Source organism: Photorhabdus hindustanensis (genome assembly GCF_002968995.1).
Taxonomy (GTDB): domain Bacteria; phylum Pseudomonadota; class Gammaproteobacteria; order Enterobacterales; family Enterobacteriaceae; genus Photorhabdus; species Photorhabdus akhurstii.
The window spans coordinates 1-57,671 of the sequence record NZ_PUWT01000034.1; the positions used below are offsets into that span (position 1 = coordinate 1).

47 protein-coding genes, 4 tRNA genes, 1 pseudogene and 1 CRISPR repeat array (1 of these 53 running past the window's edge) are annotated in these 57,671 nt (G+C 40.3%); of the genes and pseudogenes, 32 read left to right on the top strand and 20 right to left on the bottom strand.

What is annotated here, in order from left to right; all coding sequences use genetic code 11:
- Positions 1-141: pseudogene (locus tag C6H66_RS13440) on the bottom strand (IS630 family transposase); the annotation flags it as partial.
- A gap of 87 nt (positions 142-228) precedes the next feature.
- Here C6H66_RS13440 and C6H66_RS13445 point away from each other — a divergent pair.
- The 8 genes from C6H66_RS13445 (at position 229) to cas6f (ending at position 10,830) form a co-directional block, all read left to right on the top strand.
- A complete protein-coding gene (locus C6H66_RS13445) occupies positions 229-513 on the top strand; it encodes a hypothetical protein (RefSeq protein ID WP_105395844.1) in 285 nt (94 codons plus the stop codon).
- A gap of 512 nt (positions 514-1,025) precedes the next feature.
- Entirely contained in the window at positions 1,026-1,457 is a 432-nt protein-coding gene (locus C6H66_RS13450; RefSeq protein WP_105395845.1) for a hypothetical protein, read from the top strand.
- A 1,115-nt stretch (positions 1,458-2,572) separates the two neighbouring features.
- Positions 2,573-5,887 carry a type I-F CRISPR-associated helicase Cas3f gene (cas3f, locus tag C6H66_RS27645; RefSeq protein WP_422615611.1) on the top strand — a complete coding sequence of 1,105 codons (3,315 nt, stop codon included), beginning with the start codon at positions 2,573-2,575 and terminating at the stop codon, positions 5,885-5,887.
- A gap of 93 nt (positions 5,888-5,980) precedes the next feature.
- Positions 5,981-6,241, top strand: a complete 261-nt coding sequence (locus C6H66_RS13455; RefSeq protein WP_036807242.1) for a type II toxin-antitoxin system Phd/YefM family antitoxin — start codon at positions 5,981-5,983, stop codon at positions 6,239-6,241.
- Between the two features lie 667 nt (positions 6,242-6,908).
- Positions 6,909-8,267 carry a type I-F CRISPR-associated protein Csy1 gene (gene csy1, locus C6H66_RS13460; protein ID WP_046394379.1) on the top strand — a complete coding sequence of 453 codons (1,359 nt, stop codon included), beginning with the start codon at positions 6,909-6,911 and terminating at the stop codon, positions 8,265-8,267.
- On the top strand, positions 8,264-9,232 hold the full coding sequence (gene csy2, locus C6H66_RS13465; protein ID WP_105395846.1) for a type I-F CRISPR-associated protein Csy2: 969 nt from the start codon (positions 8,264-8,266) through the stop codon (positions 9,230-9,232). The genes csy1 and csy2 overlap by 4 nt, the downstream gene beginning before the upstream one ends.
- A 23-nt stretch (positions 9,233-9,255) precedes the next feature.
- On the top strand, positions 9,256-10,266 hold the full coding sequence (gene csy3, locus C6H66_RS13470) for a type I-F CRISPR-associated protein Csy3 (protein WP_046394381.1): 1,011 nt from the start codon (positions 9,256-9,258) through the stop codon (positions 10,264-10,266).
- Between the two features lie 9 nt (positions 10,267-10,275).
- On the top strand, positions 10,276-10,830 hold the full coding sequence (gene cas6f, locus C6H66_RS13475; RefSeq protein ID WP_105395847.1) for a type I-F CRISPR-associated endoribonuclease Cas6/Csy4: 555 nt from the start codon (positions 10,276-10,278) through the stop codon (positions 10,828-10,830).
- Between the two features lie 358 nt (positions 10,831-11,188).
- On the opposite strand, the gene C6H66_RS13480 is transcribed toward cas6f, so the two are convergent.
- The 9 genes from C6H66_RS13480 to C6H66_RS13520 all read right to left on the bottom strand — a co-directional run bounded on the left by C6H66_RS13480 (position 11,189) and on the right by C6H66_RS13520 (position 24,842).
- Positions 11,189-11,986 carry a PhzF family phenazine biosynthesis protein gene (locus tag C6H66_RS13480; RefSeq protein WP_105395848.1) on the bottom strand — a complete coding sequence of 266 codons (798 nt, stop codon included), beginning with the start codon at positions 11,984-11,986 and terminating at the stop codon, positions 11,189-11,191.
- Positions 11,987-12,310: 324 nt separating this feature from the next.
- A CRISPR array of direct repeats spans positions 12,311-12,758; the repeat unit is 28 nt; unit sequence GTTCACTGCCGCACAGGCAGCTTAGAAA.
- Between the two features lie 108 nt (positions 12,759-12,866).
- Complete coding sequence (iolB, locus tag C6H66_RS13485) at positions 12,867-13,694, bottom strand: 5-deoxy-glucuronate isomerase (protein WP_105395849.1); 828 nt, start codon at positions 13,692-13,694, stop codon at positions 12,867-12,869.
- Positions 13,695-13,741: 47 nt separating this feature from the next.
- Positions 13,742-14,632, bottom strand: a complete 891-nt coding sequence (gene iolE, locus C6H66_RS13490; protein ID WP_105395850.1) for a myo-inosose-2 dehydratase — start codon at positions 14,630-14,632, stop codon at positions 13,742-13,744.
- A gap of 43 nt (positions 14,633-14,675) precedes the next feature.
- Entirely contained in the window at positions 14,676-16,580 is a 1,905-nt protein-coding gene (locus tag C6H66_RS13495; RefSeq protein ID WP_105395851.1) for a bifunctional 5-dehydro-2-deoxygluconokinase/5-dehydro-2-deoxyphosphogluconate aldolase, read from the bottom strand.
- Between the two features lie 75 nt (positions 16,581-16,655).
- Complete coding sequence (locus C6H66_RS13500; RefSeq protein WP_105395852.1) at positions 16,656-17,789, bottom strand: Gfo/Idh/MocA family protein; 1,134 nt, start codon at positions 17,787-17,789, stop codon at positions 16,656-16,658.
- Positions 17,790-18,193: 404 nt separating this feature from the next.
- Positions 18,194-19,903 (bottom strand): solute:sodium symporter family transporter, encoded by a 1,710-nt coding sequence (locus C6H66_RS13505; protein ID WP_105395853.1) that lies wholly within the window; start codon positions 19,901-19,903, stop codon positions 18,194-18,196.
- A gap of 125 nt (positions 19,904-20,028) precedes the next feature.
- Complete coding sequence (gene iolG / locus C6H66_RS13510) at positions 20,029-21,015, bottom strand: inositol 2-dehydrogenase (RefSeq protein WP_046394387.1); 987 nt, start codon at positions 21,013-21,015, stop codon at positions 20,029-20,031.
- 364 nt (positions 21,016-21,379) lie between these two features.
- Positions 21,380-23,314: a 3D-(3,5/4)-trihydroxycyclohexane-1,2-dione acylhydrolase (decyclizing) gene (gene iolD, locus C6H66_RS13515; protein WP_248000673.1), complete on the bottom strand. Its 1,935-nt coding sequence runs from the start codon at positions 23,312-23,314 to the stop codon at positions 21,380-21,382.
- 16 nt (positions 23,315-23,330) lie between these two features.
- Positions 23,331-24,842, bottom strand: a complete 1,512-nt coding sequence (locus tag C6H66_RS13520) for a CoA-acylating methylmalonate-semialdehyde dehydrogenase (protein ID WP_105395855.1) — start codon at positions 24,840-24,842, stop codon at positions 23,331-23,333.
- Between the two features lie 303 nt (positions 24,843-25,145).
- Between C6H66_RS13520 and C6H66_RS13525 the strand changes: the two genes are divergently transcribed.
- The 6 genes from C6H66_RS13525 (at position 25,146) to C6H66_RS13550 (ending at position 28,486) form a co-directional block, all read left to right on the top strand.
- Positions 25,146-25,979: a MurR/RpiR family transcriptional regulator gene (locus tag C6H66_RS13525; protein ID WP_105395856.1), complete on the top strand. Its 834-nt coding sequence runs from the start codon at positions 25,146-25,148 to the stop codon at positions 25,977-25,979.
- A gap of 211 nt (positions 25,980-26,190) precedes the next feature.
- A complete protein-coding gene (locus C6H66_RS13530; RefSeq protein WP_046394391.1) occupies positions 26,191-26,547 on the top strand; it encodes a hypothetical protein in 357 nt (118 codons plus the stop codon).
- A gap of 144 nt (positions 26,548-26,691) precedes the next feature.
- Positions 26,692-27,027, top strand: coding sequence for a tRNA-binding protein (locus C6H66_RS13535; protein ID WP_046394392.1), 336 nt, complete (start codon positions 26,692-26,694; stop codon positions 27,025-27,027).
- A 56-nt stretch (positions 27,028-27,083) separates the two neighbouring features.
- Positions 27,084-27,791, top strand: coding sequence for a helix-turn-helix domain-containing protein (locus C6H66_RS13540; protein ID WP_105395857.1), 708 nt, complete (start codon positions 27,084-27,086; stop codon positions 27,789-27,791).
- 67 nt (positions 27,792-27,858) lie between these two features.
- On the top strand, positions 27,859-28,146 hold the full coding sequence (locus tag C6H66_RS13545) for a type II toxin-antitoxin system RelE/ParE family toxin (protein ID WP_046394394.1): 288 nt from the start codon (positions 27,859-27,861) through the stop codon (positions 28,144-28,146).
- A 16-nt stretch (positions 28,147-28,162) separates the two neighbouring features.
- A complete protein-coding gene (locus C6H66_RS13550; RefSeq protein WP_046394395.1) occupies positions 28,163-28,486 on the top strand; it encodes a HigA family addiction module antitoxin in 324 nt (107 codons plus the stop codon).
- 65 nt (positions 28,487-28,551) lie between these two features.
- Here the strand turns inward: C6H66_RS13550 and C6H66_RS13555 are convergent, their stop codons facing one another.
- Positions 28,552-30,090 (bottom strand): peptide MFS transporter, encoded by a 1,539-nt coding sequence (locus tag C6H66_RS13555; protein ID WP_105395858.1) that lies wholly within the window; start codon positions 30,088-30,090, stop codon positions 28,552-28,554.
- A gap of 604 nt (positions 30,091-30,694) precedes the next feature.
- Positions 30,695-31,636, bottom strand: a complete 942-nt coding sequence (locus C6H66_RS13560) for a Kdo(2)-lipid IV(A) acyltransferase (protein WP_105395859.1) — start codon at positions 31,634-31,636, stop codon at positions 30,695-30,697.
- Positions 31,637-31,919: 283 nt separating this feature from the next.
- On the opposite strand from C6H66_RS13560, the gene C6H66_RS13565 reads away from it, so the two are divergent.
- Positions 31,920-32,156 (top strand): DinI family protein, encoded by a 237-nt coding sequence (locus tag C6H66_RS13565; protein WP_046394398.1) that lies wholly within the window; start codon positions 31,920-31,922, stop codon positions 32,154-32,156.
- A gap of 252 nt (positions 32,157-32,408) precedes the next feature.
- Complete coding sequence (gene trhO / locus C6H66_RS13570) at positions 32,409-33,467, top strand: oxygen-dependent tRNA uridine(34) hydroxylase TrhO (RefSeq protein WP_040152358.1); 1,059 nt, start codon at positions 32,409-32,411, stop codon at positions 33,465-33,467.
- A gap of 62 nt (positions 33,468-33,529) precedes the next feature.
- Here the strand turns inward: trhO and C6H66_RS13575 are convergent, their stop codons facing one another.
- The 6 genes from C6H66_RS13575 to C6H66_RS13600 form a co-directional block, all read right to left on the bottom strand.
- Complete coding sequence (locus C6H66_RS13575; RefSeq protein ID WP_036775796.1) at positions 33,530-34,132, bottom strand: response regulator transcription factor; 603 nt, start codon at positions 34,130-34,132, stop codon at positions 33,530-33,532.
- A gap of 203 nt (positions 34,133-34,335) precedes the next feature.
- A complete protein-coding gene (bssS, locus tag C6H66_RS13580) occupies positions 34,336-34,590 on the bottom strand; it encodes a biofilm formation regulator BssS (protein ID WP_036775794.1) in 255 nt (84 codons plus the stop codon).
- 200 nt (positions 34,591-34,790) lie between these two features.
- Complete coding sequence (gene pyrC / locus C6H66_RS13585; protein ID WP_046394399.1) at positions 34,791-35,843, bottom strand: dihydroorotase; 1,053 nt, start codon at positions 35,841-35,843, stop codon at positions 34,791-34,793.
- Positions 35,844-36,062: 219 nt separating this feature from the next.
- Positions 36,063-36,138, bottom strand: a tRNA-Asn gene (locus tag C6H66_RS13590).
- A gap of 259 nt (positions 36,139-36,397) precedes the next feature.
- Positions 36,398-36,473 (bottom strand) — tRNA-Asn (locus C6H66_RS13595).
- 243 nt (positions 36,474-36,716) lie between these two features.
- Positions 36,717-36,792: transfer RNA gene (locus C6H66_RS13600), tRNA-Asn, on the bottom strand.
- Between the two features lie 696 nt (positions 36,793-37,488).
- Between C6H66_RS13600 and C6H66_RS13605 the strand changes: the two genes are divergently transcribed.
- The gene (locus tag C6H66_RS13605; RefSeq protein ID WP_046396501.1) at positions 37,489-38,565 is read left to right on the top strand and encodes a hypothetical protein; all 1,077 of its coding nucleotides are present in this window, start codon (positions 37,489-37,491) and stop codon (positions 38,563-38,565) included.
- Between the two features lie 138 nt (positions 38,566-38,703).
- Here C6H66_RS13605 and C6H66_RS13610 read toward each other — a convergent pair.
- Both C6H66_RS13610 and C6H66_RS13615 read right to left on the bottom strand, forming a co-directional pair.
- Positions 38,704-38,779, bottom strand: a tRNA-Asn gene (locus tag C6H66_RS13610).
- 144 nt (positions 38,780-38,923) lie between these two features.
- Entirely contained in the window at positions 38,924-39,430 is a 507-nt protein-coding gene (locus tag C6H66_RS13615) for a YlaC family protein (RefSeq protein WP_046396339.1), read from the bottom strand.
- A gap of 483 nt (positions 39,431-39,913) precedes the next feature.
- Here C6H66_RS13615 and cspE point away from each other — a divergent pair, with 483 nt between their 5' ends.
- The 15 genes from cspE to C6H66_RS13695 form a co-directional block, all read left to right on the top strand.
- Positions 39,914-40,126, top strand: a complete 213-nt coding sequence (gene cspE, locus C6H66_RS13620; protein WP_010847246.1) for a transcription antiterminator/RNA stability regulator CspE — start codon at positions 39,914-39,916, stop codon at positions 40,124-40,126.
- Between the two features lie 452 nt (positions 40,127-40,578).
- Entirely contained in the window at positions 40,579-41,277 is a 699-nt protein-coding gene (locus C6H66_RS13625; RefSeq protein WP_046396340.1) for an MgtC family protein, read from the top strand.
- Positions 41,278-44,862: 3,585 nt separating this feature from the next.
- Positions 44,863-45,213, top strand: a complete 351-nt coding sequence (flhD, locus tag C6H66_RS13635) for a flagellar transcriptional regulator FlhD (protein ID WP_036775787.1) — start codon at positions 44,863-44,865, stop codon at positions 45,211-45,213.
- A 3-nt stretch (positions 45,214-45,216) separates the two neighbouring features.
- The gene (gene flhC, locus C6H66_RS13640; RefSeq protein WP_036807309.1) at positions 45,217-45,798 is read left to right on the top strand and encodes a flagellar transcriptional regulator FlhC; all 582 of its coding nucleotides are present in this window, start codon (positions 45,217-45,219) and stop codon (positions 45,796-45,798) included.
- Between the two features lie 135 nt (positions 45,799-45,933).
- Complete coding sequence (gene motA, locus C6H66_RS13645; RefSeq protein WP_105395868.1) at positions 45,934-46,821, top strand: flagellar motor stator protein MotA; 888 nt, start codon at positions 45,934-45,936, stop codon at positions 46,819-46,821.
- A complete protein-coding gene (motB, locus tag C6H66_RS13650; RefSeq protein ID WP_105395861.1) occupies positions 46,818-47,801 on the top strand; it encodes a flagellar motor protein MotB in 984 nt (327 codons plus the stop codon). Before motA ends, motB begins: the two co-directional genes overlap by 4 nt.
- Before the next feature lie 15 nt (positions 47,802-47,816).
- On the top strand, positions 47,817-49,844 hold the full coding sequence (cheA, locus tag C6H66_RS13655) for a chemotaxis protein CheA (RefSeq protein ID WP_105395862.1): 2,028 nt from the start codon (positions 47,817-47,819) through the stop codon (positions 49,842-49,844).
- A gap of 59 nt (positions 49,845-49,903) precedes the next feature.
- Entirely contained in the window at positions 49,904-50,401 is a 498-nt protein-coding gene (gene cheW / locus C6H66_RS13660) for a chemotaxis protein CheW (RefSeq protein ID WP_040152375.1), read from the top strand.
- A 167-nt stretch (positions 50,402-50,568) separates the two neighbouring features.
- A complete protein-coding gene (locus C6H66_RS13665) occupies positions 50,569-52,263 on the top strand; it encodes a methyl-accepting chemotaxis protein (RefSeq protein ID WP_105395863.1) in 1,695 nt (564 codons plus the stop codon).
- A gap of 53 nt (positions 52,264-52,316) precedes the next feature.
- Positions 52,317-53,951, top strand: coding sequence for a methyl-accepting chemotaxis protein (locus C6H66_RS13670; protein WP_046396345.1), 1,635 nt, complete (start codon positions 52,317-52,319; stop codon positions 53,949-53,951).
- Positions 53,952-53,957: 6 nt separating this feature from the next.
- The gene (gene cheR / locus C6H66_RS13675; RefSeq protein ID WP_105395864.1) at positions 53,958-54,854 is read left to right on the top strand and encodes a protein-glutamate O-methyltransferase CheR; all 897 of its coding nucleotides are present in this window, start codon (positions 53,958-53,960) and stop codon (positions 54,852-54,854) included.
- Entirely contained in the window at positions 54,847-55,899 is a 1,053-nt protein-coding gene (locus tag C6H66_RS13680) for a protein-glutamate methylesterase/protein-glutamine glutaminase (RefSeq protein WP_036807330.1), read from the top strand. Before cheR ends, C6H66_RS13680 begins: the two co-directional genes overlap by 8 nt.
- Positions 55,900-55,968: 69 nt before the next feature.
- Positions 55,969-56,358, top strand: coding sequence for a chemotaxis response regulator CheY (cheY, locus tag C6H66_RS13685; protein ID WP_036807331.1), 390 nt, complete (start codon positions 55,969-55,971; stop codon positions 56,356-56,358).
- 9 nt (positions 56,359-56,367) lie between these two features.
- Positions 56,368-57,018 carry a protein phosphatase CheZ gene (gene cheZ / locus C6H66_RS13690; protein WP_036807333.1) on the top strand — a complete coding sequence of 217 codons (651 nt, stop codon included), beginning with the start codon at positions 56,368-56,370 and terminating at the stop codon, positions 57,016-57,018.
- Positions 57,019-57,475: 457 nt separating this feature from the next.
- Positions 57,476-57,671: the start of a class I SAM-dependent methyltransferase gene (locus C6H66_RS13695; RefSeq protein ID WP_046396346.1), read on the top strand. The gene runs 590 nt beyond the window's last position; only the first 196 of its 786 coding nucleotides appear in the window; its start codon is at positions 57,476-57,478; its stop codon lies beyond the right edge, outside the window.

Here is a 57,671-nt window from a genome sequence, read left to right on the forward strand (position 1 = left end):
GGCGACATAAGTCACCGTCAATCCCTCATTGAGCATCAATAACGCCGTCAATCGACGGGAATAGTTCTTATCACGGGTTTTATGGATAAGTTTTCTCATTTTCTGGCATTCATTTTGAGGTATGGGTGCTATGATAGGCATCACTCAGTCCGTGTTGAGGTTTGGGATTTTTGGCAATTGATCAGATCGCAAAAATCGGACTGAGTTCCCTTCCAGTGATCTATTATTTTGAAAATTTATTTAGAAAAACTTAAAAGTTTCACTCCATCAGAACTTGCTCCTTTTTCATTTTATCGGTGGGGGAGAGACGGTAACGAGCTGGTTGAAGATCGGATTAAAGAATTAGCGGAACGATTAATTAAATCCAATCCAGAAAAAACGGTTAATGAGATTGAAAGCTATTACCGCATAGAAATAGAAAAGTTGGCTAAGAGACTACCCAAACAACTCAGGAAAGAATTTCATGAGAAATATACTTATTGGTTATATGCATCGAAATCTCAAAATAGTTAATAAAAATCCCTTGGAAATAAATTGTTTTTTAATAAACTCTGATATTTTAAGTAGTTCAGTGAAACAATATAAAATCACATGGATGTGAATTTGTCTTGATTTTCTGATGATAATGACTACAAATTGATGCTTGATAATTGTTTACTTTATTAATCCTTATATGCGATAAATATCAAATAATCTTTTTATAATTCATTTTCAATTGGAATGCATGTTGTTTTTTAGAATTAAAAATAAGGCGTTATAGATTATTGTGTTTTTAATACAAAAGATTAATTTGATTTTTACATGAAAAATTAATTTATTTAAATGGTTTTTATCTGAAATAATATAGATAATTTAAAATTTTCTTTTTAAAATATCAGGAAAAACATGGAGTAGAAAAAATAATGAATTATTTAAAGGGATATGAAATTATTTATTCATAGAGTAATAATATTGCATTTATTGGTTAAATCTGGAGTAGTTAAATTCTATTTTCGCACAGTAACTATACCAAAGGGGATTGAAACATGATGTATTCAGTTAAAGGTGTTCAATATCAAACGTTGGTAAATATCCCTAAAAACATTGGGTTAGGATATTCAAGATGGAGTGCCGGTAAAGTTCACCTTGTTGATGGTGATTTCCTATTTTATGGTTCTATTGATATTAAAGGTGAGAATGGTCCTGTTAATAAAGAAACAGAAATTGATGCTAACTGGACGGTAAAATTTAATGAAATGCCTTGTGATAGTCAGGGTAATATCTTGCTAAAATCTCACTGGCTTAGTCCTGCGAGCAATGATAGCTGGCTTCTAAAAGATAAAATGCGGCTCATGATTCTTTGCTCAAAGGAACCAACTCATCGATTGATTCTTGAGACCGGTGAAATTATTGATAATAAAGTTGACAATGATTATCTTCGTAACATGATATTTTCTTACACCATACTACGGCGCTAATAGTAAGCGATGCATTTAACTTAAAAAATGCTCTGATATTTTCAGGGCATTTCCTTAATCATAGAGATAATCCACCATTGTTCAGATGGCATGGAATACGAGATATATGAGAGGATAGCCTAATATTTTTATTTAATGATGGGAGTGGCTGCTGAAACGGTTTGTATAAATGATTGATATAATGGTGGTATATTAGGTGGATGAATTATTATAGGATCATTAGCTAATAAAATAGGTGAATGAAAATAAAATAATTCATGAATAGAGGGGTTTAATTTAAATGGTGGCAGTAAATAATCACTTTTTACCTGTAATGTTTATATTTGGTTTCATAATAATATGTAATATACATTATATCTTTAATCAAGATAATTATGTTGCTGAAAATATGAATTGGAGACTTGGTAAATTGGATAACATTGAATTTTTCAATATTTAAGTACATGGTGAAATTAATACAACTGTTGGAATAAATAGCGTTTCATAATTCTGCTACACATAGCCTTATCCAACCCGTTGTTATACATAGAATTATGAGTGGTATAAGGTGTAGCGCTATTTTGGAATCTTATTTATTGGATGATGTCACTATTGAAAAAGGCTGCGAGATTAAGAGGTATTGATTTTTGTTGATAATCGAGTTCAGTGAATTGGCTTCATCATCGTTGAACGCTTTATAGGCAGCAATTCTCACTTACTGCACAGACCTTAGGATAGACGGCTTAAGTATGTGATGATATTTTTGCTGCTACCTTATTTTTACCCTTTTTTTGAAGGGAGTTGTAATTGATTGATTTTATGGATAAATTAATTATGACTTATAAAAAGGTTTTTTTCACTTTTTAGTAGTTATGTTTTTTAAAAATCAGCAGGTTAAAGTTAATATGTAACAAATGCACTGCCGTACAGGCAGCTTAGAAAATTCACTAATACTCGACAATATTGCAGGTAATGTGCACTGCCGTACAGGCAGCTTAGAAGCGGCAATGGCTGGAGAAGATGAACAGGAATTTCGCCAACGCTGTATTAGTGGATTTCAAAAATCTGAGGCATTGGACACTATGATTGATGCCCTGCATGCAAACAATTGCTCAGCAACTGAGTCAGGTGGCACGATGAATATTCTTTTAGTCTCTCAATGTAATAAACGCGCGCTAACAGAAACTCGCCGAATTTTGGATCAATTTGCTGAACGTAAAGGTGATAGAACTTGGCAAACGGCTATCACACTGGAAGGTTTAAATACTTTGCGTAAGCTATTGCGTAAAACGGCACGTCGTAATACGGCGGTTGCTTGCCATTGGATAAAAAGTGGTGGTCAAACTGAGCTGTTATGGATAGTCGGGAATTTGCGACGTTTTAACTCACGGGGAGTTGTACCCACTAATACAACACAACGTGATGTGTTGAAAAGTCAGGATGAAAATCACTGGCATAGTGTAGAAGCTATAAGCTTATTGGCGGCGGTTGCTGGGTTATTTCATGATTTTGGTAAAGCTAATGCGTTGTTCCAGCAAGGTTTACGAGGAGATGGGCGGTTTCAACCATATCGACATGAATGGGTATCTCTGCGGTTATTTCGGGCATTTGTTAATAATCAAAATGATAAGGAGTGGTTGACTTCGTTGCGTCAGATAGAGCTTGGTGACGAGAGTAAAGTACTTTCTTGTTTGATTAAAGATGGTATTGGTAAAAAATATACGAATCCTTTTACTGATTTACCGCCATTGGCAACCACTGTTGCTTGGCTAATCCTCTCTCATCATCGTCTTCCTGTTTATCCTAGTTATGACGATCGGTATGTACGCAGACCACAATTAAAAGATATTGATAGTTGGCTGACTAAGCACTTAGAACCGTCATGGAATTCAGTCAACATGGATAATAAGGTCTGGAGTGATCAGGATAAACATGATGTCTGGACATTCCCAAATGGTACACCTATCCGCAGTCAGACTTGGCGTCAGAAAGCACAAAAATTTGCGCGAAGAGCGCTGCAATCAGCGTCATTATCGCAATATGGCAATCTGAACCAGCGTTTCACCAGTCATATGTCTCGACTGGTTTTAATGCTGGCCGATCATCATTATTCATCGTTGCCTGCAACTTTGGGTTGGCAGGATGTTAACTATGGGGTATTTGCCAATACTGATAAGACCACCGGCAAGTGCAAGCAGCGATTAGATGAACACAATATTGGTGTTGGGCAGAATGCTTTATTACTAGGGAGAAACTTGCCACATATCCGCAAAACGCTGCCTGCGATTACCCGGCACAAAGGATTTAAACAACGCAGTAAAGATGAAAAATATCGTTGGCAGGATCAGGCGTTCGATGTTGCATGTGCTTTACGTGAACGTTCAGTAGAACAGGGTTTTTTTGGCATTAATATGGCTTCTACTGGTTGTGGTAAAACTTTTGCTAATGCACGCATCATGTATGGATTAGCTGATGAAAAACAAGGATGCCGTTTCTCCATTGCTTTGGGGTTAAGAACGTTAACGTTACAAACCGGTGATGCATTACGTAAAAGATTGTACTTGGAAGAAGACGATCTGGCGGTGCTTATTGGTTCTCAGGCAGTGAAAGAATTACATCAACTCCGCCAAAAGGCACTTGAGCCTGATGTGGGTAGTATATCCGCGGAAGAGTTATTTGCTGAACACCAGTATATCAGTTATGACGGTAGCTTAGATGGTGGTTACTTGGGGAAATGGTTATGCAAAGATAAGTTGAACGAAAAAAATGATAAACTTAACGAACTACTTAGCGCACCTGTGCTGGTGACAACCATCGACCATTTAATTCCCGCCACTGAGGGTATTCGTGGTGGAAAGCAAATTGCACCCATGCTGAGGTTATTTACTTCTGATTTGGTGTTGGATGAGCCGGATGATTTTGATATTAACGACTTGCCTGCTTTATGTAGGTTAGTGAACTGGGCAGGGTTATTAGGTTCGCGGGTATTGTTTTCATCGGCCACATTACCTCCTGCGTTGATTCAGACATTGTTCAATGCTTATCGGGCTGGACGCCAAGATTATCAATTAGCATGTGGTCAACCAGGTGCTCCGGTGAATATCTGTTGTGCTTGGTTTGATGAATATGAAACAACTCAACAGGATGTGGTCGATGCATATCAGTTTCAGGAACAGCATAATATTTTCGTTAATAAGCGTATTGGCAGGCTTAAAGAAACGGTGCCATTGCGTAAAGCTGAACTTGTACCGATTATTTCTGAAACTCGTGAAGTTGATAATGTTATTAATACTATCGCTGAAGTGATGCATCGCTCTATATTGAAATTACATGAGGAACATCATCAAACTCACTCATCGGGTAAAACCGTTTCTATTGGTTTAATCCGGATGGCAAATATTAATCCACTGGTTGCTGTTGCACAGCGGTTATTACAAATACCATCCCCTGAAAATATGCGTATCCATTATTGTGTTTATCACAGCCAGTATCCTTTGGCGATACGTTCTCATCTTGAACATCGGCTGGATTCCACATTAACACGATACGATGAAGAAGAGTTGTGGCAGGTGGCGGAAATTCGCAAAGCATTAGAGGAGATGCCAGAGAAGCATCATATTTTTGTCTCACTTGCTACATCTGTAGCTGAAGTTGGTCGGGATCATGATTACGACTGGTCTATTGCTGAACCCAGTTCAATGCGTTCATTGATACAACTTGCTGGGCGTATTCAACGCCATCGGCAAAAAGAGCCAAAGATACCTAATCTGCATATTCTGGTGAAAAACTATAAAGCACTTAAAGCGACTGATTTAGAACATCCAGTTTATTGTCGGCCAGGATTTGAGTCGAAAGATTACCTCCTTGCCAGTCATGATTTACATGAATTACTGGAGCCTGATCAATATGAACTAATTAGTGCATTACCTAGGATTAGGGAACGAGATGACGCAGGGGAACGTTCACCTTTTCAGAACTTAGTTGATCTTGAACATCAACGTTTGTGGGATGAACTTCAAGGTGATTCTGATAATGAATATGGTTATTGCTCAGCACTTTGGTGGCGTAAACAAGCCTCATGGTGTGCGGAACTTCAACTCTATAAGCCATTTCGTAAGCCTGAAATTGGTTATAAATCTGATCGATTGTATTATCTGTGGCTTGAAGAAGAGGGTGAAAAGGCGAAATTTATGGCTCCAGACAGTGGTCTTGCTGGGATAAAAGACGATGGTAAGTTTAAGGATGTACAGGAGCTATTGTTTGCGTCGGGTGTAAATATTTGGATTGAACTTGATACTGAGACTATTTACCAGAATCTGGCTGGTATCCATGAGATGGAACTAAAAGATATCAGCCAGCGTTTTGGTGAGATTTGCCTCAGGGAAAAAAAAGATGGTGGAGAAGCATGGTGTTACCACCCATTTTTAGGGGTGTTTAGAGAAGTTAGTTGAATAATATGCGGTGTTTTTAGGTAATGATCGTGGTGATTGTCGTTCGATTCAATCAAACTAAGCGAATCGAACGATATTTGCGAGACTATAAATATGTATGCATTTTTTGCCAATGAAGCTAAAACTCACTTTGGTGATATGTTGTTAAGAGCGCAGCATGCTCCGATCCAGATTAATAGGAACGGCAAGCCTGTTGCCGTTGTTCTATCAATAGATGAATATGAAAACATTGAAGCGCTTAAGATTCAGTTTTTGAAATCCAGAGCAATTCAAGCCGAAGCTGATATTGAAGCAGGTAACCTAATTGATGGTGAATCGTTTTTTGATGAACTAGAGACAGGCAAGTACGACTAATGTTGTTCTTCTATTGTTTAACACCGTATGTCCAAAGAGATCTGTTCGAAATCCGCCGATTCGAGAGAGAAGTGATTTAATGTGGCTGATTGTTTTGAATTGAGGCTAGAGATGGAAAACATTAAATGTATTTGGCTGTTATCACGTATGGTAGTCGAAGAATTTTATGCTCGTTTGAGCTTAATGCCTATGGATAACGCCCAGTGTTTTGTATTAAGCTTATTTATAACGAGCAGTACTATGAAAATTCTATATAAAATTGCGAGTTACCCCTCAAAAGTACTTAAAAAAGGGAGACTTTTTTAAAATAAATTGAACGTTTAAAGAAATAAACTGTCTAATGAATATGTCGTTGATAATGAGATGTTATGAGCATACTGATTCATCTTGAATTGGCAGAAGAAATAAATTTAATACCATGACTTGATTGATACCCTATTTCTCATTACTACAGCGATACATTAGGGTGATTTTTAGGTATTTTGTTGTGGAATATACAGAGGCCAAATCTTGGTAAAGAGAATGAACAGAATAAATTAAAATACCTTGGTTAAGGTGATGAGCTCAAAGCTGAAGTATTTATTCGTTGATGATGTACAAAATCATGTTTTCGCGCTAAATTTAGCAGACAACCAGATAATCATTTTGATAAGGTAGGTAAGAGCCTATGAATGAAAATGGATTGAGTCGATTTATTGTCGATTATATTGAAAGCCGTAAACAATCAAAGCTGGAGGCTTTTGATAAAGAGGCTGAAAAAAAATTGGCAAAACTAACCTCTATGGAGGATATTACGCTAGCTAAACAAGAATTAGCTGAAAAACGCAAGGAATGGGAAGAGCACTATGAAGTTAGAAATTGGTTGGATGATGCGGTTAATCGAGTGGATCAAATCCGCTTAGTGACACATGTGCTGAAATTTACTCATACTGATGCAAGAGGTAGCAGTATTTTTGCGGTACAATCAAAAGCAAATGTAAAAAAAGATATTAAATATCTTTCCACGGCAGCTTTAGATAAACCTGCCATAGATGCGGCAGGAAATGCGGCTGCTCTTGATATTGCGAAATTATTATTAACGGAATATCGGGAAGGTGATTCATTGCTGGCAAATATAAATCGGGCAGACTATTCAGCACTAGCTGCACTGGCAAAAAATCAGCAGCAGCTTGAATTATGGATCAATGGGTTTAGTCAAATTTTATCAGATAAACGACTTTCTTCACATAGACTAGCGAAACAGCTTTATTTTCCTGTTGGCTATAATAAATATCACTTATTAGGCCCACTATTTTCTTCATCTCTGGCACATACCATGCATCAGCGTATTACTGGAGCACGCTTTGGTGAATTATCTAAAGAAATTAGCAAAGCGAAAAAAGAAGAATCTTGGCGTCCTGAAATTATCGCGATTTATCCTAATACTGCTGTGCAGTATTTTGGTAGCACTAAGCCACAAATTACCTCTTATCTTAACAATATGCGGGGTGGACGAGTCTATCTTTTACCATGTTCAGCTCCTGAATGGAAAAATATGACTAAACCACCTATGAAACATAGGTCTATTTTTGATCTGGGTTGTGAGTTTGTATCATTAGTCCGTAGCACTATTTGGCAGATGCAACGGTATTTGTTAAGTGTACAAAAATATGAAAACACATTAGAGATCCAACAATGTCGTCAGGAATATGTTGATGAAATTATTGATATTTTATTTAACTATGTCGTTGTCATACAAAATTTGATTGAGATGAAAGGTTGGAGTGCTAATGAAGGTTGTGAGTTAAAACGAGCTCAACAACTTTGGCTTGATCCTTATCGTTGTCAGCAAGATGAAACGTTTAAATTTGAACGCGAAGGTGGTGACTGGAAAAAAGAGATAGCCGTAGATTTTAGTTACTGGCTGAATCAGAGTTTAAGGCATGAGCGGTTAGAAATGGGATTATCTGAACGTCGTGAGTGGGCTTCTGTGTTTAAAGAGCGGCTACGTGAATTTGAGGATGAATTGCCAGAGGTACCGTTATGAGCCATTTAATTATTTTACATCATATTCGAGTAGAGAATGCTAATGCTATTACTGGTTTAACCTATGGTTTTCCGGCAATCACTCACTTTCTTGGGTTTACTCATGCTATCTCACGTAAGCTACAAGAAAGCTATAATCTAAGACTAGAAAATTGTGGTGTAATTTGTCATAACCACCAACTTCATGTATATCAGTCCGATCCAATTAAAGATAAAGTTTTTGCATTAACTCGCAATCCTCTAACCAAAGAAGCAAAAACGGAGACGATTAATGAAGAAGGTCGTATGCATATGACAGTTTCTTTATTAATAGAATGTTCTGGTGAAATTGCTGGCGATGCAGGGGCTGACGAATTGGAACAATATTTACTAGAAATATGTCCAACTCAAAGACTAGCAGGTGGTACTATTATTGAAATTGCTAAAGTTAATGTTATTGCTTTTCCGCAGGAAGGGCAGGTAACCCGTAAATTAATGCATCGTTTATTACCGGGTTTTGCCTTGTTAGATCGCTCTGAATTGTTAGCTAAACACTACGAAGAATTAAAACAGGATAATCCTCAAGCAGAGATGATTGATGCCTGGCTTGATTTTTCTACTATTAAAATGCGGGCTATTCCTACTCAGGATGATAAGCAACCTGAAATTGGTGATCCTGCATCTTGGGAATATATTCCTAAACCCGGCTCTGGATATTTAGTTCCTCTGATGACAGGTTATCAGGCAATATCTCCGTTATATCCCGCCGGGAAAGTAGATAAAACTCGTGATCCTAATACTCCATTTTGTTTTGTTGAAGCAATCTATGGGATAGGTGAATGGAAAAGCCCGCACCGTATTAATGATATTCGCCAGTTACTCTGGTGTTATGACTATCAAGAGAGAGAGGGTGTCTACAGGTGTGGTAATCAACAGACTGTTTCCCGTCAATCCAAACACAATAAGAAAGTAAGAATAATCGACTGATTAATTTAAAGAAGGATATCTACATGTCTAAATCAACTATTAAAACAGCTTCTGTACTGGCATTTGAACGTAAACTTTCTAACTCCGATGCTTTAATGTTTGCTGGAAATTGGGAACAAATTGACGGTGAATGGCAACCTATTGCTATTCAGGAAAAAGCTGTCCGGGGGACGATTTCCAACCGCTTGAAAAATGCATTAACCAGCGATCCAGCTAAGTTGGATGCGGAGATTCAAAAAGCAAACCTGCAACGTGTCGATGTTGCCGCATTGCCTTTTGATGCGGATACCCTAAAAGTTAGTTTTACATTACGGGTCTTAGGCAATCTTTCAACACCATCAGTATGTAATGATCAGGATTATCAAGCTGAACTGGCAAACGTGATTAACGGTTATATCGCTGAACATGGTTTTAAAACACTTGCAGCACGTTATGCAGAAAACTTGGCTAATGGACGGTTTTTGTGGCGTAACCGAGTTGGAGCAGAAGAAATTAAGGTTCGCGTAAGTGGTAAGAGTGGCAAATGGTGGGAGTTTGATTGCGAAAATTTCAGCTTACGTGAATTTGGTAAGGTAGACGGTGATTTAGCTGAACTTGCCGCCGAAATTGCAGAAGGATTGGCAGGCGATAGATCAACATTATTCAATGTTGAGGCATTTGTTCGTTTGGGGCATGGACAGGAGATTTTCCCTTCTCAAGAGTTGGTTCTCGATAGTAACAGTAAAAAAAGCAAAGTGTTGTATCAAGTCAATGAGATCGCTGCACTTCATTCGCAAAAAGTGGGTAATGCGCTCCGCACTATTGACACGTGGTACCCAGACGCTACGGAATTAGGTCTTGGCCCAATAGCGGTTGAACCCTATGGTTCTGTCACCAGTCGTGGTAAGGCTTATCGTCAGCCTAAAGTAAAAATGGATTTTTATACTTTGTTAGATAACTGGGTTGTTAAAGGAAAAGCGCCAGAAGTAGAGCAACAACACTATGTTATGGCGACGCTAATTCGTGGCGGTGTTTTTGGTGAAAAAGGTGAATAAGGGGATCAGATGGATTATTACTTTGAAATCCGTGTTCTTTCCGATCCTGAATTTAGCCAGCAAGACCTTATGGAAGCGTTATTTGCTAAACTGCATCGGGCTTTGGGGCAAGTAGGTAACGGACGTATTGGGGTCAGTTTTCCCCGTGCGAGAAAAACACTGGGGGATACGCTAAGGATTCACGGTGCAAATGAAGCATTGAATGATTTGCAGTCTTTATCTTGGTTAAAAGGACTTCGGGACTACACTGAAATGACTGATATTCAGCCAATTCCCCAAGAAACTAAGTACTGTTGTGTCAGCCGAGTGCAGGTTAAAAGTAGCGTGGAGCGGCTTCGTCGTCGTTCAATTAAAAAAGGATGGTTAACGGAGGAACAAGCCTTACAACGCATTTCTATCAGCAAAGAGCAACGTACTCATTTACCATTCTTGTTTCTCAAAAGTTTGTCATCAGGTCAAAGTTTTCTGTTGTTTGTCGAACAAGGGTCAATACAAGACAAACCAATACCGGGAGTTTTTAGCTCGTATGGATTAAGTTCATCAGCTACCATCCCTTGGTTTTGACCCTTTTTTAGCGGCTAATTATAACTTATTGATTTATTTAAGAGATTAGCCGCTGCTAATAAAAAGGGTTTTTCTGCTTTTTATCATTATGTTCTTTAATAATCAGTAAATTAAAGGTAGTATCTAATAGTTCACTGCCGCACAGGCAGCTTAGAAATGAGCAACGCGACCAGTTCATCGCGGCAACTCGTTCACTGCCGCACAGGCAGCTTAGAAATTGCTTATTAGAATACGTTGCCGAGCTTGTTTGTTCACTGCCGTACAGGCAGCCAGAAAAAAAAGAGTTTTGCTTTATTAATAGCAGAACTCTTTTTTTCCTTAAAATTTTGTATTAATAATACTTATTGACGTGTGTATCTTAAGAAATATTTAGGGAATTGAGGACGATATGCCCGTAGGAAAATAATGTGGCTTTGCCTGATAAATGCACTCGATCTCCATGTAATTCACACATAATGTCTCCACTGCGTTTTGACAATTGGCGTGCATACAATCTCTGTTTATTTAAACGGTCGCTCCAAAATGGGGCTAATACACAATGTGATGATCCGGTTACTGGATCTTCTGGTACGCCCTTAGCAGGTGCGAAATATCGGGAAACAAAGTCAATTTGTTGTTCACCCAGTGCTGTTATGACAACTCCTGGTAAAGGCAGAGTGGCTATTTTGTCAAAATTAGGTTTTGTATTTAAAACTTGTTCTGCGGTTTCTAGTAAACAAATGTAGCGATTATGAGAGACAAAAAGTTCGGATATTTTCTGACTTAATGCATTTTCGATATCTGCTTGTAGAGCGGACTCTTTTTTGTAAGTAGCTCTGGGTAAATCAAGTGTATAAGTACCGTTGCCATGATAAACGGCAATATTCCCGGAGCGAGTTTGAAATACGATGGGATTATCAGTAATGGATAAATGTTCAACCATTACGCAAGCTGTCGCTAATGTTGCGTGCCCACATAAATCAACTTCAACTTTTGGTGTAAACCAACGTAGTTGGTTATCGACTAGGAAAGCAGTTTCTGAGAGATTTATTTCCATAGCAATAGATAATAGAGTTTCATCTGGAAGCCAATTATCTAATATAACAACAGCGGCTGGATTACCAGAGAATGGGCTATCGGTGAATGCATCGACATGATAAATGGGTAGCGAAGTCATTTGTATCTCTCTTAAAATAGAATTAGTCATGAAAAAGGGATCAATCTTCTTAATTTTTATAAAAAAAATTGCCCGCTATTTTATACAACTATATGTGATCGTAAAAAGAGTAAGCAGCTCAGTTTTAGGATATTTAGCTGGTTTTCTGAAGCATTGGATATCATTGCATTAACCAGATATGCGACCCTATTTTTACCCTTTTTTTGCAGTTAATTTTAACTTGTTGATTTTTATATAATATTATATTGTGCTAATAAAAAGGGTTTTTCTGCTTTTTATCATTATGTTCTTTAATAATCAGTAAATTAAAGGTAGTATCTAACAGTTCACTGCCGTACAGGCAGCTTAGAAAATTTCGTAACTTGCTGCGGTGTAACATGCATAGTTCACTGCCGTACAGGCAGCTTAGAAAAAACCAGGTTCAACATATCGACTTCGAACACTGTTCACTGCCGTACAGGCAGCTTAGAAAGATTAGAGGGCTGACTCATGGCGTTTATATGTGTTCACTGCCGTACAGGCAGCTTAGAAAAACTTCTAATTCGTAATCAATTGGCTTCGGAAGTTCACTGCCGTACAGGCAGCTTAGAAATAAACAGCAAATCGCCTATCTGGCTGTGAAATGTTCACTGCCGCACAGGCAGCTTAGAAATCATCATGTAATGTTAGTGAGTCTGATACTACGTTCACTGCCGCACAGGCAGCTTAGAAAATGCCTTGTTGCTCCAATACAATTTCTCTATAGTTCACTGCCGCACAGGCAGCTTAGAAAGTGTGATTGCATATCTTTGATAACGCGGTCACGTTCACTGCCGTACAGGCAGCAGCGCACTCGATTGAGTGCGCTAAAAAAGCAACCTTTTTTTCTTCTCGATATGCATCAATTGTTGTGCTTTTGTGCATATTCTTCACTATTAACCCATTGGTGGTCTTTTTCCCAGGTAAATAGCCACTTGCGGGTTGGTCCGGCCATTACGTTGAGATAATAGTTGTCGTAACCGGCAATGGTTGCCACTGGGTGGTAGCCTTTGGGCACTATTACCACATCCTTGTTGTAAACAGCCATTGATTCATCCAGTGAACGGTCATCGGTATAGACACGTTGCATGCAGAACCCTTGAGAAGGGTTCAGGCGATGGTAATAGGTTTCTTCCAAATAGGTTTCCTGTGGCGTATTGTCGGTATCGTGTTTATGGCTAGGGTAGGAGCTGGTACAGCCTTCACCGGTAAAGACTTCAACCACCAACAAGCTATCAGCAGGTTTATTATCCGGTAGGATGTTGTGAACATAGCGTCGGTTGTAGCCATTGCCACGTTGTTCTGCATCAATATCCTGTGGCGTAATCAGTCGAGTCGGGTAGCTTCCTTTACCCGGCGCTTGGCATACCGCGAGTTCAAGAGCGGTATCGGCAATAATTTCAACAGATTCCCCCGCAGTGATGTAAACGGCATAAGGTTTTTTGCGTTCAAATGGCTGCATGCGATCGCCAATATGCTCAAACCGTTGATGTGGCGTAGTCACTGTGGCTTTGCCTGCCACCAAAACCAGACAGGTTTCATTTTCTGATGCGGGTAAGGTGATTTTTTCACCCGAAGCCAATTCATAAACATCGAAGTGGACATACTTCCAGTTTGCTGATTCCGGCGTGATATGTTGAGTTCGTTTGTTTTGATCCGGTGGATGATATTTTGATAATAATTTGGACATATTATCTACCCTCAGTACTATTTTTGCATGAATCAGGTTGTGATTAATTAAAACAATCCGGCATCTCTGGCAAATTTGCGTAAATTGTTATAACCCATCGTTGCGTAGGTGAATGGGTGAACAATAGCGGGATCTTGTTCTGCTTCAACCACCAGCCAGCCTTGATAATTCTGTTTTTTCAACACTTGGAAAATTGCCGGATAATCAACGCAACCATCTCCCGGTACTGTGAATACACCGCTCAGCACCGCATCAAGGAAGCTGGTTTTACGGTTTTTCACATCGTTAAGTACATCAGGGCGGATGTCTTTACAGTGAACATGATTAATGCGTTTTGCCCAGCGTTCTGCGATAGCTAGTGGATCAGCGCCAGCAAAGGTTAAATGACCGGTATCCAGCAACAATCCAACTTCATCTCCGGTATTTTCCATTAGATGATCAACATCTTTCTCAGTTTCGATGACAGTTCCCATATGGTGGTGATAAGCAATCTGAACACCTTGTTTTTGGGTGTAGCGGGCAAATTCAGTCAATTTTTCACCATATTCTTGCCAGCGGTTAGCTGGAAATTGAGGGCGAAGATGGACTGGTTTATTTTGATCGCCGTGAATGCAGTTTGTCACTTCCGCAAAGACCATGACATTAGCCCCCAGCTCGCGTAGCAGGGTCAGGTGAGATTGTACCGCTTTAATCTCTTCCGCTACTGAACGGGTGAGTAATTCGCCAGAGTACCAGCCGGATACCAGCATGAGATCATGGGCGGCAAGAATGGGACCCAATACGTTGGCCTGACGAGGGAATTTATTGCCCAATTCAAAACCAGTAAAACCCGCCTGGCGACCTTCTGTTAAGCAGGTTTCCAGTGGTGTATCTGCGCCGAGAGTGGGTAAGTCATCATTAGTCCAGGTTAGAGGGTTGATACCAAGTTGAACAGCCATGATGGTGCTCCTACTAATTGAATAAAATAATTTTATTATGTTGCTATCCGCGCTGACGCCATAGGCTAATCAGGTTGTGATAGTTGGTTTTTATTTTCTGGATCAAGCGGTTATCATCAATCTCATTTTTTAGCCATTTTAGGGATGGTTGACCAAATAGGGTTCTTCCGACAGCAAAACCTTTGACGATAGATTTGCCGGCTGCGGCATTAAAGCCCATTTCCAGCTCTTCTTGTGAAGCGTCAAGACCAAGAATAACGACGCCACGGCAATAGGGGTCTCGTTGCTGGATGAGATAGTTAATGTTGTCCCAACTTTCAGAACTGAGAGGTGGGAGTTTCCACCAATCCGGTTTAACGCCAAGGTTATAAAAGCGTCTAAGTGCGCGAATATAGAACTCATCTGAGTGTTTCATTTCCGCAGGTAGAATCACTTCCAGTAAAAGTTCGTGACCAGATTTACAACATGCGGCATAAATTTCCCGAACTTTTTTCTCTTGTTCCAGACGGAGTGGGTGAGCGTCTTCTGGATGGAAAAACACCAGACATTTGACGATGTGTTCCAGCGGCCAGTCAATAAGTTGGGAACCGATGTTGCCATGTTCCAGACAAAGCGGGCGAGAGCCAGGTAGCTCAATTGGGCGGCCTATCCACCAACCTTGACCGGTAATTTCGTTTAAAACATCCTGACCAAAAGTGCTGTCACATAACAGGCCTATTTTTCCTTGTAATCCTGCTTCTGTGGCGACTTCTCGGCTGGCGCGCAATAGAAGTTGTTTTAATGATGAAATACGCTTGATACTGGCATTTGCTTGTCGGGCTAATTCAATAAATTGAATACGATGATCAAATGCCATTACGCACAGTTCGTCCCATTGTTTTTTACGGGCGCTGATACGGTGGAGGTGATTAAGTGTTTCATCCAAATCAGGGCGTAGTATTTGATTGGCGCGTGATAGATAGTTATCAAGCTCTGTTTTATTTGGCATTGCCGGGGCGCATCCATGACGAGAAACAACTAATGCGCCACAAGCATTAGCGTAGGTACAGGCTTTTTCCCAACCTTCGTTATTAAGATAGCCGCGTAACAAGCCGGACATAAAAGCATCCCCTGCACCGAGTATGTTAAGCACATCGACACGAACACCCTGTATGGTAATGCCATTATCCAAATCATTAGGGATTTCAGCGGTAAAAACAGAGCATCCCAGTGATCCTCGTTTGCAAACCAATGCAGCAGACGTGAGTTTACGAATGTTGCGTAGTGCTTCGATGGTATTTGTGGAACCACCGGCAATATGGAACTCTTCTTCTGTGCCGACAATGAGGTCAAATAGCGATAATACTTCCTGTAACTGAGCTGTTACCTGTTCCGATGCGATATAACGTGTTTCACCGTCTCCCAGAGAAGTTAATCCCCAAAGTACCGGGCGATAATCAATATCCATGACTGTTTTCACACGGTTGCGGCGGGCGTAGTTGAGGGCCGTCAGCACCGCATCGCGAGTGTTAGGATGAGAAAGATGTGTTCCGGTGATTGCCATACAACGGGCTGATGCAATGTATTCTTCACTGAAATCGTCACGGGTAATTGCCATATCGGCGCAGTTATCACGATAGAAGATCAAGGGAAACGTTGTTTTATCTTTGATTCCTAGCAGCACCAGTGCCGTAAGGCGTTCTTTATCAATAGTTAGATGGCTGGTATCACAGCCAACACTTTGCAGCTCTTCCCTAAGGAAACGTCCCATATGCTCATCACCGACTCTGGCTAGCATGGAGGATTTAAGCCCCTGACGAGCGGTGCCATAGGCAACATTACCGGAAGAACCCCCAAGATATTTTGCAAAACTTCCCATGTCTTCCAGACGTGCTCCGATTTGTTGGCCGTAAAGGTCAACGGCGATTCGTCCCATGCAAATAACATCAAATTTTTTTTGCTGCTCCATTGAACCATTCCTTATTAAGTACAACATCAAGTGTTGCTATGATTAGCTCCGACAGTGGAGTGTTGATAAGAAGAGTTAATTAATTTCAGTGACATTCACCCAACGTTGTTCCTGATAAGAACGAGCAATGGCATCCAAAATACGTGAGACTTTCCATCCTTCGGTGAAATCTGGCCATATCTCTTTATTGCTGGCGATGCCATTGATCAAATCTCTGATTTCCACTGTTTTTTGATCATTGAAGCCGATACCGTGACCTGCGCCGTGACAGAATGGCGCATAGTCAGGATGTTCCGGTCCAATAAGAATGGTTTTAAAGCCTTGGCGGTTTGCCGGTTCATCGTGACGGTAAAGTTTCAGTTCGGCCATTCTTTCTTGTGTGAAGCTCAAAGCGCCTTTTGTTCCTGTAACGGTGTAGCTCAAACCCATTTTGCGGCCGCAGGCAACACGGGAGGTTTCAATAACACCCATTGCCCCACTGTTGAAACGCACCATAGCATGTGCTTGATCTTCGTTTTCTACCGCAACCATAATGCTAGAGCCGGTTTTTTCCGGGCGTTGTTTGATGACAGTGGCCATGTCTGCGCAAACAGTTTCGATATCGTCAATCAGGTACTGCGCCATATTGATGATATGAGCAGCAAGATCCCCTAATGCACCTAATCCAGCTTTATCTTTGAAACAGTGCCAGTGAATAGGGGTGAATGGATCAGCCATATAATCTTCGTTATGAGTGCCGTAGAAGTGAATGACTTCACCAATTTCACCATTTGAAATGATCTCTTTAGCCAGTTGTGCGGTGGGGTTTTTCATGTAGTTAAAACCGACTAATGTTTTCACGCCGGCTTTTTTGGCGGCTGCGGCCATTAATTGTGCATCAGTTGAGTTTAGTGCCAGTGGTTTTTCACAATAAACATGCTTGCCATGTTTGATTGCTTCGAGAGCCATCTCTTTATGAAGGAAATTTGGTGAGCAGATATCAACAACATGAATATCGGGATCTGATACTAATTTGCGCCAATTGTCAGTAAAGCGCCGGAAACCTAATTGTTCAGACCGTTTTGCGGCGAGTTCAGCAGAAACTTCCGCTACCATTTCACAAACTAGTTTGCCTGCCAGAGGGAAAACAGTAGGTGCTTGTGCGTAAGCAATGGCATGCGTCCGTCCGATGTAACCAGTACCGATTAGGCCGATACGAATCTCTTCCATATAGCTGTTTCTCCAAATAGAAGCGGATAGGTCGTTTGTTGTTGCAGTCAATTTTTTAGTGTTTGCCAGTTAGCTTTGGTTGTTGTCGTACATCTGTTATAGGAAACATTTATTTCATTTTCAACAAAAATGAAAATATTAATTTCAGGTTGTGATCTGATAAGGATTTTTTAGCTAACGTCGCGTTATATAGGGTTAATTTTCTGATTAATTAGGTACCATTCAGAGGTAAGAGCTGAAAAAATAGAATGTTAGAATTTTTGTTCCATTTATGGCTTGGTATATATGGAATTAGTTAGCAAAAAGAATCGCTATACTCCCAGGATTTCCTCTTGCGAATATGGGATACAGGGAAATCCTGGTTGTAGGTTATTCTAATAATAATGTTGGGGTAATAAAGTTAGCTAATTATCTTTATTCGGTTTTTGGGGCGTATTATTTATTACAAGTTTCCTGAATAGCGTCTTACCTATCTGGTATAGCGCATAAGATAGTATTAATGCAGCAAACAAATAATAAATAATCATGATTACCTTGGGAACATTATGTGCGAGAAATACGTACATAGAGATTGAACAGAGTGTAATTAACCATGCAACCGGTTTCACCATAGACCACGGTGTAATATTTACTTGTTCAGTATAAACATCTTCAAATGGTTTAGCTGGAAAAAAGTAGCCAATAGCCAACATGAAAATAACATTGAGAATAAATAAAATGCCAACCAGGTGAAAAAAGTGCAGGTTAATTTTTAAAATGAAATTACAGATAATATAGGCAGACATGCCGAATAATAGGCCAAGTTTAGCCGCAATAGGCGGTACTCGTTTAGTCATCAGTCCGACTAATACCACGCTGAGAATTGGCGCGTTAAAAATCCCCTGTAATTGTTGAATGAGATAGAACAGACCATCTGGTGCATTAGCGACTAATGGTGCGACGATCATGGTGATTAACGCTAATCCGATCCCCAGATATTTACTCATAGCGACTGTTTGAGTTTCGGTGGCATTTTGGTTGATTCGCTGTTTGTAAATATTGACGATAAACAGTGTTACAGATGAATTAAGTCCGCCACTGAATGTGGAAAATACCGCGCCAACGACCACAGCGGCAAAGAAACCAACCAATACTTCTGGCAGAATTAGATGGACTAATTCTGGATAGGCGTTATCTGGATTATCTATTTGTCCTTTGAAAATATGGAAAGCAATAATGCCGGGTAGAATAATAATAGACGGCATAATGAGTTTAAGTAAAGCACACAACATCACGCCTTTTTGTCCTTCCGCTAGATTTTTTGCCCCAAGGGCTTTCTGAACAATGGATTGATTGGTACACCAGAAAAACATATTGGAAACAATTAGGCCGGTAAATAACGTGGAGAAAGGAACTAGAGAATCTTCACTGCCGATGGAGTTAAATTTATCAGGATTAGATTGATAAACTTCAATTAATCCTTGCCAGGCATTGCCATTGCCGACATAGAGTAGGGCAAAAATGGTTACCATTAACCCGCCAACGATTAAGCCAATGCCGTTAATAGTATCTGCGGCGGCAATGGCTTTAATACCACCAAAGATGGCATAAACCGCACCTAATCCACCAACGCCCCAAACCATAATCCATAATGCCGTAGTCTTATCAATACTGAATACATTGGAAACCTGGAATAGACTTTCTAATGCAATTGCGCCGGTATACAGCACAATGGGGAGTAGTGAAATGATATACATAGCCAGGAAAAGAATTGAGGTAATAAGCAGCGTATTTTTATCAAATCGGCGTTCAAGGTATTCCGGGATGGTTGAAATACCGAGTTTCAGATATTTAGGCAGGAAATAAATAGCAAATAGAACGATTGTTACAGCGGCTATCACTTCCCAAGCCATAACGATAAATCCGGCTCGGAATGCTAATCCATTCAAACCGATTAAATGCTCTGTGGACAGGTTCATCAATAACATAGAGCTACCAATATAAACACCTGTGAGAGATCGTCCGCCAAGAAAATAGCCTTCAGTAGATTCTGTCAGACGAGCATTATGGGTTTTGTAATAAGCGAAGCCAGCCACTAATAGGGTAAAACCAATAAATGAGAGAAAAGCTAACATACTATCCTCCAAGCCTGATTGACTGTTTTCAGGCAGCAATATGCTGACGGGAAAGCGGCCTTTCCCGTTTTTATGATGAAAATAAATGTAAGTCAGTTAGTTTTAGTTAGAGATGTAGGGCTGTTTTATAATTTGATTTCTTTCCCTAATTGCAGAGATTCGAGAGCTTTATCTGCCAGATAAAGTGCTTGTTCGCCATCGGCGCCACTACATTCTGGCGTGGCGCGACCAGCCATGACATCGACAAAATGATCCCATTCAGCAATGTAGGCTTCCCGGTAACGTTGCAGGAAGAAATGCTCTGGCTTGGCTGTTAAACAACCGCTGTTTTCCCAGAGTTCAACACTGTTTTCTTTAATGTTGCCGGCGCTAAGCAGCCCTTTTTCACCATGTAATTCAATTCGTTGGTCATAGCCATACCCGGAACGACGGCTGTTGGTAATGGTTGCCATTGCCCCTGATGGGAATTTCATAACGATAAAGGCGGTATCGATATCACCCGCTTGCCCAATAGCTGGATCAACCAGGTTACTACCTTGGGCGTAGATCGAGCAGGGTTCCTCACCGATAATAAAACGTGCCATATCGAAGTCATGTATTGTCATATCCCGGAACATACCACCAGAAACTTTGACATATTCAGCAGAAGGAGGGGAGGGATCACGGGAAATAATCAGCAGAGACTCGGCTTTTCCTATCGCGCCGGCGTCAAATAGTGTTTTTACTCGGCGGAATTGCGGATCGTAACGACGGTTAAAGCCAACAAATAAGGGAACCTGATACTGTTTAACGGTTTCAAGGCAATGACGAACACGTTCAATATCAAGATGAACCGGTTTTTCACAGAAGATTTTTTTATGATGTTTTGCTGCGAGTTCGATCAGGTCTGCATGTGTATCTGTTGCCGAGGCGATAAGAACGCCATCTATTTTAGGGTCGGACATTGCCTGTTCAATAGTTTGTCTTTTTGTTTGATATTTCTGTACTAGAAGTTCAGCACTTTTCTGATGTGGATCGACAACGGAGTAAAGAGAAGTTTCTTTATGATGAGTGATATTCACTGCGTGTACTTGTCCAATTCGTCCGGCGCCAAATAATGCAATGTTGAACATGGATGCTCCTTGATACCTAGGTATCTGCTTATGAGATACTTTAAAATATATCAAATAAAACATTTATTTCAATTTATCAGTATTTGGAAATTATATTTTTGAGTGTGGCGTAGCATTTTGTTAATAACAATATTGAATTTGTGTTAATTAGATCACGTAAAGTAAGATTGATACTGGATGGAGTGGGAAATTTGTCCTTTAAAAACAAATTATAATATGCATTCGACTAAGTGATTACCGAGCTTAGCCATAGAGATTGAGGGGAAGAAAAAAGTAATTTATTTTTGGAATAAAAATTCCAAAAATAGCATTAAAAATGATTAAGGAAGGGAAAATGGCCTGCTATCTTACAGGCCATCACTTTTTAATATTGGCGTACTTTGGTTGCAACCATCTCCTTTATTTTCTTTGCGGCAGATTCTATAGCTGGATTTTTCGCTACTTGCGCTGTGCCTATTCGCCACCATGATTCATAATCATGCGTCATCGTTTTAGGCAGCACTTTGATATCTATGAGTACCGGTACGGTCTGTTTTTGGGCTTTCTGTAATGCGTCAAGCAGTTGTCGCTCATCGTGGACTCGGTAACTTTTGCAGCCGTAGCTTTCTGCATTTTTGGCGAAGTCGACTTTAATCAGTTTGCCATCCATGTTGCCGCTTTCTGGGTTCCGGTAACGATTTTCTGTTCCGAAACTGCCCATCCCTTGGCTCATTTGTAGATTATTGATACAGCCGAATCCCGCGTTATCAAACAGCAACACGATGATTTTGATATTTTCCTGTACTGCGGTTTGCAGCTCTGAATGAAGCATCATATAAGCGCCATCACCGACTATGGCATAAACCGGTTGGTTGGGGCAGGCTAGTTTAGCGCCAATAGCAGCGGCTATCTCATAGCCCATACAGGAATAGCCATACTCAAGATGATAGGTATCCGGTTGTTTGGATTGCCATAACCGTTGTAAATCGCCAGGAAGGGAGCCTGATGCACCAACAATAATCGCTTCTGGCTCAAGATATTTGTCTAATAATCCCAATACCCTGGTTTGTGGCAGGCGGGTTTGTAATGTCTGGCTGTACTCTTCCAATTTATCATCAAGATGGCCGGGAATTTCTGGTGTGAAATCTGCCTGATACTCAATGTCGAACAGACGATTTAACTCTTTTCTCCATCGTTCCCGCGCTTGATGAATTTCATCTTGATAACCACTGCGATAATGCAATTGAATAAGTTGTTCTGCAATAGCGTTTAACCCTGCTTTGGCGTCTGATACAACAGGGGTTGCATCCAGTTTACAGGCGTCGAATTCCGCTACGTTGATAGTGAGAAATTCAACTTCTGGATGTTGAAATAGCGATTTGGATGCCGTGGTGAAATCACTAAACCGGGTGCCAACGCCAATAATCAAATCGGCTTCTTTGGCGATCAGGTTTGCCGCAAGACAGCCTGTTGTGCCTAAACCGCCACAATTTAGGGGATGGTCGGCAATTACGGCGCTTTTACCTGCCTGTGTTTCAGCAAAAGGAATCTTGAAGTGTTCTGCGAACTGACGGAAAGCGTTATGTGCTTCTGAATAGCGCACCCCGCCACCGCAGATGAGCAAGGGTTTTTTCTTGCGGCTTATGAGCGCCACGGCATCGTTAATCATGGCGATGGAAGCAGGGCGGCGCTCAATGCGGTGAATTCGTTTTTGAAAGAAATAGTCAGGAAAATCCCAAATCTCGCCTTGAACATCTTGTGGCAAACAGATTGTGACGGCGCCGGTATCAGCGGGATCGGTTAGAACTCGCATCGCATTAATCATAGCGCTCATTAGCTGTTCTGGTCTGGAGATACGATCCCAATAACGAGAAATCGGGCGGAAACAGTCATTGGTGCTGATAGTATAGTCATGGAACTGTTCAACCTGTTGTAAGACTGGATCAGGTTGGCGGCAGGCAAAGAGATCTCCGGGTAATAACAGCAGAGGAATGCGATTAGCTGTGGCAGTTGCCGCGGCGGTTACCATATTGGCGGAGCCAGGGCCAACAGATGACGTTACGGCAAAAATCTGTTTGCGTTTTTTCTGCTTAGCAAAACCTGTGGCGATATGGGCCATACCTTGCTCATTGCATCCTTGGTAAACGGTTAAGTGACCGGGATCTTGCTCCAGCGCTTGCCCTAATCCAACCACATTGCCGTGACCAAAAATGGTAAAGATTCCTCTGATAAATGGATATTGTTCTCCGTCTGCTTCCACATATTGCTGGTTCAAGAACTTCACCAATGCTTGAGCCGTTGTCATTGTTGATTTGCTCATATTACAGAACTCCATTTTATTCCATTGTTGGTATCACAAAACTGCTGGAATGATGTTCTAACCTGATACTTGCTGGCCAGCGGCTGGTAACGGTTTTCATGCGGGTGTAGAAGCGAACGCCATCATTACCGTGAACGTTAAGCGGACCAAAAATTGAGCGTTTCCAGCCACCGAAGCTGTGGAAGGCCATTGGTACCGGAATGGGGATATTGACGCCTACCATACCTGCTTGTACATCTTCGCTAAACTGGCGAGCAGTTTCTCCGTCGCGGGTGAATATCGCGGTACCATTACCATATTGATGGACATTAATTAATGTTAATGCGGTGGCATAATCGGGTACACGGACAATTGATAGAACGGGGCCGAAGATCTCTTCTTGATAGATTTTCATCTCTGGCGTGACGTTATCAAACAGCGTCGGGCCAATAAAATAGCCATTTTCATAACCCGAAACCTTGAGTTGACGGCCATCAATTAACAGACTAGCCCCCTGTTTTTCGCCACTATCGATGTAATCACAGATTTTAGCTTGGTGTTGGGCGGAGATAACGGGTCCCATATCGTTTTCTTTCGTTGCGACAATACCGGGACCGACAGACATTTTGCTGATCTGTTGACGTAATTTTTCAATTAATGCATCTGCCGTTTCATCCCCAACCGCCAATACAACAGACAGTGCCATGCAACGTTCGCCGGCTGCGCCAAAAGCCGCACCTGTAATAGCATTGCTGGCCATATCAAGGTCGGCATCTGGCATCAGAATACAGTGATTTTTTGCACCACCCAGAGCCTGACAGCGTTTCCCGTGAGCTGAGGCGGTAGTGTAGATATATTCAGCGACAGGAGTCGAGCCAACAAAGCTGACAGCTTGTACACGTGGATCTGTTAGTAGTACATCAACGGCTTCTTTATCGCCGTTGACAACATTAAATACGCCATCGGGTAAACCGGATTGTTTAAGTAGTATTGCTAATTCAATCGCGAGAGAAGGATCTTTTTCTGAAGGCTTCAATACGAAAGTATTCCCTGTCGCTAATGCGATAGGAAACATCCACATAGGAACCATTGCCGGGAAGTTGAAGGGGGTAATGCCGGCACAAACGCCTAAAGGCTGCATTAATGAATGGCTGTCTATACCTGTTCCGGTATTAGCTGAATGTTCACCTTTTTGTAGATGAGGAATGCCACAGGCAAATTCAACCACTTCCAGACCGCGAGTTAATTCACCGAGGGCATCTGAATAGATTTTTCCATGTTCTTCTGAAATCAATCGCGCCAGTTTGTCGATATTGGTTTCCAGCAATGCCTTGAACTGGAACATGACACGAGCACGCTTGAGAGGTGAAACTTTAGACCATTCACTGTAAGCCTGATGAGCGGCTTCAATTGCTTGTTCAACTTCATGAGCTGTACTTAATGTTACCTGGCGTATCTGTTTTCCCGTCGCTGGATTAAAAACCGGATAAAAGCGGGTGCTATGACTAGGAGTGAGTTGCCCATTAACATAATTCTGTACTTGTTCCATTCTGAGCCTCTTTTGCGGATTTGATGTTAGTACTGAATCAGAAACTTTGATAATAGGTATATGAAATATTTATTTTGTTTTCAATATGATTTGGAATAAAAGGCAATTAGTGTGATCGGAGTAAAGTTTTTATGAATTACCGATAATTAGGTGATTAATTAGATGTTAATCAATATAGTGATAATAATAAATCATTACAATGAATGGATTATGTATTTCATTTTTAACTATAAAAATGAAATATGATTCAGCTTACACTGTAAAACGATTACAATTGCCGACGATAAATTTTATGGGGGATTTATGTCTGTCGCATCGAATCTGAATGAATTTCAAGAACAAGTCCGTTCACGCTATAGTGAATTGAGTAAACGCCTGCAACAAGTAGCTCGATATGTGCTGGATAATACCAATAGTGTCGCTTTTGATACTGTTGCTGTGATTGCCAAAGAAGCTGATGTTCCTCCATCAACATTAATTCGTTTCGCTAATGCGTTTGATTTCAGTGGTTTTAATGAAATGAAACAGCTATTCCGTATGCATATGGTGGAAGAAACCGCCAGTTATGCAGACCGGGCCAGGTTATTTAGGGCGTTGGATGGCGAACAGGAGCCACCGGAAGACCCTCAACATATTTTGCAGGAATTTGCTCGTTCAAATGTGCAGGCTATGCAACAGCTAGCTGCCAGGACGGCCCCTGAAGATTTAAGGAATGCCGTAGACTTATTGGCTCAAGCTAAGAATATTTACATTATTGGACTGCGCCGTTCTTTTAGTGTGGCGGCTTATCTTTCTTATGCATTGAACCACTTGGAATGTCGCCCTTTACTCGTGGATGGTTTGGGAGGAATGTTCAGGGAGCAGATTAATTTAATTGGGGAAAAAGATGTTGTCGTTTCAATCAGTTTTACCCCTTATGCAGAAGAAACCCTGATGGTCAGTGAACGGGCGGCGAAAGCCGGGGCAAAACAGATTGTGATTACCGATAGCCAGATTAGCCCGCTTGCCAGTTTTAGTGATGTTTGTTTTGTGGTTAAAGAAGCACAGGTGGATGCATTCCGTTCTCAGTCTGCTACGTTGTGTTTAGTGCAATCTTTGGCGGTAGCTCTGGCTTATCGGCAAGGAAAATCGATTTAATTGTCTTGTACTTCTGGATTAATTTTATTAATGACTCATAGCCCGCATGTTTTGGCGGGTTAATTTTTACCGGGCTGGTGGAAGCTCAATTTTAATAAAATATAAACCTGATATGGATAATCCGCTTGTTGTGCCTAAATATTATTGATTCCTATTGGCAATAATTATTTAATGGTTGTGCGAAGTTATGGTTTTGAAGAGGGACAATAGGATGATTAAAGGATCGCGTTACATTTTTGCTGTTTTATCTGCAATTTCTTTCCAGGTATTTGCCTCAAATTTTGATTACAAAAGTGATATTCCGGTTGATAATAAGCCATCTGAGGAGTATTTAAAAAAACGGGAAAATCTTAAATCCGGGTATTGGGATGTGAATGAACTCATTGCAGATAATCAAGCGGCGGAGAAACGGGAACTGGCAAGGCAGTTACGAGAAGATGAATCTAATCGGAAGAGTCGAGAGTTTAATGATCGTGTCAATGAGAAAATCCGTCAGGATATTGAACGTGCTGCGCGTGTTAAAGAGAATAACGGTATGACCAGAGATAACTTTTTTGATCGGGAATAACCGTGACTTAAAGCAACTCGATAGTGAAGTGAATGACCTGTCGGAAAAAATAGGCAGTTTGTCGACAATTATTGACGCTCTTTCGAAAGAATTTTCTCCAATAGCATGTGAATATAATCACTTCGCACTAAAGGAGAAGAATATATGGAACAAATCGAGTGGGCTGACTTTGAGAAAGTCGATATGCGGATTGGCACAATTATTTCAGTAGAATTGAATCCTAAAGCCAGCAAACCTGCCTATAAATTACAAATTGATCTTGGCGAGTTGGGCGTTAAAAGCTCGAGCGCCCAGATAACTGTGCATTACATACCTGAACAATTAATTGGTCGTCAGGTGCTTTGTGTATGCAATTTTCCACCAAAACGGATTGCTGGTGTTAAATCAGAGGTGTTGTTAACCGGCAGTATGGATGAAAATGGTGCGGTGGTGATCGCAGAATTTACTCTTCCTGTCCCGAATGGTCATAAATTATTGTAAACCACGCTATTTTGTTGTCGAATAAATGGAGTGTATTTTAATCAGCGACAATAAATATGGCTGTTCAATTACCTTCATTACATTTACGCCAGTATTCTGCTGAAACAATTAGCCATAGCCACCAAGGGTTATGGCAGTTCGTTTTTGGCTATAACGGACAACTTGAGTTAAACGTAGAAGGACAACAAAGTACCGTTAGTTTTGGAAATGTTGTTATGATCCCACCGGATGCGAAACACAGCTTTTTCGCTAGTGGTGAAAATCAGCAATTGGTGCTGGAGTTGCCTTCGGCACTGTTTAATCAATTACATAGTGATTCTTTCTGGCAACCCTTACCTGATTCTGCCCTTGCTCTTATTAAGTGGTTGCATGATTACCCTCAGCCACCCGCTAATCACGCTGATGCTGCCCGTTTGCTGCTTGCTCAACTACCACAAGTAGGCTCGTCTTCAACGTTGATAGTCAAACTGCATCAGGGGCTTGTTGGGCGTCTGCATGAGAAAGTGACGGTGATGGATATGGCTGATATTTGCGCAGTATCTGCCAGTACCTTGCGTCGTAAACTTTTTATGGCGACAGGGATGAGTCCAATGGCTTATTTAAAAATGTGCCGAATGGAATTTGCCTACAATCTGTTGGCTTACAGTGATAGGACTCTGGCTGACATTGCTTTTCTGTCTGGTTATGCCTCCCAGTCAGCTTTTACCTTTGCATTTAGTCAACATTATGGTTGTACTCCAGCCAGGTTGCGTAAAGCCAAATGATATTTTCAGCATTTTATGACTTGATGCACAATATGATTGTGCGTAATATACAAACAACGAGGATGTTATGGCTGTTGAATTCAAGGATAGATGGCTAGAAAGATTTTACGAACAGGATTTACCGCACAAATGCATACCTGCATCTTTACAGCGTGCGTTATACAGAAAACTACAAATTCTGGATGCATCGGTTAAAGAAGCTGATTTAAGAATCCCTCCGGGAAACCATTTTGAACATTTAAATGGTTATTTAAGGGGATGGTGCTCAATAAGAGTAAACAGGCAATACAGGCTTATTTTTCAATGGATTGATGGTATTGCAGTTGATACATATCTGGATCCTCATAACTATTAAACTGAGGGAAATAATAATGAGAAATACAAAACGTCGCCCTGCGACAGTGGGTGAAATATTGGTGAGTGAGTTTCTGGCGCCTTTGAATATTGAAATTAATATGCTTGCGGAAGCTATGGGTGTTCACCGTAATACATTAAGCAGGATTGTGCATGATAAAGGTTCGCTGACCGTTCCTATGGCGATCAAATTGGCAGCGGCTTTGGGGAACACCGCAGAGTTTTGGCTGAATATTCAGCATGCCGTTGAACTATGGGATGTGCGTAATCATGCATATCAAGCGGAGTCATTGAATGTGAAACAGATAGTTAAGCCATCAATCATAACGGCAGTGCATTGATGGATTTGTTGTTAAGGGCATAAAGCCATCTGAATCATAAGATGGCTTTATGCTGATTATCGATATTATTGAGCTTTTGCTTCTGATTTATCAGCATTGTTAAGCAAGCGACGAATAGGGACAACTAACATCATCAATACGACTGCGCAAATAACTAGAGCCAAAGATACACGGGAGAACAGATCAGGCAGGCTGTCCAGTCGATCCGCGCGTACATGCCCGCCGATCAGGCCAGCAGCCAGATTACCCAGTGCACTTGCGCAGAACCACAAGCCCATTACCTGACCGCGCATTCGGGATGGGGCCAGTATCGTCATCGTTGCGAGCCCAATTGGGCTAAGGCACAGTTCACCGAGTGTCAGCAACAGAATACTTGCGACCAGCCAGAGTGGAGAAACAGTTTCACCTGTTGCTAATACATTCTGGGCCGCTAGGATCATCAAACCAAAACCACCGGCACCGAACAGAATACCAATAATGAATTTACTGATACTGCTTGGGTTAATATTACTTTTGGCCAACGCAGGCCAGAGCCAACTGAATATGGGGGCCAGTAGGACAATGAATAGTGCGTTGATTGATTGGAACCATACTGTTGGGATCTCAAATCCCATCATTAAGCGGTTAGTATAATCATTGGCAAACAGGTTAAATGAGGTTGGTTTTTGCTCGAATGCAGACCAAAAGAAGGCAGCGGATACTAACAGAATAAAACAAACTAACAGACGGGAACGGTCACTACCACTTAAACCAGCAAACAGGAACAGATAGATAAAGTAAAGTGTTACACAGGATGAGATGACATAGACCATCGTGCTGGCCACGGCCACTGGATTAAATGGAATAATACCGAGGGCAAGTAGGGCAATGATCGCCATCATAGAGAGAATAGCGGTAAAAACCCATTTGCCGACATTTTTACGTTTGACTGTAGGGCGATCCCAGTTTGAATCCAATCCACCCTCTTTGTCGTAACGGCGCATCAGGGGAACCGCGTAGAAGCGGAATATCAGTAGGGCAACTAGCATTCCTAGCCCACCAATACCAAAACCCCAATGCCAGCCATAGTCTTGAATTAATAATCCGGTAATTAATGGAGAGATAAAGGAACCGAGATTAATCCCCATGTAGAATAGGGAAAATCCCCCATCACGGCGTGGATCATCTTTTTTATACAGTGTGCCGACCATCACGGTGATACAGGTTTTAAACAGCCCTGTTCCTAATACGATCAGTAGTAAACCGATAAAAAACAGGTGATGACTCGAGAAAGCGGAAAGAGCGATAGACAGGTGCCCTAGTGCAATAATGATTGAGCCATACCAGACTGCTTGACGTTGACCCAACCAGTTATCCGCCAGCCAACCACCGGGCAGTGCGGTCAGATAAACACTACCTGCGAAGATACCGACAATAGCCGCGGCCTGTTCACGGGGAATACCCATACCACCATCATAGATGGTTGCAGCCATGAACAAGATCAGCAGTGGCCGAATGCCGTAGTAAGAGAAACGTTCCCACATTTCTGTGAAGAACAAAGAACTTAATGGGTAAGGATGCCCAAAAAAAGTTCTGGTTTTTGTATTGTTAATGGAGGATTGCATCTAAGTTTTCCTATAAGACTACACTCCAAGAGTGCGGTGTGTGTGACAAATAAAGCTTTTAAAAAGCTCTTTCAAATTTAGGTTTAGAGTAGACAAAAAAGCCACGTTTTTATTAAATGATGTCATGTCTTGTTAATATATTTTTAACATATTTTCCGGTCAATTTTATTAACAAGTAGGATATCTCTTACTTATATTCCACTTTTCAGAGTAAAATCTGACATAAATCTCATTTCTCATAATTGATAGGTTAAAATGAGGATGAAGCCTATTGACTTACTTCTATTTATATTCAATGTATTTTTATGGGAAAAATATTTTAAAATAATAAATTAAGTAATAACTATAATATATAAGACATCTTTTTAAGGGCTAGATATTAACGGTAATAGTGAAATGTAGGAAAAGTAAAGTGATTTGATTGTCAACTTAGTATTTATTCGGAAATATTAGATTACTCCTTATTTTTTATATAAAAATTAGAAATAAATTAAATTAAAAAGTATAACCTCAGCGTTGAAATGAGATAGTCAATTATTGGGTTGTATGGTATGAGAAAGCGATTATGGCTGCTTCTTGGGTGAAGAAGCAGCCGTTAATGAATTTAATGGACTTTATCAGCTTGCCCGTATAGAGAAGGCATACCCTTGGGTCGGGTTTTAAAACGACGATGTAACCACATGTATTGATCAGGTGCTTGTAAAATTTCCTGTTCTACGACTTTGTTCATGAAAGCAGCCGCTTTTACTTCATCGTCTTTTGGAAATCCTGCTACTGCTGGTTGAATAATCAATTCATAACCTTTTCCGTCAGGCAGACGACGGGGGGTAAATGGGATCATTGCCGGATCAGCGAGACGTACAAGTATTGAAGTGCCGGTGGTTGTTGCAGCATGTTCAACAGCAAATAACGGTGCAAATACACTTTTTCGCGGGCCGTAATCATGATCGGGAGCGTACCAGACAATTTCGCCGTTTTTTAGGCAGCGGATCATGCCCTTGACATCTTTTCTATCCAACATGTATTTGTTGGAGCGCAGTCGTCCCCATGTTTGTAACCAATCCATAACCGGATTATCGTTCGGGCGGTAGACGCCAATGCCTGGATTGAGCAAACCGAGAATACGGGCGCCGAGTTCTAACGTCAGGAAGTGGATACCAATAACAATAATTCCTTGCCCGGTAGTTTGAATTTTCTGAATATTTTCTCGCCCAGTCACTTTAAACCAGCGTTCTATCCGCCAGTCAGGCCAAAACCAGGCCATACCCGTTTCAAATATTCCCATTCCGACGGATTCGAAGTTTTTTATTAATAGTGCGTCGCGTTTCTCCTGTGACATATCAGGAAAACATAGCTCAAGATTTCTTTCGGCAACTTTGGCTCGTTTTTTCAGAAAGCGCATAGAAAACCTGCCCAGACGAGTGCCTATCCAGTAAATAACGGGATAGGGGAGCAGAACCAGTAAGTAAAGCAGACAGATACCAAACCAGGTAGGCCAATAACGGGGATGAAGTAGTGAACGTTGAAAAGAAGGTGCTTGTATCATGGATTCTCGGGTTTTTATAGTTCCAATAAGATGGAAAAAATAGTTCCTCTATTGTGACATTTTTTAACGGGATATCGAAGTTTTCAAATGTGAAATGTTTATGATCTCAATTTTAGTCGATGGTGGTATGCTTATTTATTATCCCGTTTTGCCATTGGTGGAAGAATGGTAGTTCATAATTTACTGATAAATAAAAATTAAAATAGTTTTACAGAGCTATTTACAATTCATGTAGATAATACTACTGTTTATATGAACAGTGTTGTTTGTGGAGGGAAAAATTATGCATGTAGAAGTCACTATCGATAAATCTAAAAAACTGCCAAAAGGTGCTGTCCCTGCGCTTGCAGAAGAACTGGATAAGCGTCTTAGACGTCGATGGCCTGATATTAAAACCAATGTAAAGCTGGCAAGTCATGATGGGCTATCTGTTCGTGGCGGCAATCCTGATGACAGGAAAGCCGTTGAAGAGATTCTACAGGAGACATGGGAAAGCGCTGATGATTGGTTCCAGCCCTGATAAGGATTAAGTTACTGCCAGTTAAACCTGCGGGTTGTCGGCTGTTTGACTTATCTATCCTATTACTTGTGTGCAAAGGGCTGCATGCTCGACTAATGGGAGGGGCGCCTCCCGTTTTACCACTGATTTCCTATCGCTGCGTTACAAATGACTACTCGTTGAAAATCATTTTCGTTATCATATTACGCTTGATAGCGGAGGCTATCACTTATACATCCCTATTTTATGACTTGAAATTCAGGAAAGTACACCATGCCAGTGTTACACAACCGCATTTCTAATAGAGAGCTGAAAGCACGTATGTTGGCGGAGACCCAGCCTCGTACTACCATCTCTTTTTACAAATATTTTAATATCTTAGATCCTCTGGCTTTTCGTAACAGCTTGTATCAACAATTTACCGACCTCTCAGTATTTGGCCGGGTTTATATTGCGAAAGAAGGGATCAATGCTCAGATAAGTCTGCCAACTCATAATTTGGAAGCATTCAAGGCGTTATTGTATAGCGTTGATCCTGCATTGAATAATTTGAGGCTGAATATTGCTCTGGATGATGATGGGAAATCTTTCTGGGTTCTGCGTATGAAAGTACGTGACCGAGTAGTGGCTGATGGGATTGAAGATGAAACTTTTGATCCATCAAGAACCGGCGAGTACCTTAAAGCAGAGCAGGTCAACCAGATGCTGGATAATCCTGATACGCTATTTGTCGATATGCGCAATCACTATGAATATGAAGTCGGGCATTTTGAAAATGCAATTGAAATTCCTTCTGATACGTTCCGTGAACAACTGCCAATGGCGGTGGAAATGTTGCAGGATAATAAGGATAAAAATATTGTAATGTACTGCACCGGTGGTATTCGTTGTGAAAAAGCCAGTGCTTATATGTTGCACAATGGCTTTAAAAACGTCTATCACGTAGAGGGCGGTATTATCGAATATGCCCGTAAAGCGAGGGAACAGGGATTACCGGTACGTTTTATTGGTAAAAACTTTGTCTTTGATGAGCGGATGGGAGAGCGTATTTCAGATGAGGTGATTGCTCATTGCCATCAATGTGGTGCGTCTTGCGATAGTCATACTAATTGTAAGAATGAAGGGTGCCACTTGTTATTTATTCAGTGCCAAGAGTGTGCGACTAAATTTGAAGGCTGTTGTAGCGAAGCGTGCAGAGAAGAAATAAGGTTACCGGAAACCGAACAGCGTTCTCGCCGTGCCGGTCGTGAAAATGGAGCTAAAATATTTAATAAATCCCGGCATCGCCTACAGGATGGATTGAGCAGTACTTCAATACAGTCTGTTGAATAATGTGATTAATCGCTGGCACAGAGAGCAATGTGCCAGCTTATTCGATTTAGTTAAAGGAGACTTTAATAGAGATATTTAAATACATTGTAAATAAAGCAGAGTTCAATTCTATTACGCACATTCATCTTTTCAGTAATGTGTCTTTTATGGGAATAGACTGTGCTACTACTGATCTTTAACTTTTGTGATATCTTGTAATTAGGCGTTTCTTTCATCCAGTAATCGATAACTTTATGCTCTTGAGGACTGAAGATAGAGCAACATTGGTCGACTGTCGCTTTATGTCTCTGAATTTCCTGCAATGTAGTTTTGCTAATTTTATTAAGCAGATAGGTAAGATTTTTCTTTGCCAGAATAAAAGCATTATCCTTCAATGCAATATGATTGTCACAATAAGGATAAGCGCTATTAAGGTATATATATATACGCGTGTTATCTATAAGAGTAATAAATTTCTGTAAATCGGAACAGTAACTGGCATGATGGCAATAGTGTGTCAAATTAGCCAGAACGATATCAGGAGAAAAATGAGTTACAATATCTATAGCCTCGTTGATTGAAGGCGAGTCAACGATTTCAAGATTTTCAGCATTATCGCTCTGCTTTAAAAATTCGCTGATACCTGAACGGGTATAATAGCACTCTTCAACAACTAAGATTTTCATTATTGTACATCCCTGTTCCTGTTTGGCCAAACTCACAATAAACGCCCCATATATTAGTAGTCAACTCGGCAATTGTGATGGTTAAGTTAACTTAATCCGAAATTATTATATAGTGATATGGTATTCCAGACAAAATCTTTGAGATGAATTGATGTGTCTCCTAGCCGGACACCCATTTATACGGGTGTCCGGGTTTAAGATTATTAATGTTTCGTATGGTTTAGATCGCTGTATTCTGAAGATTCGATCTTTTCAATTCCTGCCTGGAGGATGTATATCAATTGCTTTGCAATGTCAGTTGTCAACCATAAGGTGCGATCTACCATGACATGTTCTGGTGTTTGATCTTGGGAGGACAAATAGTGAAGGCGTAGCATCATTGCATCATATGTATCAACGGTACTCACATCCCAACCTACAACAGGATGCGTTTGAATAACCTCATCTTTACTGCCCATAAAACCTCCTAATCAGATCACTGCATTATTTATTAATATCATTGACTAAGAGCAAACTACCTCATTCTCGAATGAGTCATTAGTTAGTATATGCTTTTTAATGAAAGTAAGAAGGTTTTTTGTTAGGAATTATGAGTCAATTTGTTGGTGCATTGATAACTATGTAAATTAATGGGGATAATGACTATCCCCATGTTATATCAATCTACTACTTTCACATCCCAACGGGCATCTTCGCCAGCTAAAAATGGAATAAGTCTTTCATTGTTGCAATCGATGTGTTCAATGATGGGAAAAGGTTTGCGAGTCAGTTCGATAAAGCCTTCATTGACAGGCAGCCCGTAAAATTTAGGGCCATTAAGTGAACAGAAGGCTTCAAAATGCTGTAATGCATTTATCTCTTCAAACACGGTTGCATAAGCAGGTAACGCTGATGGTGCGTTAAAAACGCCGGCACAACCACAGGAGGATTCCTTTCTATGTTGTGCATGTGGTGCCGAGTCTGTGCCCAGGAAGAAGCGATCACAGCCACTGGCGACGGCTGCCCGTAAAGCCTCTTGGTGCACATTACGTTTCAGCACAGGCAGACAGTACAGGTGTGGACGAATCCCGCCAACCAGCATATGGTTGCGATTGAACATGAGATGTTGTGGAGTTAATGTCGCTGCCAGATTGTCATCGCTTTCCAGCACATATTGTGCAGCTTCTTTGGTCGTTATGTGCTCAAACACAACTTTCAGTGCTGGGAACTGGTTACGTAGAGGCTCCATAACTTGTTCAATAAAACGGGCTTCTCGATCAAAAATATCAATATGAGCAGCAGTAACCTCACCGTGAACGAGCAGAGGCATCCCCAGTTTTTCCATCACTGCTAATAGTGGATAAATATTCTTTATATCAGAGACACCGTGACTTGAATTGGTTGTGGCATTGGCAGGGTAGAGCTTACAGGCGGTAAAAATGCCTTCTTTATAACCTATTTCTATCTGAGAACTTTCAGTAGTGTCAGTAAGATAACAGGTCATAAGAGGTTGGAAGTTATGTCCTTCGGGAATGGCTGCCAATATTCTATCCCTATAGGCTTTGGCACTGACCACTTCTGTAATCGGCGAAAGTAGATTAGGCATGACGATAGCTCGGCCAAAGTAATGACTGGTATAGGGAACGACAGTTTTTAGCATTTCACCATCGCGGAAATGAATGTGCCAGTCATCAGGGCGGCGGATTTTTATTGTGTATGATTCAGTGGTCATGAAAAACCGGCTCCAGTATATATGATAGGAACGAAAGATGCTGAGTTCAGCATATTCAGGCCGGGAATGGATGATAAAGCTAAAATGGTCGAATAGCTATTAATGAATATAATTTTTAGCAAAATTACCAGCTAAATCAATTAGGTTAGGGTAATCAGAGGTGGATTTTCTTATAACAAAGGGAAAAATAAAATATGAGGGTAAAAAAAGAAATGAATTTGGCTCCTCCAACTGGACTCGAACCAGTGACATACGGATTAACAGTCCGCCGTTCTACCGACTGAACTATGGAGGAACTCCTTCACAACGAGGCGTATATTAGTGATATGTTTCAGCTTTGTCAAAGTAGAAAATAATAAAAATAGTTTGTTTGCTGTCAAAATACACTTTTTGTTGTGTTTTTATGCTAATCAACTGATGATTGATGGAATTTTATTCTGAAAGCGTGAGTTGAATAGAATTATTTTGCTTATGTTGTGAGTAAATAGTAGTGGAGAATTAAGTAGAGAGGTCAGAATAGCAAAAATCCCGCATTAAGCGGGATTCTCATAATTTGGCTCCCCCAACTGGACTTGAACCAGTGACATACGGATTAACAGTCCGCCGTTCTACCGACTGAACTATGGAGGAACTCCTTAAGAACGGGGTGCATATTAACGGTATGTTTTTGCTTTGTCAAAGCAGAAAATAACAAAAATGGTTTGTTTGCTGACAAACTAAACTTATTGATCTGTTTTTATGCCGAATAGGGGGTATTTGCTGGAGATGTATGCTATAGGAAGCAGGTTGATCAGAATTATTATATTATGCTGTAAGCAAATAGTGGAATTTAGGAGTGCAAAAAGCCCGCACTAGGCGGGCTTCTTATGAATTTGGCTCCTCCAACTGGACTCGAACCAGTGACATACGGATTAACAGTCCGCCGTTCTACCGACTGAACTATGGAGGAATTGTCCTTGACAACGAGGCGAATAATATCTGGGTATTTTGGGCTTGTCAAAGGGGAAAAGTGAAAATTGAGTTTGATTGGTTAACCGGTGTTCAAGGTGATATTTTTTAGTCGATTGAATTTTTCAGTTCAAGAAGTATGAGAATTAACTGATGTTTGTCTATGATAATTATATGGTGAAAATATCATCTATATTTTCTATTTATAAAATAATTAGTCATGAGCATTGAAAATATAATCAAATATATATCAGATAATTTTATTTTTGGGTTATTTATGGTTTTTTTATATTTAATGGTAATTTTCCTATTTTATCTGTTTTAACAGATCGCTTATTGTATTTTGATATTTATTATCGGATTTTATCGTTTATACTTATTAACTGAAAAAGTAATTTGTTATCTAAGCTCTGATTTGGCAATCATAATTTAATCCACGCCAGATCGAATATTAAAGGGTTTGCCATTGATAATGAAATTTCATTTACTTCTAGTGCACTAAAATATTATCAATTTAATAATATATTTGTATGTACATATAAATGAAATGAATAAAAACTATTTCAGAAAACATCTTAAATTAAATAGTTGGTGAGGAGGTGAAATTAGTTTTAAATATAAAATAAGCAAATAATATTCTCCCCGAAAAGAGTGGCTAATTTTCTGGTGATTTATATAAAACAGATGAGGAAAAGTCATGAAGTTTTTAATTAATACTGATGTCGCTAACTGGGTTTCACATAAAGATTGGTTTAACGTTCCATTGCGATTATATGTCGTTCTACAGGATGATGATGGTTCTGTACCATTAGATACTTACAAAAGTAAAATTGTAGTGAATGGTTTGAATGAGGGCGAATATGAAGTTGTAAGTAGCGATAACGCATTCAATCCTGTTAGTAGAGCATTTGAAATATTAGTAAAAATTAAAACAGATCAGAAGGTTAACGCTACAATTGGTTTTGAGGCTGAAGTCACGGATGCGAGTGGTGGTGTGGTAGCGAAAGCGGTTCTGAATCGATTTAAATTGAAATCAGTAGGATTGGCTGCACCTGTATATCCAGCGTATTATGATAATGTCATTAGTGGTGATGATATAAAAGCAGGAGTTAAAGTACTTTTCACTGATTCCAATATATTAGATAAACATGAATTGAAATTTGTTTTTGATAATAACAATGTTGAAGTTGTTCCTGGTGTACAAAATAGTGGTGATATTCGTAGTTTGCCTGTAAAAAATGCTCTCCTTACTGAAGGTAAGCATGATAGCCTTTATTATACTGTTAGTGAAAGCGGTACTGCTAGATTTTCGGCTGTTCAACGTGTACTTGTAGAACTTGATGAAGGTTCTGAGACGGTTCAGATCCATCGCGATTTGGAAGTACCTTACATTGAAGAGTATGATGAAAGTAGGGGCCGACCAATTGGTGAAAGTATTATTGAGTATGACATCAATATTTCGGTTAGCGATGTTAAACTTAAAGACAAGCAATTGAAAAAAGGTACAGTACATATAAGAGGATATTCTGCTGACGATCGGGATGCAGGGCAGTTGGTATTAAAGATAGATTCTTTACAAAGTGGTGAAGATAATGTTTTCAAATTGGCTGTAATTAATCCTGAAAAAAATGCCGATAGTCAACCGGGTGGAATTGATTTCTTTAATTATATAGGTAATGGCCTAGTGAAAATTCATTACGAAATATCATTTGTTGGTGAAGCGAATATATTGCATAAATCTAAAGAGAAAACTTACAAGGTAGTTTTGGACTAACTGGCTTGGTGCTCACGAATGTGTGGCTGTTTATATAGAAAAAAGCCCAATCCACATTGGGCTTTTTGCATGTTAACTACTTTTTCTAGCTATTTCATGCACACTAGAGATCCTCTTTAGCATCTCTAGACTTGAATTTGGCTCCTCCAACTGGACTTGAACCAGTGACATACGGATTAACAGTCCGCCGTTCTACCGACTGAACTATGGAGGAATCGTTCTTGGGAACGGGGCGAATACTAGCGATCAATGGAAACATTGTCAACGCAAAAAAGCGTACTATTTTGTTATTTGTTTGTCATATGAGCGTATTGCCTTATAACTGTACTATTTTACTGAAATTGAGTACTTTTGTTCATTATCGACTACCCATGATCGGTAACGATGTTGTTATATGTGATTGTTCAGGAAATGCTATGATATAAACATCATAAAAATGAATTTCACCTTTCATTTGTATAATACGTTTGATTTCATCTTTTATTGCTAATGCAACATGGGGATGGGAACAAAGCTCTTTGATTGCGCAATCTGAGATTTTTTCGCTGACGAACCATTCGCCATTGTAACATACTCGTAGATCAAGTACGCCGATATCATCAAACCGATACACTGGTTTGATTTCGAATAATAAAATCGCTGACATAATAATGAATAGTACAGTAAAGGCTAGCAGTGAAAGTGAACTAAAATATGGGGAGTACCAAATAAGTGCCGCGAGAAGCAGGTAGGATACAAGCATAGCCAGGCAAAGGTAAGGATGGTTACTGATAAACTGGCTGTTAAAACGAGGTTTACCACCACGTTGTTCTTCAATGTTGATTCGTTCAAGATCCTGAACCAGTATCTGTTTAATGATATTCATATATTGACCTGATTAAGCAAAGGAAAAGAGAAATATTTTCATAACTATTTGTCTTTAAGGTTAGCATGGGGTAGGTAATCTTACGTAGATCAGTTGTCTTATTTTAATCTGCCAACTGTTATTGACTGAGATTAACATTAATGCTTTCATTAAGATAATGGTTGAATAAATCAAAAAAATTTATAACGAGTAACTCTAATTGTTAAATTGTTGTTCTAATAGTGAGCATAAATATTTTTTTTAAAAAACCAATGCATAAAAAGGTTGCTATTCCTTTTCTATCATGAGTTAATGCAGCCGGCCTGATAAACAGACCTACTTTATGTACGACATCTTGAGTTAATGAGTTATGTGTAAGTGTTATCCTCAGATAGCCTTTGTTGACGCGTTTCCTTCTTAGTGCCTCCATAAGTAATAGCTGATATAACTGGCCAATACATGCCCAATGGTGGCAAAATTTTTTTGATATATAGGAAAGTCACAATGTCTGACAAAATGAAAGGTCAAGTGAAGTGGTTCAACGAGTCTAAAGGCTTCGGTTTCATCACCCCAGCTGACGGTAGCAAAGACGTATTCGTTCACTTCTCTGCCATTCAGGGTAACGGTTTCAAAACTTTGGCAGAAGGCCAGAACGTAGAATTCACCATTGAAAATGGTGCTAAAGGTCCAGCAGCAGCAAACGTAACAGCTATCTGATTGCTTGGATGATTTTTTAAGCCTGTCGCTACTTTCTATAGCGGTGGGCTTTTTGTTGGTTAGAGTCATATCTTTCTTTACTTATTAATTACTCCTGATTATACTTCGTGCAAATTTTATTGGAGAGATAACCATTGGACAGTCAAAGTTTTCAGTTAAATAGACAATAAAACGGCAAGCTGTTTATCCCTTCTGATTTGCTGCTTGCCAAATAAAGCGGGCAGTGCTACTCAAAATATCTGAGCTGTACTTACTCAAAAAATAGCGTTATCTGGTACTTAGTTAAGTAACCAAGATAGTATATTGGGTTTTTATTATGCTGTTATATATTTACGCTTTGTTACCTCCTGGTATGGACAGAAAATAGGGCTGAATTAAACATTCAGCATACATTTCTGTGTGCAAAATAAATGCACATGATTATTTATCCATTTGGTTGTATGGAGAATGTCATGTTAATAACTCCTTTTGTCTTTCATTTATTATCGGCTATGTGTTTTGGTGCATTAATTGGTGCTGAACGCCAATGGCGCCAACGTATGGCCGGTTTAAGAACTAATGCATTAGTTGCGACTGGTGCAGCAGTTTTTATCCTCAGTTCAATAACAACTTCACCCGATAGTGCCGGTCGTATTGCTGCGCAAGTTGTTTCAGGCATTGGTTTCCTTGGTGCTGGCGTCATTATGCGGGAAGGCATGAATATTCGTGGATTAAATACCGCAGCAACCCTATGGTGCTCGGCTGGAATTGGTGTGCTGTGTGGTCTTGGGCAATATTGGCTAGCCGCGATAGCAACCGCGATTATTCTTTGTGCAAATATATTGTTACGTGAAGCAGCACAACGTATTAATTTACAGCCCAGGCAGCAAGCCATTGATCCGGTACAGTGTTATAAAATTCACGTAGTGTGTGACAGTGATGACGAAATTCTGGTCAGAACTTTAGTATTACAGGCTCTCAATGGCGTAGCTGTGAGGTTACAATCACTGAGTTTCGCTGATAGGGTCCAACCCGGAAAATTTGAAGTGCGTGCTGAAGTGCTAGCAACACTGGCTGAGCAAAAAGAGATAGAAGCCATTGTTTGTCGCATAAGTCTGGAAAAGAGCGTTAGCTCAATAAACTGGAAAATTGCTTCTGAACCACCGATCTGAAAATCTTTTGCATAAAACAGAAATCACTAGTTCGGTAAAGAATCACCATTGACGAATGGTGGTTCGTCATAAGAAACAAACAAAGCGTTGCCTATGGTGTGTTTTCCCGGTTAGGCAACGTGTAATTAAGAAACCATTTAGCGCTATTTTTACGAATAATTAAGGTGAATATTTCGCCTGTGATACTTTTATTTATATGCTGGTGATTTTGGAAAGGATAAATTACAAACAAAACTGTTCAGATTGTGATTAGAACGGTGGTGACAGTACTGCATTGTGTAGTTTTGTCGATCCTAGTCAAATTAGTTACTATTGTTACAATTAAATTTATCGTTGACTGTAGATTTCAGATTGCGTTTGGTCGTAAGCCAAGTTGATTACAAACTTGCTTTATACCAGTAATAGTTTTGGATGATATTGTTAGTTAATGGCTGTACTAAGTAAAAGTCGTTCGATGCGGTATTTTTAGCCTTGGTTACTGTTGCTGGATTGATTGTTAACATTGTTATCCTTGTGCCAGAATTTAGTTGTGATAAACCTGATATAGGTATCATTCGTGGGTACAGAAAAATTGATGAGTTGATATTTAATTTGGTTTGCCATCAGTTGCTCGTTACTGCTCAGAATTTTCAGTGAAAATATCAATTATTTTCAAAGACTAAGTAGAAGAAATGATCTAAGTTTGTTCTTATATAAGAGTAAAATAGATAATAATTCTGCTTGATGAAGAATGTCGTGAAAAAATAATGGAAGCAGCCAATGGTTACCATCAGACAAGATTTTAGGGCATTAATTTAACAGTTCGATATTTATCCGATAACAAAGTAAAAACGCTGGTCATCTTTATGGTGATAAAAGAGTGATGATATTACAGGAGTTACTAACTTTCCCTGAGCCAGTAGAGAGGAGTGTAGTCCCTGTTATTTCTGTATTAAGAGACAGTGGAGCTGTAGCAAGAGTTCTTACCAAGGGTAACACTATTATTAGTGTCAGGATTTGTCGTGATGTAGGGTTAGAATTCAAAGTTATTTTAGCATTCTAACAAACAGAGCTGATGGCTACTGAAATCTTGAGAAATGAAATCAAATTGATATTTAAATTGCGCATCGTAAAAATCTTGTGTTGCAAACGAACGGGTATACGGTTGGTTTCTTGATGATAACATTAATAGTGCTATGGTATTGAGATCCGCTGATGTAGGAGTTTTTGTTAGCAAAGGTGCAGATAGTGCAAAAAAAGTGATAGATATTACCAGCCTTGATAAGAACTTAAGGGGGTTAAATGAGGGGTAGTTAAGAGAAGAGAGCGAGAGGGAGTATTATCAAGTGCTTGAATATAACGGCAAGTTTGAACTTTGGTAATGTTTTTTCAATGTTGATTGGCTGAGCTTTTATTCCATTCTTTCTGGTACAAAATATTCGTTTACTAGTACAAGATCTGATGAGTGATATTTCTTAGTTTTTTATATTGGGATAAAATGGATTAAACAGTTCCTGGGAAGAACATTATAAATGAGGTATTAAAAATATTGGATATTCTATAGTGTTGGAAGAGCTAGCTTGTGTCATTTTTGATTTATTAGATATATATATTAGTGTTTGTTGTTTTTTTAGTTAATGATTCTGATTGTCGAGTTTTATTTCAGCCAGATTAGTGTATTGAATTGTTACCTTCTCAAATATTTTATGTTCATATATTGTTCGCATAAAGGATGTGTTTTGTCCAAAAAACAGGGACATTTCCAGTGTTATTGATTACATAATTGATAATGATTCTCGATAGCTATATTCCATTTTTGTTTGATGAACTATTGGGTTTAGTGTCTTTGCTCTGAGAGTATTTTCTGTGATTAGGTTAGGTTGTAATCGGTTGTTGCATTAACTGTCATGTTTGATGAATAATTATAATTACTTGGAAAATTATCATTACTATTTATATGGGAAAATAAATTTTTTATCAAAATTCTATTTACTCCATTTTTTCATGAAATATCAGGGTATTTCTGTTACCAATAATTATTAATTTCATTATTCTGGTTGGAAATGATATTGATTTTTATTTCTATTGATTATTTTTGCAATAAATGTCAATTAATTATTTTTTTCCTGTGCAGTTAATTTTTTTATCTATTCTTATCATATAAAAAAATAATGTTTGTGATATACATTAGTGACGTCATTAGCTATGTTCTTTATATGTTCAAATAGTGTTTTTGGGATGATGATCGTAAATATCATATGAAATAATGAAAGATGAAAAAAATGACTTTTAATATTTCATTTGGTTTGTATTATAAGAACTGATTAGTTCAGAAATGGTGTGTATTTTTTATTTAAATATTAATATGTAAACTATCCATTTCTTGTATTATATACATGGTGCTAATTAAAGTTATGATAGATATTTAATAAATTTATATATTTGTGTAATTTTGAAATTTTGTTTCTGGCATTTTATCACTTATGGAACTTTAAAGAAGACTTTAAGGATAATAAGTCATATTCAATCCATTTAAAATGTCTAATGTTTTTTAAATATATATATTGACAATGAGTAAATTTAATTAATAGTTAATTTGAAGCATGAAGATTAAAGATAAAAAAGATAAAGTAATCAATAGAAGGATTTTGCATATTATTATATTATGAAGTATTATTTTTAATAAATTTTTCTAATGATTTTTGCTGCTATTTTGGTTGTCAGGAGTCGAAATGGACCGATTTTTCTAGCCATCTCTATGCTGGATATTGATTGTTATACAATCAATAAAATGTTGTTATAGTTGTTTTTTTTATTCATTATCTTACTGTATTTTATGCTATTTTTGTATGGTTAGTGTTATCTGCACGTAGTGGTATACATTTTTAGTTAAGTCTTTTGGTTAAAAAAAAGAACAAATCTAAACGAAAAGTGATCATACCAGTATCTTTTTTGCAACTAAATTTTACATAAAATTAATCTGTTTTATCGTTCAAATGGAGATGCCGGATCTCAGAATAAGATTATTGTTTACACTTGTTACTCAAGGATAAAACTGTCTTTTGTGGTGTTAGTTTGACTCAGGATAGGATTTTTTATCGTTATTTTAAATTTATAAGTTTAATAGATCGTATAAAATCAAAAAATATATCTAATATTTTTATTTAGATAATTTAACTTATTAAAATTGAGAATTCGGATTTTATTTAATTGTTTGAATGGTTAATGAGCAATTCATCGATTAAATGCATATTAAAAGCCCTTGTTTTTGTGAGTTATGTCACATAGTATTTAAAATTGCGCCCTCTTTCCGTTGTATAAGTTGATGATTCAGGAGTAAAGTTGTTCCGCATTAAGAATATTCTTAATCGCCAATGAAAAATGTTATATCAGGTAACGCAATAATACTTTTGTAGCTCACTACCGTAATATTTTTGAAGTTGGATGAATCAAAAGTAATACAAAGGATGGTTACTGCTCTGACTAAGCCTGTATATTTTAGTTATGTAAGAGATTATTAATCCCTAAGCTATTTTAGGAATTTTGTCACGAGTGGTTTTTCGAACACTTAACTGATTTTTTAATGTAATCGGACGGGATAGAGAAATGAGTACGGTTGAATTGCTCAAACATATTTATGACATAAATTTATCGTATTTGCTTTTAGCTCAGCGATTAATTAACCATGAAAAAGCATCAGCGATGTTCCGTTTAGGTATTAGTGATTCTATGGCTGATACGTTGTCTGAATTGACATTACCTCAGTTGGTCAAGCTCGCTGAGACTAATCAATTAGTCTGTAATTTCCGGTTCGAAGACAGTGAAACTATTCAGCAGCTTACTAGGGAATCTCGTGTGGATGATTTACAACAAATACATACAGGCATTTTGTTATCTACTCATTTGTTTCAGAAGTTATCTTCGAAAGACGATACGTCAGTGAAAAAAAGAGCATAAGAGATGGCCGAGAAAAGTATAGTTCAAGAAGCTAAGGATATACAGTTGGCGATGGAACTCATCACTTTGGGGGCACGGTTACAGATGCTTGAAAGTGAAACGCAATTGAGCAGAGGGCGATTAATTAAGCTTTATAAAGAATTGAGGGGGAGTCCCCCGCCCAAAGGGATGCTGCCTTTTTCAACAGATTGGTTTATGACGTGGGAACAGAATATTCATTCATCGATGTTCTATAATGCCTACCGTTTTTTACTCAAGAGTGGTTATTGTGAAGGTGTAGAAGCTGTTGTTAAAGCGTATCGACTCTATCTTGAACAATGTCCTCCTGTTGAAGGAGACGCCCCGGTTTTGGCGTTGACTCGTGCCTGGACTCTGGTACGTTTTGTCGACAGTGGCATGTTGCAACCTTCACAGTGCCGTACCTGTGGTGGAACTTTTATTACTCATGCTCATCAACCTGTGAATAGCTTTGTTTGCAGCCTTTGCCAACCGCCATCACGTGCAGTAAAAAAACGTAAACTTTCCTCTCAGTCTGCCGATACTAATTCACAACTGCTGGATGGACTTGCTCAGCACGCAGTGTGAATTTAAATGGAAAATTATTCCTACAGGTTACAGATTAGTACTTTTTCTCCTGTAACCTGTATTGAAACCACAACCATTCTGGATTCAGACTGTTCAACTTCCCATCCGCTCGCCAACTTAGCTAAAGGATATCGCGTGTTAGTATTTTTAGGATATATCGTAGTTTTTGGTGCGGTAATCGGTGGTTACCTGATTGTAGGTGGTCATTTAGGCGCACTTTATCAACCCGCTGAATTTTTAATTATCACTGGTGCTGGTATCGGTGCTTTTATTGTGGGTAACAACGGAAAAGCGATTAAGGCAACATTGCGTGTTTTGCCAAAGGTAATGCGTAGATCTAAATATAACAAAGTGATGTATATGGATCTGATGGCGCTGCTTTTCCGGTTGCTGGCAAAATCCCGCATGCATGGCGTCTTAGCATTAGAGCGAGATATCGAACATCCTCAGCAAAGTGATATTTTCACCCAGTATCCGCGTTTGCTTAAGGATAAGCATTTGATGGATTTTATCACTGACTACATGCGATTGATTGTGAGTGGCAATATGAATCCTCATGAAATTGAAGCTTTGATGGATGAAGAAATTGAAACTTATGAACAGGAAAGCGAGATCCCGGCAACCAGTTTGACGATGGTTGGGGACTCTCTTCCTGCTTTTGGTATTGTCGCTGCTGTTATGGGGGTTGTTAATGCTCTGGGTTCGGCAGATCGCCCGGCAGGAGAACTTGGCGTGCTGATTGCTCATGCAATGGTTGGGACATTCCTTGGTATTTTACTGGCCTATGGTTTTATCTCTCCACTGGCGACATTGCTACGTCAACGCAGCGGTGAACACATTAAAATGATGCAATGTATTAAAGTGACACTGTTATCCAGTCTGAATGGTTATGCGCCGCAAATTGCTGTTGAATTCGGCCGTAAAACACTGTACCTCACAGATCGTCCTTCTTTCATTGAGTTGGAAGAACATGTTCGCCGGGTAAAAGCACCAGTCCAGCAAGAAACTGAAGAACAAGCATGAAGGCGCGTAACGTCTCTGTCATTAGGGTAAAAAGACGTAAAAGAAATGGCATTAAACATCATGGTGGTTCATGGAAGATTGCTTACGCTGACTTTATGACCGCCATGATGGCATTTTTTCTGGTTATGTGGCTGCTGGCAATTTCCAGCCCGCAAGAACTGACCCGAATTGCAGAATATTTCCGTACTCCGTTACAAGTTGCAATCAATAAAGGGGAGCGTAGCAGTGATAGCTCTAATCCTATTCCAGGAGGGGGGGAAGATGTGCTTCATCAGGAAGGAGATATTCTGCGTCAGGTTGAAGTCGTTGAAGCTAATGATGAGGCTCGCAAATTAAATAGGCTGCGTGAGCAACTTGATCAATTGATCATTACTGATCCTCGCCTTAAAGCATTACGCCCACATCTGTTAATTGACATGATGGATGAAGGGTTACGTATCCAGATTATTGACCGGGAAAACCGGCCAATGTTTATGGTTGGCAGTGCAAAAGTTGAAAGTTACATGAGTGACATTTTACGGGCTATTGCACCAATCCTGAACGATATTCCCAATAAAATCAGCTTATCCGGTCATACTGATGACTTGAAATATGCCAATGGTGAACGTGGTTACAGTAACTGGGAACTCTCCGCAGATCGGGCGAATGCATCAAGGAGAGAGCTGTTGATAGGCGGGCTGGATGAAGGAAAGATATTGCGGGTGGTTGGCATGGCTTCAACGGTTCGCCTGAAACAAGAAGATGCCAGCGCACCGGTTAACCGTCGCATCAGTATTTTAGTGCTCAATAAACAAGCGGAAGAGCGGATTGAACAGCAAAACACCGGCAGCGATTCCTTGATTATTAATGATAGTCAGGAAATTCACGAGGTGATTGGAAAGGATTCGGCTGAAAGCAGGTCAACACAACAGTCCAATGAAATCACAGTATCAGCTCAGCCAGCATCCCTAAATGCTGAACCTAATCGTGATACCGACTAAGGTGACAAAGTAACAATGGATATTACCGCGTTTTATCAGACCTTTTTTGATGAAGCAGACGAATTGCTGGAGGATATGGAGCAGCATCTATTGCAGCTCAATCCTGATGAGCCAGATCAAGAGCAATTGAATGCTATTTTTCGCAGTGCTCACTCAATAAAAGGTGGCGCTGCGACTTTTGGTTTTATCAAACTACAGCAAACTACGCATGTTCTGGAAAATTTGTTAGACAGTGCCAGACGAGACGAGATGAGTCTGACAACTGATATTATCAACCTGTTTTTAGAAGCGAAAGATATTATGCAGCAACAGTTGGATGCCTATAAAAGTTCTCAGGAGCCGGATGAAAGTGCGTTTACCTACATCTGTGAGACTTTGCGCCAGCTTGCATTAGAAGTACAGGAAGAGAATGAAGGCGGGGTTGAGTCTGTTATAGATGCGGTGACGCCGGAGGTGCTTGAATCTGAGCTGGAATTAAAATCGGAGCCTGCTGCGACTGCAAACCAGCAAAGTAGAGTTCGGGTTCACCTTTCTGGTTTGAAAGAGCGTGAAGTATCTCTGATGCTTGATGAGCTGAGTAATCTAGGGGAGGTTTATGATGCTGAACAGACTAGGGATAGCGTTGAAGCATCATTGGTAACATCAGCCACAGAGGACGATATCACCGCGGTACTCTGTTTTGTTATTGAACCGGAACAGATCACTTTTTTGCCGGTAGCTGAACCTAAAGACAAAGTTAAAAATCAAGATACAGCTAAAGTCGTTAAAACAACCACGTCGGAAAAAGGTTCAGCACCGCCTGTCGGGCGCCCTGCGCCGACACCACCGGCTGGATCGCCACGTCAACGGGCAGAATCTTCCAGTATTCGGGTTGCGGTTGAAAAGGTTGATCAACTGATAAACCTAGTTGGTGAATTGGTCATTACCCAATCTATGTTGGCTCAGCACTGTAACGCTCTTGAACCGACTTCTCATGGTGATTTGTTAAATTGCATGGTTCAGTTGCAGCGAAATTCCAGAGATTTGCAAGAATCTGTGATGTCTATCCGTATGATGCCAATGGAATATGTGTTCAGTCGTTACCCGCGTTTAGTCAGGGATCTGGCTAGTAAGCTGAATAAAAAAGTGGATCTCACTTTGGTTGGCAGTTCCACTGAGTTGGATAAGAGTTTGATCGAACGGATTATTGATCCGTTGACTCATCTAGTCCGTAACAGTCTGGATCATGGTATTGAAGAACCAGAAGCTCGGCTTGCGGTGGGTAAACCTGAAACAGGCAACCTGACACTTTCTGCTGAACATCAGGGAGGAAATATCTGTATTGAAGTCGTGGATGACGGCGCCGGGCTAAATCGCGAAAAGATTCTGGCTAAAGCGATATCACAAGGGCTATCAGTTAGTGAAAACATGAGTAACGAAGAAGTTGCTATGTTGATTTTCGCGCCTGGTTTTTCTACTGCTGAAGTTGTAACAGATGTATCTGGCCGCGGTGTAGGAATGGACGTGGTTAAGCGAAATATTCAGGAAATGGGTGGTCAAATCCAGATTAACTTCCAGGCTGGTAAAGGGACAGTGACGCGGATTTTGTTACCTCTGACACTGGCAATCCTCGATGGTATGTCAGTGAAAGTGAATGACGAAGTGTTTATTTTGCCATTGAGTGCGGTAGTCAGTTCTCTTCAACCGCAGGAAGAAGATATTTATCCACTGGCTGGTGATGAAAAATTACTGCATGTCAGAGGAGAATATTTACCACTGATTAAGTTATACCGTGTTTTTGATATTCCTGATGCAAAAACAGATCCGACGAAAGGGATTGTTGTGATTGTACAAAGTGCCGGCCGTCGTTATGCCTTGCTGGTTGATCAATTAGTTGGGCAGCATCAGGTGGTTGTGAAAAATATCGAAAGTAACTATCGCAAAGTGCCCGGGATCTCTGCTGCCACAATTATGGGAGATGGCAGTGTGGCGTTGATTATTGATGTTTCTGCCTTGCAGCAACTCAATCATGACCAATTGGCGCTCAGCAAAGCTAAAAAATAAGCACTGAATGGGGAGCATCCCCAAAGAAAATCGTCAATCTCACAGTAAAAGGTAAGATCATGTCGGCCATAGAAGCGTTTAATAAATTGTCAGGAGAAACTGCCGGGGAAGGATATTTGATTTTTACCCTAGGTGATGAAGAGTATGGTATCGAAATACTGAAAGTTCAGGAGATCCGGGGCTATGATCAGGTTACTCGTATTGCGAATACTCCGGCCTTCATTAAAGGAATAACCAATCTACGTGGTGTTATTGTGCCTATTATTGACCTGAGAATTAAATTTGCTCAGGAAACAGTTACCTATAATGATAATACTGTTGTTATTGTTTTGAATCTGTTAAACCGGGTGGTTGGTATTGTAGTTGATGGTGTTTCGGATGTTTTATCACTCAAAGCTGAGCAAATCTGTCCGGCGCCTGAATTTGCAGTAACATTATCTACCGAATATCTAACAGGATTGGGTTCACTTGATGATCGCATGCTGATTTTAGTGGATATCGAAAAACTGCTTAATAGTGAAGAGATGGCGTTGGTAGATTCAGTAGCTAAAAACTAATCATAAAATGTGACTGCCATCATCGATAGATGGCAGTTACTTTTTGTCTATATTCCCGTTAAGTCCAGATCAGAAAAAATATTCAAATTTCTTTTATTCAACCAGTAAAGTTTCCTTTGGCGATGCCGATAACAGAGCCATGCTGATCTATTGTAAAAAGGGAAAACATGTTTAACCGAATGAAAATAGTGACCGGACTGATGGCGGTCATCATATTATTTGGTGCTCTGCAATTTATATCCGGAGGGCTTTTCTTCCATGAGTTGAAAAGTAACAAAGAAAATCTAGAAATACTGGATAAAATGCGTGAACAGCAGACATTTTTAAGTGACACTTGGGTTAATTTGTTGCAGGCCCGTAACAGTTTGAACCGTGCTGGCATTCGCTATATGATGAAAAAAGATGAAGGTGTCGATAATTACTACACATTAGAGCAGTTACTGACTGATGCCAGAAGTAACTTGTCTATAGCGGAACAGCGTTTTGAGCAATACGAACAGACCGCTAAATTGCCTATTCATGAATCAGAAAGTCTTAATCGTCTTAAAAAAACCTATGATGTTTATATTTCAGCACTACATGAACTCATTGTTTTGATTGAACATGATCGAGCGGTAGAATTTTTCAACCAGCCAACGGGTAAATATCAGAGTGCTTTTGAGGAAGAATATAACTTCTATTTGACCCAAAACGATCATCTCTATTCTGATGTTGTCTTTGATGCCAATATCTCCTACAGAAATGCGATGATTATGTTGGGTATTATCATGCTGATTCTGGTTTCAGCCATGATTTTCAGTTGGGTTAGCATCAAGCATAGTTTGATAAATCCGCTAAATAAATTATTGGAGAACATCAAGGCGCTTTCTACCGGTGATTTGACCCAAAATATTACTGTTTTAGGCAGGAATGAAATGAGTACGTTAGCCGTTGGCCTGAAACATATGCAAAAAGAGTTTATCACTACTGTTACCAGTGTTCGTCAGAGCAGCGAAAGTATTTATAACGGAACCAGTGAAATTGCCGCTGGAAATAATGATCTCTCCTCGCGTACTGAGGAACAGGTTGCTTCTTTGGAAGAAACCGCCGCTAGTATGGAGCAATTGACTGCAACTGTGCGTCAAAATGCAGAAAATGCTCGTCAGGCAAGTAATCTGGCTGATAGTGCTTCTGACGTTGCCCGTCAGGGTGGGAAAGTGGTGGCGAATGTTGTACAGACAATGCGTGAAATTGCCGGCAGTTCTCAGAAAATTTCCGATATTACCAGTGTTATTGATGCTATTGCGTTCCAAACTAACATCTTGGCGTTGAATGCCGCTGTGGAAGCCGCACGTGCCGGCGAACATGGGCGAGGTTTTGCTGTTGTGGCAGGCGAAGTGAGAAATCTCGCACAGCGTAGTGCTGAGGCGGCAAAAGAGATCAAAGCATTAATAGAAGATTCAGTAAGCCGCGCGGATACTGGTTCAGTCTTGGTTGAGAGCGCCGGTGAAACAATGAATAACATTGTCAGTTCAGTAACCCGTGTCACTGACATTATGGGTGAAATTGCATCTGCATCCGATGAACAAAGCAGAGGAATAACTCAGGTTGGTCTGGCTATCTCCGAAATGGATCGTGTCACACAGCAAAATGCGGCTTTAGTTGAGCAATCCGCTGCGGCTGCGACTGCGCTGGAAGATCAAGCGGCTGGATTGAAGAAACTGGTTTCTCTATTCCAATTACCGAGTCTTGACGATAAGCCTCAGTCTGAAACAAAAGCTGAGCATTTGCCTGTGGCTAAGACTCCTCCGGCTAAATCGAATCCACTGGTGTTGAAGAAAGTCAACAATGTGGAAGAGCAAGCTAATTGGGAAACATTTTAAAACACTAAGCGATAACCACGGCTGCATATGCAGCCGTTAACAGAGGTGATTACATGTTAGGCAGGCTTCGTATATCAACCAGTTTATATCTGTTACTGATGATGTTTTGTGTAATGCAGATAATCTCAAGTGGTTTATCACTTGGAATCATTCACGCAGATCAATCCTATATTGAACGAATTGATCTGGGAACACAGAAGAGGGATACCTTAGGATTGAGCTGGGCAGCTTTGCTACAATCGCGTAATACACTTAATCGAATCGCTGTAGGGAAAACGCTGCAACAATCTGAAGCTCATGTTGAGAGTATGGTCGCTAATGTTAAGGAGACCTTGGATAGGGCTGAGATGCATTTTGCCGAGTTTATTGCGCTGCCTAAATTAAATGAAGAAGACGGCAGTAGTGTATTACTGGCCTCGGTAGAAACCAGTTATAAGGAATATATCAGAGCGCTTAGAGAACTCTCGGCGTTTTTAGAAAGTGGTAATTATGATGCTTTCTTAAACCAGCCGACAGAAAAGTATCAGCAGCAACTTGAGTCTGATTTCAATCATTATATGCAGTATATCGGCGAGGAGATTACAACCGCCGTTCAAGATGGTCGTCTTTATTATCGAATTTCAGTTGCCATGTTTGCAGGTGCGATCTTAATGGTATTGGTTGTTGCCTGGGCGGCTCATTGGTGGTTGAAAAAGAATCTTCTCAGACCTTTTGCCAATATGCGTAGTCACTTTCAGAATGTTGCGGAAGGGAAACTCAATAAAGAAGTTTCTGTTTTCACTCAAGATGAAATTGGTGAAGTGTTCCTCAAATTACGCGAAATGCAACGTTCACTGGTTAATTCCATTACTTTGGTAAAAGAGAATACGAACTTAATGTATAGCGGTATTCAGGAAATTACTCAGGGTAATACTGATCTCTCTTCCCGTACTGAGGAGCAGGCTGCATCACTGGAAGAAACAGCCGCCAGTATGGAACAACTGACAGCAACTGTACGTCAGAATGCGGAAAATGCTCGCCAGGCCAGTGAGTTGGCGGTATCTGCATCGAAAACAGCCTCTAAAGGCGGCGAACTGACCGTTGATGTTGTGGAAACAATGGATGCAATCGCCAATAGTTCACAGAAAATCAGCGCCATTATCAGCGTTATTGATGGCATTGCATTTCAGACCAACATTCTGGCGCTGAATGCGGCGGTAGAAGCCGCACGGGCAGGTGAACAAGGTCGAGGTTTCTCTGTTGTTGCTGGCGAAGTGAGGGATCTTGCTCAACGAAGTGCCGAAGCAGCGAAAGAGATTAAAACATTAATTAGTGAATCCGTTCAACGGGTAAGCCAAGGCTCCGAATTAGTTAGCCATGCAGGAAAAACCATGAATGAATTGGTCGTTTCTGTAAACCAGGTCACGGATCTAATGGCTGAAATTGCTGCGGCATCGGATGAACAAAGTCGGGGTATTCATCAGGTAGCACAAGCTGTTACCCAGATGGATCAGGTTACTCAGCAGAATGCTGCATTGGTTGAACAGTCAGCCGCGGCAGCGGCGGCACTTGAAGATCAGGCAGATATTTTGGTGCAAATAGTGGCACAGTTTGAGTTACCAGATAATTCAGAAAATAGGCTTGAAAATGAACTTTCACTGACGCTGAGGTCTGTGGATAGCGAAGGGGCAGTCAGTCAGACTCGTTGAGGCCAGATGAAATCAAATTTAATTGCTTCAGCGACAAGTAGTTTGCCACCTTCGCCACTGAATCACATGATTCAGCGTTATACCATGTCGGATGCGCATTTTGAGCGCATCTGCCAGCTTATATATCAACGTGCGGGTATTGTGCTGGCCGCACATAAACGGGAGATGGTTTACAACCGTTTAATTCGGCGTTTGCGTACCCTTGGAATACGTGATTTTGGGCAATACTTGTTCATTCTTGAAAACGACATCAATAGTGAGAGTGAGGAGTGGCAGGAATTTATCAATGCGTTGACAACTAACCTGACGGCTTTTTTCAGGGAAGCTCATCATTTTCCTCTGTTAGCTAAACATGCAAGTAAGAAGAGTGGATCGTACCGGGTATGGAGTGCGGCGGCATCGACAGGAGAAGAACCCTATTCGATAGCAATGACGTTAAGCGATGTGTTGGGAGAGCGTTTTCAGCGGGTAAAGATTATTGCCAGTGATATTGATACCCATGTACTGGAAAAAGCCCGCAAAGGGGTTTATCGATTGGATGAATTGCGTCAACTGACCGATCAACAGAAAAAACGTTACTTTTTTAAAGGTATTGGATCTTATGAAGGTTATGCTCGTATCCGGCCCCAACTTGCTGACATGGTGACATTCCAGCGTCTAAACCTGTTAGATTCCAATTGGCCGTTTGAAGAGAAGTTTGATGCCATCTTTTGCCGTAATGTTATGATTTATTTTGATAAAAAGACGCAGGAACGGATACTGCGTCATTTTGTTGCTTTGTTAAAACCTGATGGATTGCTCTTTGCAGGGCATTCTGAAAATGTCACTCAAATAAGCCGGGAATTCTACTTGCAAGGACAGACCGTTTACGGTGTAGGCCGGGCAAGGAGAGGTCATGAATAAAATAACTGTTCTTTGTGTCGATGATTCAGCGCTTATGCGTCAAATCATGCGAGAGATCATCAATAGTCACCCGGATATGGAGGTAGTGGCTTGTGCGCCAGATCCACTGGTAGCACGTGATCTCATTAAAAAGCATAATCCACAAGTACTCACGCTGGATGTTGAAATGCCGCGCATGGATGGTATTGATTTTCTGGAAAAATTAATGCGCTTACGGCCAATGCCTGTGGTTATGATCTCTTCTCTGACAGCCAAAGGTTCTGAAATCACATTAAGGGCATTGGAACTTGGTGCTGTTGATTTTGTAACCAAACCTCAATTGGGTATTCGTGAAGGCATGTTGGCTTACAGTGAGCTTATTGCGGAGAAAATACGGACAGCAGCACAGGCTAAATTATCTGTGCCAATAGCTACACCGATAAATTCTGTGCCTTTAAGTTTTAAGCCTCTGTTATCCAGTGAAAAACTGATAGCAGTCGGTGCTTCTACTGGCGGAACAGAAGCAATAAAGAATTTGTTGCAACCGTTACCTGTCACCAGCCCGGCACTGCTTATTACTCAACATATGCCGCCTGGTTTTACTCGTTCCTTTGCTGAACGGTTGAATAAACTTAGCCAAATTACCGTAAAAGAGGCTGAAAATGGTGAACGGATTTTGCCGGGGCACGCTTACATTGCTCCGGGTGATCGCCATATGGAACTGTGCCGTAATGGTGCTGATTACCAGATTCTAATTACTGATGCACCGGCTGTTAATCGTCATCGTCCGTCTGTAGATGTGTTATTTCGATCAGTGGCTAAATTTGCCGGGAGAAATGCTGTCGGTGTGTTGCTGACCGGCATGGGCAGTGATGGCGCGGCAGGTTTACTGGAGATGAAACAAGCAGGAGCGTACACATTGGCGCAGGATGAGGCAAGTTGTGTGGTATTTGGTATGCCGAGAGCGGCAATACAGATGGGGGCGGTGGATGAGGTGATGGACATACACAAAATAAGTAAGAAAATGCTGGCAAAAATAAGCTTAGGGCAGGCTGTCCGTATTTAACGGTTGTCGGATAAATTTAATTTTTTTAGCGGCTCTGTGCTGACTGGTAAATAATTTCAAGGAGTTTTTATGGCGAATAAGGATCTGAAATTTCTGGTGGTTGATGATTTTTCAACCATGCGTCGCATTGTTCGTAACCTTTTAAAAGAATTGGGCTTTAATAATGTAGAAGAAGCTCAAGATGGGGCAGAAGCCCTGGCTAAAATTCGTTCATCTCACTTTGACTTTATTATTTCCGATTGGAATATGCCCAATATGGATGGTTTAGAGTTGCTAAAAGTCATTCGTGAAGATGCCCAATTGGCTAAGATACCGGTTTTGATGGTGACAGCAGAAGCGAAGAAAGAAAACATCATTGCCGCCGCACAAGCCGGGGCTAGTGGTTATGTTGTTAAACCTTTTACCGCAGCTACTCTGGAAGAAAAGCTCAATAAAATATTTGAAAAACTGGGCCTCTAAGGAGAGATAATGAGAGTAAATCCAGTCATGCCAAGGGATGAGACCATTAGCGCCAGTGAAATTATCAGCCGTATCGGCCAGCTTACGCGCATGTTGCGTGATAGTTTACGTGAGTTGGGATTGGATAAAACTATTGCTCAGGCGGCTGAGGCAATACCTGATGCGAGAGAACGTTTGGACTATGTTGTGCAGATGACAGCGCAGGCGGCGGAAAGGGCGCTTAATTGCGTTGAAGCGGCGCAACCTCGTCAGAATGAATTAGAGTCATCGGCAATATCACTGAAAAAACGTTGGGATGAGTGGTTTGAAAACCCAGTTGAGATGCCTGTGGCACGTTCATTGGTTATGGATACCCGGAATTACCTCAATACGGTACCTGAACATACCGCATTCACTAACGCTCAACTGCTAGAGATCATGATGGCGCAAGATTTTCAGGATCTTACTGGTCAGGTTATTAAGCGGATGATGGATGTTATTCAGGAAATAGAAAAACAGTTGGTGATGGTATTAATGGAAAACATGCCGGCTGATCAAGTGATAAAAACCAAGAAAGAGACAGACAGTTTGCTAAATGGTCCGCAGGTGAATCAAAATGGCGTGGGTGTTATCGCTAATCAGGCTCAAGTTGATGATCTACTGGATAGCTTAGGTTTCTGAATAAACGTGGCAGGGGTAAACCTGCCACTCAGGATTAAAGATTACTACATAAAAGACCGGATCACTTTCATTGTCAGACGGTGGGTTATGTGTCCAACGATATCTGCTTCCAAAAGTGCGCAGATGTACCGCAATTTTGCCCTTCCTTTCAGGCCACGGGAGTTTTCGTTCGCCACCCGATGTGTAATTCTTGCAGCCAATGGATCATAGATAATAACGTATTATAGATTGGATTGAGCGGGGTCGCATTTTTGTTTGATGATGAGAATAGCTTCACCTCTATTCATAACATTGACAGCTTAACGAAGGCGGTTTTATTGCTGAAACGTCATTAGCGGATTTTTATCCACCATCACGAACAAATATTGGCTGTTGTCCGTGCAGGTGGACGACTCAATTACATTTTTAATCAATTGCCCTAAAACCCATCACCAATAGAGAAGGAGCAGAGGATAATATGACACAGCATAAAGAAAAATTTGATGGTTTGGCTAAAAGTTATGATCGCTACCGTCCTCGTTACCCGCAGGCACTTTTCCATGAAATTTGCCACTGGCTGCCTAAAGACAGGGCACTGTCTGTTATCGATATTGGTGCTGGAACAGGCATTGCTCTCGAAGGGCTGGCAAATCAGCTAGGTCAGCAACATCACT

Bases quoted from the DNA above. Each gene is read 5' to 3' on its own strand.
- C6H66_RS13450 (WP_105395845.1), top strand. From the start codon at position 1,026: ATGATGTATTCAGTTAAAGGTGTTCAATATCAAACGTTGGTAAATATC.
- cas3f (WP_422615611.1), top strand. From the start codon at position 2,573: ATGAATATTCTTTTAGTCTCTCAATGTAATAAACGCGCGCTAACAGAA.
- C6H66_RS13455 (WP_036807242.1), top strand. From the start codon at position 5,981: ATGTATGCATTTTTTGCCAATGAAGCTAAAACTCACTTTGGTGATATG.
- csy1 (WP_046394379.1), top strand. From the start codon at position 6,909: ATGAATGAAAATGGATTGAGTCGATTTATTGTCGATTATATTGAAAGC.
- csy2 (WP_105395846.1), top strand. From the start codon at position 8,264: ATGAGCCATTTAATTATTTTACATCATATTCGAGTAGAGAATGCTAAT.
- csy3 (WP_046394381.1), top strand. From the start codon at position 9,256: ATGTCTAAATCAACTATTAAAACAGCTTCTGTACTGGCATTTGAACGT.
- cas6f (WP_105395847.1), top strand. From the start codon at position 10,276: ATGGATTATTACTTTGAAATCCGTGTTCTTTCCGATCCTGAATTTAGC.
- C6H66_RS13480 (WP_105395848.1), bottom strand. From the start codon at position 11,986: ATGACTTCGCTACCCATTTATCATGTCGATGCATTCACCGATAGCCCA.
- iolB (WP_105395849.1), bottom strand. From the start codon at position 13,694: ATGTCCAAATTATTATCAAAATATCATCCACCGGATCAAAACAAACGA.
- iolE (WP_105395850.1), bottom strand. From the start codon at position 14,632: ATGGCTGTTCAACTTGGTATCAACCCTCTAACCTGGACTAATGATGAC.
- C6H66_RS13495 (WP_105395851.1), bottom strand. From the start codon at position 16,580: ATGGAGCAGCAAAAAAAATTTGATGTTATTTGCATGGGACGAATCGCC.
- C6H66_RS13500 (WP_105395852.1), bottom strand. From the start codon at position 17,789: ATGGAAGAGATTCGTATCGGCCTAATCGGTACTGGTTACATCGGACGG.
- C6H66_RS13505 (WP_105395853.1), bottom strand. From the start codon at position 19,903: ATGTTAGCTTTTCTCTCATTTATTGGTTTTACCCTATTAGTGGCTGGC.
- iolG (WP_046394387.1), bottom strand. From the start codon at position 21,015: ATGTTCAACATTGCATTATTTGGCGCCGGACGAATTGGACAAGTACAC.
- iolD (WP_248000673.1), bottom strand. From the start codon at position 23,314: ATGAGCAAATCAACAATGACAACGGCTCAAGCATTGGTGAAGTTCTTG.
- C6H66_RS13520 (WP_105395855.1), bottom strand. From the start codon at position 24,842: ATGGAACAAGTACAGAATTATGTTAATGGGCAACTCACTCCTAGTCAT.
- C6H66_RS13525 (WP_105395856.1), top strand. From the start codon at position 25,146: ATGTCTGTCGCATCGAATCTGAATGAATTTCAAGAACAAGTCCGTTCA.
- C6H66_RS13530 (WP_046394391.1), top strand. From the start codon at position 26,191: ATGATTAAAGGATCGCGTTACATTTTTGCTGTTTTATCTGCAATTTCT.
- C6H66_RS13535 (WP_046394392.1), top strand. From the start codon at position 26,692: ATGGAACAAATCGAGTGGGCTGACTTTGAGAAAGTCGATATGCGGATT.
- C6H66_RS13540 (WP_105395857.1), top strand. From the start codon at position 27,084: ATGGCTGTTCAATTACCTTCATTACATTTACGCCAGTATTCTGCTGAA.
- C6H66_RS13545 (WP_046394394.1), top strand. From the start codon at position 27,859: ATGGCTGTTGAATTCAAGGATAGATGGCTAGAAAGATTTTACGAACAG.
- C6H66_RS13550 (WP_046394395.1), top strand. From the start codon at position 28,163: ATGAGAAATACAAAACGTCGCCCTGCGACAGTGGGTGAAATATTGGTG.
- C6H66_RS13555 (WP_105395858.1), bottom strand. From the start codon at position 30,090: ATGCAATCCTCCATTAACAATACAAAAACCAGAACTTTTTTTGGGCAT.
- C6H66_RS13560 (WP_105395859.1), bottom strand. From the start codon at position 31,636: ATGATACAAGCACCTTCTTTTCAACGTTCACTACTTCATCCCCGTTAT.
- C6H66_RS13565 (WP_046394398.1), top strand. From the start codon at position 31,920: ATGCATGTAGAAGTCACTATCGATAAATCTAAAAAACTGCCAAAAGGT.
- trhO (WP_040152358.1), top strand. From the start codon at position 32,409: ATGCCAGTGTTACACAACCGCATTTCTAATAGAGAGCTGAAAGCACGT.
- C6H66_RS13575 (WP_036775796.1), bottom strand. From the start codon at position 34,132: ATGAAAATCTTAGTTGTTGAAGAGTGCTATTATACCCGTTCAGGTATC.
- bssS (WP_036775794.1), bottom strand. From the start codon at position 34,590: ATGGGCAGTAAAGATGAGGTTATTCAAACGCATCCTGTTGTAGGTTGG.
- pyrC (WP_046394399.1), bottom strand. From the start codon at position 35,843: ATGACCACTGAATCATACACAATAAAAATCCGCCGCCCTGATGACTGG.
- C6H66_RS13605 (WP_046396501.1), top strand. From the start codon at position 37,489: ATGAAGTTTTTAATTAATACTGATGTCGCTAACTGGGTTTCACATAAA.
- C6H66_RS13615 (WP_046396339.1), bottom strand. From the start codon at position 39,430: ATGAATATCATTAAACAGATACTGGTTCAGGATCTTGAACGAATCAAC.
- cspE (WP_010847246.1), top strand. From the start codon at position 39,914: ATGTCTGACAAAATGAAAGGTCAAGTGAAGTGGTTCAACGAGTCTAAA.
- C6H66_RS13625 (WP_046396340.1), top strand. From the start codon at position 40,579: ATGTTAATAACTCCTTTTGTCTTTCATTTATTATCGGCTATGTGTTTT.
- flhD (WP_036775787.1), top strand. From the start codon at position 44,863: ATGAGTACGGTTGAATTGCTCAAACATATTTATGACATAAATTTATCG.
- flhC (WP_036807309.1), top strand. From the start codon at position 45,217: ATGGCCGAGAAAAGTATAGTTCAAGAAGCTAAGGATATACAGTTGGCG.
- motB (WP_105395861.1), top strand. From the start codon at position 46,818: ATGAAGGCGCGTAACGTCTCTGTCATTAGGGTAAAAAGACGTAAAAGA.
- cheA (WP_105395862.1), top strand. From the start codon at position 47,817: ATGGATATTACCGCGTTTTATCAGACCTTTTTTGATGAAGCAGACGAA.
- cheW (WP_040152375.1), top strand. From the start codon at position 49,904: ATGTCGGCCATAGAAGCGTTTAATAAATTGTCAGGAGAAACTGCCGGG.
- C6H66_RS13665 (WP_105395863.1), top strand. From the start codon at position 50,569: ATGTTTAACCGAATGAAAATAGTGACCGGACTGATGGCGGTCATCATA.
- C6H66_RS13670 (WP_046396345.1), top strand. From the start codon at position 52,317: ATGTTAGGCAGGCTTCGTATATCAACCAGTTTATATCTGTTACTGATG.
- cheR (WP_105395864.1), top strand. From the start codon at position 53,958: ATGAAATCAAATTTAATTGCTTCAGCGACAAGTAGTTTGCCACCTTCG.
- C6H66_RS13680 (WP_036807330.1), top strand. From the start codon at position 54,847: ATGAATAAAATAACTGTTCTTTGTGTCGATGATTCAGCGCTTATGCGT.
- cheY (WP_036807331.1), top strand. From the start codon at position 55,969: ATGGCGAATAAGGATCTGAAATTTCTGGTGGTTGATGATTTTTCAACC.
- cheZ (WP_036807333.1), top strand. From the start codon at position 56,368: ATGAGAGTAAATCCAGTCATGCCAAGGGATGAGACCATTAGCGCCAGT.